The organism is Alcaligenes sp. SJTW-7, from assembly GCF_047716895.1.
Classification (GTDB): Bacteria; Pseudomonadota; Gammaproteobacteria; order Burkholderiales; family Burkholderiaceae_B; genus Alcaligenes; species Alcaligenes ammonioxydans.
Map to the genome: position 1 here is coordinate 631,229 of NZ_CP136682.1, position 55,852 is coordinate 687,080.

Consider the following 55,852-nt stretch of genomic DNA (forward strand, 5'->3'; position numbering starts at 1 on the left):
ATGATGATGATCATTCCCGTGCTGGCTTTCTCGATTAACCAGCACTACACCATGAAAGGTCACTTCCGCACCCTGATTCACTCGCCCACCCTGCGCTTTATCGTGCTGGGCGGCATGATGTACACCGTCAGCTCCATTCAAGGTTCCTTTGAGGCGCTGCGCAGCATCAACACAATCACCCACTTCACGCACTTCACGGTGGCCCACGCCCATATCGGCTTGTACGGCTTCTTTACGATCGTGATGTTCGGCGCCATTTACTACGTGATGCCGCGCGTGATGTCCTGGGAATGGCCTTACCCTAAACTGATCTCCCTGCACTTCTGGCTGGTGGTGATCGGTTTTGCCATCTACGCAATCGGCCTGAGCATTGGCGGCTGGCTGCAAGGTCTGGCGATGCTGGACCCTGCCAAAGCCTTCATGGAATCGGTCTTTGTCACGATGCCTTATCTGAAGTCGCGCTCGATTGGTGGTGGTTTGATGACTTTGGGTCACCTTGTGTTTGCCTTCCACTTTGTGGCAATGGCTTTGCGCTATGGCAGCCGTCGTATTGGTCCAGCCCTGTTTCACCAGCGCTCGGCAACTCGCAATGTAGTGGAGGCATGATTTAGTCATGGAAAGCGAATACAAACTATTGGGCGGCGCCATGGTGACGCTGGCCCTGGCCACATCGGCTCTGGTCGTTGTTCCTTACCTGCAGGTTGAGAAGGTGGAGCCCTCTCCGGGGCTCAAGCCCTACACCGAGGTGGAACTGCGCGGCCGTCAGCAGTACATCGACATGGGCTGTGTGTACTGTCACTCGCAGCAGCCACGCAGCCAGAACCAGGCTCCTGACTTTCAGCGCGGCTGGGGTCGTGCCTCGGTGGCCGGTGACTACTACTACGATACGCCGCACCTGCTCGGTACCATGCGTACCGGTCCCGATTTGCTCAATATCGGCGCCCGTCAGCCTAGCGTGGACTGGCACCTGGGGCACTTGTACCAGCCTCGCGCTTATACCCCTGGCAGCAATATGCCGTCCTATCCTTTCATGTTCGAGCTCAAGGACAAGGCTGATGAGGGCGATAAAGTTGTGAATCTGCCTGGCGATTTTGCCCCTGAAGGCAAGGTGGTGGTAGCCAAGCAAGAAGCCCTGGACCTGGTTCAATACCTGTTGGCGCTGGATCGTACGTATCCCGTATCGCCCGCCAGCGTTATCAAATAAGCAGGCATTGTTGAGCTAGTGCGCCCCGCAAGGCGGGGCGCCTCGGAGAATTAGAATGAGCGACAATCGTAAATATGACGCGCAGTTGCGCGAAAATGCGGATCCGGAAGAAAACGCGGCGCCTATCCCCTGGGTCGTCCTGGTGATTATTGCCGGTCTGTTCCTGTGGGGCATCTACTACATTTTCAGCAGCGATCTGAGTCACGACGCCACAGTGGGCGACAACCGTATCGTTGCCGATTTCGAGCTGCCAGAAGGCGCCGTGGATGGTCAGCAATTGTTTGTGGCCCAATGTGCGGCCTGTCACCAGGCAACCGGTGCTGGTGTGCCGGGCGTATTCCCGCCCCTGGTTGGTTCGGAGTGGGTGCTGCGCAAGCCAGAAGTTTTGGTCCAGATCATGCTGCACGGTATTGTTGGCGAACTTACGGTCAAGGGTAATAAGTACAATGGTGCGATGCCCGAGTTCCGCGAGAAGTTCAATGACGAGGAATTGACGGCAGTGGTCAATTACCTGCGTACTGAATTAGGTGGCAACAGTGCTGATCCTGTGGATGTGGCCTTTGTCAAAGCCGAACGTGAAAAAACTGCTGATAAAACTGATCCCTGGAATGGGGATGCCGACCTGGCTCCCATGGAAGAGTAGGACTGAAATGATGGGCCAGAGATGAGACTGTTTCTAAGTATTCTCCTGGTTGTTGCCCTGGGTATCGGGGCTCTGGCCCACCTGACACAAGGCTTTACTGCCTTGACCGCCGAGACAGCCCGTCGCAATGACGTGGCTGCCTCCCCGCGCTTGATATCCGATGTAGAGGTACTGCTTCCGACCGGGGGTAGTACGCCGCTAAGTTCCTTGTTGCAAAACGATGGTCGCATCACCATCGTCAACTTCATCTACACCCGTTGCGTCACGCTTTGTCTGGCGATGGGCTCGGAGTATCAGCAGCTGCAAAAAGCAATTCTGGACGAAGGCCTGCAGGACCGTGTGCGCCTGTTGAGTATCAGCTTCGATCCTACCGATTCGCCCGATCATTTGCGCCGTTACAGCAAAACCATGAAAGCCGATCCGGCTGTCTGGCAGTTCGTGACCATGATGCCAGGGGAACAGCGCCAGCGTGTACTGGATGATTTTGGCATCATCGTGATTCCCGCTCCCTTCGACGAGTACGAGCATAATGCGGCCTACCACGTCGTCAGCCCCGAGCCGCGCCTGGGGCGAATCGTGGACTATGGCGAACCCATGCTGGCCCTGGCCTATGCGAAACGGGCCTTAGAGGACCTGGACAAGAAGGAGGACCGGTAATGTCGTTGAAACGTGTTGTTGCGCCCTCCACGATACGTCCCTATTTGGGCAGCGCACTGGCGTTGCTGGCCGCCGTGCTGTTTGCTGCTGCTGCATACTGGGACCGCCCCCTGACTGCCTCCATGAGCCTGCATATGCTGGTTCATATCCCGCTACTGGTCCTGTCCGGTGTCGCCTTGCAGTCGGCCTTGCGTTACCAGGGTGTGGGCCGCTCGGCCTTTGTGCAGTCCTTGCTGCGTCCCTACTACGCCCTGAATGAATACGGTTTGCCCGGTTTGATCCTGGTCAGCTTTGCTGCGGCTTACTGGATGGTCCCCAAAGCGCTGGACGATGTTCTGGTGTCGCCTCCCATGGCAACGGCCAAGTATATTGGCCTGGTGCTGATGGGCATGGTGTTCATGGAATCCTGGCGTCGCGCCCATCTGGTGTTTCGCTTGTTCTTTTTTGGTAACTTCAGCTGGATGATGGCGATTGTAGGTTTGTTGTATTACGACAATCCGGTTCGCCTGTGTAATTTCTATCTGCAGTCCGATCAGGAAATTGCCGGCATAGGTCTGGTCATCATGGCATGTGTCTTGCCTTTGCTGTGGCTCTTGTCCGAAAGCAAGGCTGTGATCGCCTTTTTGCGGCAATAATACCCCTCTATTTTGTTTTGCAGGTGTCCCTATGAGCCATACTGTTTCCAACAGCGATACCCGCTTGTACCGGCGCAATAACTTTTTTGATCAGATTCTCGGCGAGACCAATCGGGCTCTGGAAGTCCTTGGGCGTTCGGCCCGAGCATCACGTCCCAATCCGGCAGGCAAGGAAGTGTCCGAGATCAGCGTCGACGAGGCTCGTCATGCCGCTGGACTGATGCGAGTGAACCATGTGGGCGAAATTTGCGCTCAAGCCTTGTATCGCAGTCAGGCCATGTTGTGCAAAGATCCCCAGGCAACGGAGGTGCTGCTGCAAGCCGCGCAGGAAGAGGTAGATCATCTGGCCTGGTGCGATGACCGTCTGCGTGAACTGGAGAGCCGCCCCAGCGTGTTCAACCCCTTGTGGTATGCCGGCTCTTTTGCCTTGGGCTTGCTCGCCAGCCGTGCGGGTGTGCCGTATAACCTGGGTTTCATGGCCGAAACCGAACGTCAGGTGGAAGAGCATCTGGAAAGTCACCTGGAGTCTTTGCCCGTTAATGATCATCGTTCCCGCCGCATCGTAGAGAAAATGCGGGATGACGAGATCGAACATCGGCGTACGGCAGAAAATCACGGGGCAGTGGGTTTGCCACCTCCGGTGAAGACCCTGATGCGCATGATGTCTAAAGTGATGACGACCACGGCGTATCGTTTGTAATGCTTGTGCCGGGAGCGTGGCAAAAGCAGATCTTCAGTCTGATTCTCTGGCGGTAGAGGCGGGCCCATGACGGGCCCGCTTTTCAATGCAGGTGCAGGGCACGCAGAAATTCCAGGCGCAGGGGGAGCCAGGCAAGCAGCCTGGACCGGGTCCGGTGCATCAACGGCCTAGAAGGGACCTCAGCGCCCGAAACGCTCAGTATCGATACTATGCCGGTCGGGCCACCGCGATGAGGGACTCCAGACGCTCGCGCTGCGCTTTTTCTTGTTTGTGAAGCTCGACAAGCTTGTCACGGTCTCGATGGTACAGACCGCTGACGGGCTGTACTTTCTCCAATGCGGCACGCAATCCCCTGATGTAGTCATTGTCTGTGTGAATTTCGCCAGTCAGGCGGGCAATTCCGCGGCCGAGCTCTTCAAGCATGGGATTGCATTGCACAACAGTGGCACTCCATCCTTCATTGAAGTCGGCCTGTATGCCCGCTGCGATTCCGCGAGCGTGTCCCATAGCCTAACCCAGTGATTTGGCGAGGTATTCATTTCCGAAGCGACCTGTCCTGTCAGCGTTTCACTTGTTGTGCGCATGGGGAGTGAGGCACGGGAGAGGTGCCCGATTGAGGGCTTAGGAAAGGGCAAAATGCAGGCATTATGCTGATTTGCCTGATGTCGGACTGCCGCTCTTGAACCCTGTTTCGGCGGCTTAGGGTTAACGACTAGATACCCGATCAAGAATTTGCGCTAGGAAATTGATGTATTAAAGCGACAAGATCAGCGTCTAAGGGTTTTCCACGGTATTTATCTTGCATTGCACCATTTTTGTAGGTAGACTTTAGTTATTGGATGTTGAAAAGAAAGCAGGAAAAACAAGCGTAATAACCCTTAGCTTTCTGGCTCGATATTGTATCTGGTAGCCCAACTTGCCACGATTGTCTCCTCCACCCTCCTCCTTTGGTGGATTTGCCCGAGATCTTTAGATCTCGGGTTTTTTTTTGCCCGTATCCGTGCAACTTTGTTCTTAGGGCTTGTTATGTCCATGCATGATGCTGGCGCCTGACGGTAAAAAAACCTTGTCCAGCATAGTGATGGACAAGGTTTTTTTGACCTGCTTGGGACGAACTTACTTTTGTGGGACGGTCGCCACGTGCAGCAAGTTAGTGCGTCCACTGGTGCCAAAGGGGACACCGGCAATCATCACGATCGTATCGCCGCCCTGGGCGAACTCGTGTTGCGCTGCCATATCAGTCGCATGATCGATCATTTCGCCCAGATCACTGACATCCTCGCAGGGAATGGCATGCACGCCCCAGGCAAGGCTTAGACGGCGTGCGGTTTCCACACGGGGCGTCAGTGCCAGGATAGGGGCGATGGGCCGTTCACGACTGGCGCGCAAGGCGCTAAAGCCGGTGGTGGTGTAGGCCACATTCGTTGCGGGTTCCAGAATGCTGGCCACACGACGCAGGGCGCAGCAGATCGCGTCTGCGGTGCTGGCTTCTGCCGTGCTGTGGTTGGCTTCCAGAATGGTGCGCCAGCTGGGATCGTTTTCGATCTCCTTGATGATGCTGTCCATGATGGATACCGCTTCCAACGGAAACTGGCCGGAGGCCGATTCGGCGGACAGCATGACGGCGTCAGCACCCGAGTAGATGGCGGTAGCCACGTCGGAGGCTTCGGCGCGTGTGGGAACCGGCGAGGTGATCATGGATTCCAGCATCTGTGTGGCGACGACTACCGGACGGCCTGCCGCGCGGGCAGTACGCACGATTTGGCGCTGCAACACAGGCACGCGCTGGGGTGGAACTTCCACGCCCAGGTCGCCACGTGCCACCATCACGCCATCGCACAGCTGGACAATTTCTTCCAGGTGTTCGAGTGCCTGTGGCTTTTCCAATTTGGCCATGATCCAGGCCTTGTCGCCGATCAGCTCGCGGGCTTCACGAATGTCGCCAGGACGTTGTACAAAGGACAGGGCAACCCAGTCTACGCCCAGTTCAAGACCAAATTTCAGATCGATCAGGTCTTTTTCGGTCAAAGGCGAGATAGGCAGTACCACGCCGGGTACGTTCACGCCCTTGCGGTCGGACAGCGGGCCGCCGACCATGACCGTGGTTTCTGCAAAATCCGGACCAAAGCTGTCCACACGCAGACGCAGCTTGCCGTCATCGAGCAGCAGGTCTGTCCCGTCTTCCAGAGCCGCGAAGATCTCGGGGTGAGGCAGGTAGGCACGCTGGCTGGTTCCCTCGGCGGGGTCCAGATCCAGGCGGAATTTCTGGCCGGTTTCCAGTGTCACGCGGCCATCTTTCATTTTGCCAACGCGCAGCTTGGGACCTTGCAGGTCCATCAGAATACCGATACTGCGACCGGTTTCCTTTTCAATCTGACGAATGGTGTGATAGCGCGCGGCATGGTCTTCATGTGTGCCGTGGCTGAAGTTCAGGCGGAACACATCAGCGCCGGCCTCGAACAGTTCACGAATGCGTTCTGGCGTAGAACTGGCAGGACCCAGGGTAGCCAGAATGCGGGAATGACGTTGACGTTTCATGGGTTGTTGTCCTTAGGGGGATCGATAGCTCAAAGAGCAGCGATACCGGCGCGGGCGATCTGAGCGTCTTCGGGTGCTTTCACGCCGGACACGCCGACAGCACCAATCACTTGACCGTCCACCACGATTGGCTCGCCGCCCTCCAGTGGTGTGATGGGCATGGACAGAGCGGCAAAGCGACCATTGTTGACCATGTCTTCAAAGACCTTGCTGGGTTTGCCACCGCCCAGCACGCAGGTTTGCGCTTTTGCCGGGGCAACCTGGGCGCTCATCAGGGGAGCGCCATCCATGCGTTGCATCCACAGCGCATGACCGCCCGCGTCGCAAATGGCGATGCTGACGGCCCAGTTGTTTTTCAGTGCTTCTTGCTCGGCTGCAGCGGCCATTTTTTTGACATCGGTCAGGGTCAGTGCTTTTGTGTCTCTCATGTCCATTTCCTTTAAGAAAAGCGTTAATCGCTAGGGGATAAAACCAGAATTGCGCGAAAATCGTTGACATTGGTCAGGGTCGGACCCGTAACCAAGGCATCGTCCAGGGCTTCAAAAAAGCCGTGACCATCATTATTGTCCAGACTGGCCCTGGGGCGTATACCTTGTTGCCAGGCACGCTCCAATGTGTCGGGACCGCAGAAGGCACCGGCAATCTCTTCCTGGCCATCTACCCCGTCAGTATCGCCTGCCAGACCATAAATGTCGGCTGCGCCGTTCAAGGCGATCGCCGTGGACAGCAGAAACTCCACATTGCGACCGCCACGGCCCTGGCCACGCAAGGTCACGGTGGTTTCTCCGCCAGAGAGCAGGACGCAGGGAGCCTGGGCGGGTTGCCCGTGTTTGGCCACGCTCAGGGCAATGCCGGCCATGACCTTGCCGACCTCGCGGGCCTCGCCCTCAATGCTGTCGCCCAACAGGACCGGGTGGACACCGCTGGCCTGAGCGACCCGAGCGGCAGCCTGCAAAGCCAGTTGCGGCGTGGCTACCAGATGGGTGGTGACATGAGCCAGGCGAGGGTCATCGGGTTTGATGGTTTCGCCTTCGCCGCTTTCCAGCCGGGCACGGGCAGCGGCAGGGATGTCAATGCCATAGCGCTGAATGATGTCCAGCGCTTGTGCGCAGGTGGTGGGATCGGCCACCGTGGGGCCCGACGCGATGTCCATGGGCTGGTCGCCCGGGACATCCGAAATGAGCAGGTTCAGGACACGGGCAGGCGCACAGGCCGCCGCCAGACGCCCCCCTTTGATGGCCGACAGGTGGCGACGCACCGTGTTCATCTCACCAATCGAGGCGCCCGATTTCAGCAAGGCCTTGTTGATGGCTTGCTTGTCGGCCAAGGTAATGCCTTCCCCGGCTAAAGGCAGCAGAGACGAACCGCCGCCGGAAATAAGACAGATCACCAGGTCATCTTCAGTGAGATTGCTGACTGTTCGCAAAATTTCGCGGGCGGCATCTTCGCCAGCCTGGTCAGGCACAGGGTGAGACGCTTCCAAAATGGTGATGTGGTCGCAGGGTACGCTGTAGCCGTAGCGGGTGACGACCACGCCGCTGATGGGGCCTTTGTCCCAGTGACGCTCCAGCGCCTGGGCCATCGCTGCCGATGCCTTGCCGGCGCCAATCACAATGGTGCGTCCTTTAGGAGCATCGGGCAGGTAGGGGGGGATGCAGTGTTCGGGTTGAGCCGCGTTGACGGCAGCCTGAAACATTTTGCTGAGTAAGTCTTGTGGCTCGATCTTCATGGGTCAATCCTAAGGCAGAGCGATGGCAACTGACCATCTTACCGCGCTACAACACGCCTTCATGAGATCACTGGGACTTGCTGCCCCCCTGGGGAGTGCAGGCTGTCCTGGTGAGGTCCGGCGGTAAAAAAAGCGGGCTGCAGCCCGCTTGCTGGAGGCCACGCCTGTGCTGGTCTGGGGCATGCAGCAAACCAGCACGGGCAGGAACCCCCTTGAACCGGTCTTATTGACCGATCTCGTAGTTGGCCATGATCTCCAGGGCCCGGACCATCGCGGAGTGGTCCTGTGCAGCGCCACCGTGCGCGGCGCAGGTGTTGAACAACTCCTGTGCGGTAGCGGTGTTGGGCAGAGCCACGCCTAGCTGACGCGCGGTGGTCAGGGCCAGGTTCAGGTCTTTCTGGTGCAATTCGATGCGAAAGCCCGGGTCAAACGTGCGCTTGACCATGCGCTCGCCGTGAACTTCCAGAATGCGCGAGTTGGCAAAACCGCCCATCAGGGCCTCACGGACCTTGCCAGCATCGGCACCAGCCTTGGAGGCCAGCAACAGGGCTTCGCCCACGGCTTCAATGGTCAGGGCCACGATGATCTGGTTGGCAACTTTGGTGATTTGACCGTCGCCGTAGCCACCCACCAGGGTGATGTTCTTGCCCATCAGTTCGAACAGCGGCTTGACCTTGTCGAAGGCTTCCTGCTTGCCACCGACCATGATGGTCAGGGAGCCGGCCTTGGCGCCGACTTCCCCGCCAGAGACGGGAGCGTCCAGGTACTCGCCGCCCAGCTTGACGATGCGTTCGGCAAAGTCCTTGGTGGCGACCGGGGAAATGGAGCTCATGTCCACCACGATCTTGCCAGCGCTCAGGCCCGCGGCCACGCCGTTTTCACCAAACAGGGCATCTTCCACGTGGGGGGTATCGGGAACCATGGTGATGATGATGTCAGCCTGGCGGGTGACTTCGGCGCCATTCTCGCAAACGGTAGCGCCTGCTTCCTTGACGCTTTTGGGGAAGTCGCCACGGGTGTAGGCGAACAGTTCATGACCGCCTTTGATCAAGTTGACCGCCATGGGTGCGCCCATGATGCCCAAACCAATAAAACCGATTTTAGCCATTGTGTAATCTCCTAATAATTATCTGCAGGTATCCGACGATCAGGCGGTGACTTCTGTCAGCTCCGTCATCCAGCCCAGGCCATCCTTGGTCACGCCAGCGGGCTTGTACTCGCCGCCGATCCAGCCTTGATAGCCGATGCTGTCGATGTACTTGAACAGCCAGGCGTAGTTGATCTCGCCCGTACCCGGTTCGTTACGACCGGGGTTATCTGCAATCTGAATGTGTGCGATCTTGTCCAGGTGCTTTTTCAGTGTGTTGGCCAGCTCGCCTTCCATGCGCTGGGCGTGGTAGACGTCGTACTGAATGAACAGATTGTCCGAACCGACGTCCTGCAACAGGGCCGCAGCCTGTTCGGTGCGATTCAGGTAGAAACCGGGGATGTCGAAGGTGTTGATGGGTTCAACCAGCAGACGCAGACCAGCGTCTTTCAGCTTGGCTGCCGCAAACTGCAGGTTGCTGACCAGCGTTTTGTGGGCCACTTCGCGATCAGCGCCGTCGGCCAGTTTGCCGGCCAGGCAGTTCACCTGTTTGCAGCCCAGCGCGGTGGCGTATTCGATGGCACGGCCAACGCCGTCCTGGAATTCGCCCACACGCTCGGGCAGGATTGCAATGCCGCGCTCGCCGCCGTCCCAGTCGCCCGCAGGCAGGTTGTGCAACACCTGGGTCAGACCGTGTTGTTGCAGTTTGTCAGCCAGCTGCTGTTTGTCGTAGGCGTAGGGGAACAGGTACTCCACTCCCTTGAAACCGGCTTGGGCCGCTGCCTGGAAGCGATCCAGGAAGTCGTGCTCGTTAAACAGCATGGTCAGGTTGGCGGCAAATTTTGGCATAGTGCTACTCCGTTTTTTAAATCAGCAATCAGTCCATCAGCGAGATGGCGGTGGGGGCGTCAATACCCGCTTCGGCCAGGGATTCGAACTCTGTCACATTGTGCAGTTCGGTGCCCATGGCAATGTTGGTGACGCGCTCCAGGATCAGTTCAATCACAACCGGCACGCTGAATTCTTTCATCCATGCACGAGCCTGTTCAATGGCAGGCTGAATGTCTTCGGGTTTGTGGACGCGGATGGCCTTGCAACCCAGACCTTCCACCACGGTGATGTGATCCACGCCATAACCTTCGGTTTCAGGGGCATTGATATTGTCAAAGGCCAGTTGCACACAATAGTCCATCTCAAAGCCGCGTTGTGCCTGACGAATCAGACCCAGGTAGGCGTTGTTGACCAGAATGTGCAGGTAAGGCAGCTTGAATTGTGCGCCCACGGCCAGCTCTTCAATCATGAACTGGAAGTCGTAGTCGCCCGAAATGGCCACCACTTCACGGCCTGGGTCAGCCGCAACCACACCCAAAGCGGCAGGAATGGTCCAGCCCAGTGGGCCTGCCTGACCGCAGTTGATCCAGTGGCGTGGCTTGTACACGTGCAGGAACTGGGCGGCGGCAATCTGCGACAGACCAATGGTGCTGACGTAGGTGGTGGAGGGGCCAAAGGCGCGGTTCATCTCTTCGTAAACGCGCTGCGGCTTCAAGGGCACATTGTCAAAGCTGGTCTTGCGCTGCAAGGTGGCTTTACGTTTCTGGCATTCTGCAACCCATGCGGCGCGGTCACGCAACTTGCCGGCAGCCTTGTACTCTTTGGCCACTTCAATAAACAGTTTCAGCGCAGCACCGGCGTCCGAGGCAATGCCCAGGTCCGGACCGAACACACGCCCGATCTGGGTGGGTTCAATATCCACGTGCACGAACTTGCGGCCTTCGGTGTAGACGTCAACCGAACCGGTATGGCGGTTGGCCCAGCGGTTGCCGATACCAAATACAAAGTCCGATGCCAGCAAGGTCTGGTTGCCGTAGCGGTGCGAGGTTTGCAGTCCGACCATACCGGCCATCAGCGGGTGATCGTCAGCCACGGTGCCCCAGCCCATCAGGGTCGGGATGACCGGCACATTGACCAGTTCAGCAAATTCTTGCAGCAGCTCGGAGGCGTTGGCGTTGATGACACCACCACCGGAGACGATCAGCGGACGCTCGGAAGCGTTCAGCAGTTCGATGGCTTTTTCAGCCTGAGCGCGGGTGGCCGTCGGTTTGTACGCTTCCAGGGGCGAGTAGGTGTCCAGATCGAATTCGATCTCGGCCATCTGCACGTCGATAGGCATATCAATCAGCACAGGACCGGGGCGGCCCGAGCGCATGATGTGAAAGGCTTGCTGGAACACACGCGGGATCAGATCGGGTTCGCGAACGGTCACTGCCCACTTGGTCACGGGTTTGGCAATGGATTCGATGTCCACAGCCTGGAAATCCTCTTTGTACAGGCGGGCGCGAGGGGCCTGGCCGGTAATGCACAGAATCGGGATCGAGTCAGCCGATGCGGAGTACAGACCGGTAATCATGTCTGTGCCAGCGGGGCCGGATGTGCCGATGCACACGCCGATATTGCCGGGATTGGCACGGGTAAAACCTTCGGCCATGTGGGAGGCACCTTCCACGTGGCGGGCGAGAATGTGATCAAAGCCACCTTCTTTGCGCAACGCGGAGTAGAAGGGGTTGATGGCGGCGCCGGGCACGCCAAATACGGTGCTCACGCCTTCTTTACGTAAAATTGCGGCGGCGGCGTCCACTGCTCTCATTCGAGCCATTGATATCTCCTAGATCATCGTTTGACGAAATTCACAACTCGATAATAAGGAGTGATAGACCTGCCTAGAAATGGTGGTACGATTGTTTCTATCGATACTTGGAGTATTGAATGAGCCGTTACACCGAAATTAGAAGTTTTGCGTTGGTCGCTGAAAAAGGCAGTTTTGCGGCTGCTTCCGTGGTCGAGGGCGTGACCCCCGTGGTCATGGGCCGTCGCCTGGATGCACTGGAGCAGCGTCTGGGCGTACGTTTGATGCACCGTTCCACTCGTGGTCTGACCCTGACGGATTTGGGCGAACAATTTCTGGAGCAATGCAAGCAGATCCTGAAAGACTTTGAGGAGGCGGAGGCCAGCATCAGCGCCCAGCGCAAGGTGGTGCGTGGGCACCTGGTGGTATCGGCTCCGGCGGCCTTTGGACGGCGCCATGTAGCCCCGCATGCCTTGTCCTTTAAAAAACGCTATCCCGAACTGAAGCTGTCCTTTAACTTTACGGACAGCGTGGTCGATCTGGTGCGCGAAGGCTATGACATGGCCTTGCGGATTGGCGAGGTCACCGACCCCAATTACGTGGCGGTGCGCTTGTATCCGAACCGTCGGGTAGTGTGTGGTACGCCCGGGTATTTTGAGCGCCACGGCGTGCCGCGTGTGCCCGAGGACCTGGCGCGTCACAATTGTCTGGCGTTCAATTTGCAGGGCGGGCAGCAGCGGGGCTGGACCTTTTTGCGTGATGGCCGGCCTTTTGCGGTACGAGTCGATGGAGACCTCGATTGCAATGACGGTGAGCTGCTTTTTAACTGGGTCAAGCAGGGCTGGGGCATAGGCTGGCGGTCCACTTGGGAGATCCAGCCCGAACTCAAGCGAGGCGAGCTGGTCACCGTGCTTAATGAGTTCGAAGTCCCCAGCTATGACATTCAGGCGGTGTATCAGCAGCAACGCTATTTGCCCGCCAAGGTGCGGCGCTTTATCGATTACCTGCGAGTCATCTACAACACGCCAGGCTACTGGGATGGCGAGGTGCAGTTCTAGACGGAGGCTGTTTTCTGATGAAAAAACCGCTGTGAGAAGCGGTTTTTTCTTGTCTCCTGCTTAGAAATGCCATTCCACCTGTACGGTCGGAGCGCTGGTTTTAATACCGGGCTTCAGGTTGCCGTTCGCCATGTAGCGGTTGCCGAATTTGTTGTGCCAGTATTCATAGCCAATGCCCACCCACAGGGTGTTTTTCTTGTCGAAGGCCACTTTGCCTACGTCCGCCATCAGGGAGGTACGCACCAGGACTTCAGACTTGGTGCTGATCCCGGCGTAGTCATGGCCTTTGGGGCTGGCATAGTTGGCAAAACCCTGGAACTTCAGCGGCAAGGCGCCTACCTCGAAAGGCAGGTTCCAGTTCAGACTAGCCATGAACTGAGGGTCAAACGAGCGGCGGCTATCGGGGCAGGCTGGTGCTCCCAGGCCGCAGTGGTTCCATTCTTTACCGATCATCAGGCTGAGATCGACAAAGCCGCGGGGCACATCAAACTTGAAGGTCGGGCCCAGCACCAGCAGACGCTTACGAGGTGCAAAGGCGGTGTTCTTGGTGTTCAGATCAAAGCCTGCCGTGATGGCTACGTCCTTGACCGGACCAAAGCCCAGGTCCTTGTCGAACACTTTGCCCATGGAAAGCTGGTGGCGGTAGGTCGCGTAGAACTCGGTGGCGCCATTGCTGCCATTTCCGCTGGACGGGTCGTAGCGGTCGGACTGCAAAACATCCAGATTAAAAAAGTTCTGTCCCAGGCTGTAGCCGTTGACGTGCGTCAGGCTCAGGATGTGCTTCTGGATAGTCCGATCGTTCATGGGCTCGGTGTATTGCGTGCTGAAGCGATAGCCCAGGAACGTGTCGCTCCAGTCTGCGGCCAGAGCAGTGCCCGATAGCAGGGGGGCGGCCAGCAATGTGCATGCCCAACGGGCGGCGGGGCGTCGATGTTTCATGGTGTCTCCTCTTTGTTTGAGCGCAAGCAGGCCCTTGGGATCTGATGTCCCTTTCGGCCTGAGGCTTTGGTTTTTGGATAGGGGGTGCTACTGACTGTGCTTAGATTAATTATGGACAGTCGATACTTTTCCGTATGTACTGCGGAAATTTGAGTAAGCGCCCGTTTCAGGTCGGGCGCTTACTCGAAAAGGAGGGCGGCTTAGCCGTTTTGTGCGGCCAGATGGTTGCTGCTGTCTTCGGTCGTTTCGGCTGCGTCGGCCTGCTTGCGGGCCTGGGTGGCGGCAGTGGATTCGACCGTGTGGCCCTGATCTGCGTATTTCTGAACACCGTTGAAAAACAGATTCAGCACGATGGCAGAGACGGCGGCCAACAGGATTCCGCTGTGCAGCAGGGGAGCCAGAGCGGGAGGCATCTTGTCCAGCAGGTGCTCGGCGACCAGGGGAATCATGCCAAAGCCCAGGCTGATGGCCACGATGTAGGGGTTGTAGGGGTTGCGATTCAGGTTGGCAGACATCAGGATCTTGATGCCGGTGGCAGCCACCATGCCAAACATCACGATGCCCGCGCCACCCAGAACGTAGTTGGGGATGGAAGCCACGACAAAGGCCATTTTGGGAAACAGGCCCAGTATGATCAGGAAAGCACCGCCCATGACGCATACCCAGCGGCTGCGTACGCCGGTCACGCTGACCAGCCCCACGTTTTGCGAGAAGGAGCTGTGTGGAAAGGTGTTCATGATGCCACCGACCAGCGTACCCAGCCCATCAGTGCGCAGGCCACGCACCAGCGCTTCACGGTCAGTAGGACGGCCACAGATGGAACCCAGTGCCAGGAACATGCCCAGGGATTCAACCATGATGACCACCATGATCAGTGACAATACTGCCGCCGCGCCCAGCAGTGCCCAACTGAATGTGGGAACCCCGAAGTGAAAGGGCGTCACCACGGCAAACCAGCTGGTCTGATCTAGGCCATCGAAGGTGATGCGACCCATGGCCAGTGAAACGAAAAAGCCCGCAAGCAGCCCAATCAGCACCGCTACGTTTGCCAGAAAACCGCGTGCGAACTTGGTGATCAGCAAGATGACGGTCAGTACCATCAAAGCAATGGCCAGGTTCTCCAACGAGCCGTATTCAGGGTTGGGCATGGACAGGCCAGTGGCTGGGTCAGTAATCGTTGGAGAGCCGCCGCCGATCCAGTTCAGGCCCACACGCATCAGCGTCACGCCAATGACGGTAATGATGATGCCAGTCACAACGGGCGGAAAAAGCCCCATCAGACGGCTGAATACCGGGGCGATCACAATGCTGAAGATACCGGCCAGGATGGTGGCACCGAAAATGCCCGGCAGACCCAGTTGAGGGTCCAGGCCAATGGCAATCATGGGGCTGACTGCCGCAAAAGACACTCCCATCATCACCGGCAGCTTGATGCCGAAGATACCCAAGCCGCGAGCCTGGATGATGGTAATCAGGCCACAGCACAGCAGGTCAGCATTAATCAGGAATGCGATCTGTTCTTTGGTCAGGCCCAGGGCGGCGCCAATAATCAGGGGGACAGCAACTGCACCTGCGTACATCACCATGACGTGCTGTAAACCAAGGGTTGCCAGGCGCGCCGTTGGCAGGCGCTCGTCTACACCGTCGCAAGCAGTGGGTGTGGACACTTCTGGGTTGGCGGACATCCGGGTCTCCTTATTTAATACGTTATGCGCAGCCGATGCCTGGGCCGCGTAAGCATAAAGTTATCGGATGGGCGGTATCACTGGAAGGCGGTACGGCTTGATAAGTAGAATACGTAAAAACATATGGCAGGCTGATCGGTGCAAGGGTGAAAGGATATAAGCCCGGTAGACGGGGGGCTGTGTTCACGCCGTAGTCGAGTCTATTCCTGCTTTTTTCAGGTGTTTTTCGCTGCTAGGGGTATTGCCCACCTAGTCCAGCGTCAAAAACTGTGTTAGAAGCCGCCAAATTACTGATTCGTGCCAGCTTGTCGCGGGATGACGAGGCTGATGAAAAAAAAAGCGGCTTGCCAGCCGCTTTGGGAAATTCGCTTATTTGTCCGACCACAGGACACCGGCTGTGGCCCAGTTCTCGCGCTTGACGTCGGTAAAGACAATATCAACCGCCTCTGGTGAACAGCCAAGCACGCGACAGGCTTCTTTGGTCAGGGCCTGAGCAAGTTCACGCTTGATTTCCACTGGACGGCCGTCGAATAGTTGTACGTTGATAGAAGGCATAAAGACTCCGTAAGGGGGATGGATTAGCGGCAAAAATCCGGCTCGCTCTGGTAGAGCTTGCGCAGCAGAGCCGGCCATTCTAGCAAGCCCTCGGGCTCGTTCCCCGGTAAAAGCTGGCGATGTGTCAAATCCAGCACATCCTTCGGGGGCAGATGCAGTTGCGGGCTGGCTGCCATGGCCGAGAGCTGAATGCGGCAGGCGCGCTCCAGAGCATCCATCAAGACATAGGCTTCGGCAACGGTGCGCCCACAAGTCAGGGCGCCGTGATTACGAAGCAGCAGGGCCGGATGGGCACCTAGCTGCTGCAGCAGGGCTTCTTGCTCCTGAGGCGGGAAGGCCAGTCCAGCATAGTCGTGATAGCCGATGTCTTGCCAGAAGCGCATGGCGTGCTGTGACAGGGGCAGAAGTCCGCAGGGCAGCGCTGATACGGCGATGGAGGCGTCGGTATGCAGATGGATGACACAGTGTGCATCCGCACGGGCGCGGTGAACCGCGCCATGAATGGCAAAACCACTGGGATTGGCACGGCGACCGGTTCCGTCCGCGACCTGCCCTTGCGTGTCAATCAGCAATAAATTGGACGCGCAGATTTCCGCAAAGCGCAAACCAAAAGGATTGATCAGGAACAGCCCATCCTGGCCCGGCAGACGCAGAGACAGGTGGGTGTAGATAAGGTCGTCCCAGCCCTGGCGGGCGGCCAGCCGGTAAGCAGCGGCCAGATTGACACGGGCGCGCCAATGCTCAGGGTCAATATCTGCCGGACGATGCGCGTAAATGGGCGCTAGGTCCGGCGTGATCGGACAGGACTGGCTCACGCTGCGGTGGTCTCCAATTCCGCGATGATGGCTTTTTCTTCCAATTGGATGACATCGCAGTTGTCACCCGGGCCTTTACGGTCGATGACGATGAAATCGGCGACCTGATTCAATGCCATCAGCGGATGGTGCCACACGCCGGTCGCATAGTTCACACCCTGATCGCCGCGGGCCAGAAACAGACGCAATTCGCTGGCTTTGGGGGCGGGACCGGCGGGGGCCACGATGACCAGGTAGGGTTGGCCCGACTGGGGGATGAAGGCTTGGCTGCCTTTGGGATGACGCTCCATCATCTCCACGGTAAAGGGCAGGCTGCGCGGCTGGCCGCGAAAAATCGAAACGATGGCTCGACCGTCCGTGCCGGGGTCAATGCTGGCCAGGTCGTGGTAGCGCTCGGTATTGCCTTCGTTGATGGTGAAATGCTGCACCGTGTCGCTCGCCTCGATAACGTCGCCAAACGGGGCGAAGGCATCAGCGGTCAGGGTTTCCAGCTTCAATGTGATGGTCATGGCAGATCCTCGATGAGGCAAAGCTGCGCGGTGTGGCAAGCAGCCCCGCGCAGGCAAGGTCAGAGCAAACAAAGGGCAGCGTGCCGCAGGCTGTCGCTGCCCTGATAATCTTGTTGGATCAATGCGTGATCCGGCAGGCTTCAGGTTCAGGCCAGCAGCGCGTCCAGACGGAAGCGGGCGATCTTGCCGATTTCGGTCAGGCAGGTCTGGAACTCGGTTTCAGCGCTGTTGTTCAGACGCGCTTGAACCGTGTCCATGATCTGGTAGCGGCTCAGTCCTTTGACAGCGATGACAAAGGGAAAGCCAAAGCGTTCGCGGTACTGTGCATTCAGACTGCGCAGGCGAGCCAGCTCCTCGGCTGAGCACTGGTCCAGGCCGGCGCCACGCTGCTCACCCGTTGACGCCGTGGTCAACGTGCCTTGCTCGGCTTCTTTGCCCGCCAGTTCGGGGTGAGCACAGATCAGGTTTTTCTGTTCCTCGTAAGAGGCTTGTTCGACCACATGCACCATGCAGGCATGCAGTTGATCCACGCTCTCAAAGGGACGTTGGTTCCAGCTACGCTCAGGGACCCAAGGGGAGTGTTCAAAAATACCTTCGAGCTTGTCCACAAATTGGCTCTGGTCCAGGCTGGAGAGTTCAGCCAGCGCCTGGGAGGTGGTGAGGGTTTGAGTAGTCATGTGTCAGTCCGATTGTCTAAGCGTAAAGAATGCGAGCCGAGCCGACTCCAGGGCCAGGCCTGGGAGCCGTTGTATCAAGGGTAGTGGGGAGGCGTTTACATGGTTTGCTTGTTTTAATCAAACCCTTATAAACCACCGCCAGGGGGGGCTATGATTTTCTTATGTGGGACCAGTTTAAGTTTTCTGCTTATAAATAAAATAGAATTAGGCGTATAAATGATATATGCCATCTCGTATTGTGCATGTATGTCATTATCATGCTGGAAAAAAGCGTAAGAAGGAGAGAACAGGATGGCCGCCCGACGTGGGGATAACCCGCTTGATACCTATCTTTTGAGGGTGTTTTGCCTACTCGTTACCGAGCGCAGTGTCTCGCGTACCGCGTTCAAAATGAACCAGTCGCAGCCTGCTATCAGTGCGGCTCTACGACGCTTGCGCGACATTATTGGCGATCCATTGCTGGTTCGTGAGAAAGGCGGCATGGTGCCTACCGAGCGTGCCATCAGTCTGCTGGCTCACGCCAAGGGCGCTTTGGCTGAAATTGATTGCATGGTCAATGCGCCGGACAGTTTCGACCCGCAGGTCAGCCGTAGCGAATTTCATATCGGCGCGCCGGATTACCTGGCGCCTGTTTTTATTGGTGGGGTCGTCGAGCGTCTGCGCCGGGAAGCACCGGGCGCACGCCTGAATTTGCATTCCCTGGATGCCAGTTTCGATTTTGAGCGTTCGCTGGCTGAAGGGGATCTGGATATGGTCATCGGCAACTGGCCCGAGCCGCCCGATCGCATGCACTTGTCGGTGCTGTTGGAAGATCAGATCGTTTGTCTGGTCGCGGCGACCCACCCTTTGGCGCGCAAGGGCCTGACCCTGGACGATTATGTGCGTGCACGCCATGTGGTGCCCATGCCGTATTCCATCAATCAGCGCGGTGTCATCGACACTACCTTGTCGGCTCTGCGCATTCAGCGTGATGAGAGTGTCGTGGTGCAGTCTTTTTCGGCAGCACCGTATTTGCTACAGAATACAGACTTGGTGTTTACCACTTCGCGCCACTTTGCCGAGTTCTATTGCCGCCTGCTGCCCCTGGCAATTCTGGAGGCTCCGCTGGAGTTCCCGCCCATGCGGTTTTATCAGCTCTGGCATGAACGCAACCGGCACTCGCCCAGTCATCGCTGGTTGCGCCGGCTCTTGACCGAGTGCGGCAATCAACTGGCTTCTACCGAACCGTTGCCCCAACCCGATTCCTGAGCGTCAATCCCGCAAAATACTTGCTTTCGGGCTCGCGCTCGGGCAAATTAGCGAGCTACTCCTGCCTATGCGAAAGTGATACGGAACTTGACGGAAATTGTTGCACTTAATGCGACTGGTCACGGACACAATCCGGAAGGCAGGTTGATAATAATGTAGTTCCTAACCTTGCAGGGTGTTACGCGGTGTCTTTACCTCAGATGGGGGAATCCTTTACCTGGTTGTATATCTGTGTCGTGGCTTTTATGGTCGGCGGGCTGATTGTAGCCTCCGAACGTTGGCACGGCCGCTTGACCGGGGACAGCGACCTGAGCAAGCCCCAGGCTTCCCATTCCCGCCCCACACCCCGCGTGGGGGGGCTGGCGGTGGTGGCCGGCAGTTTGGCCGGTTTGCTGGTGCTGGGTCCGAGCAATATGACCTTGACCTGGTTGTGGCCGGTTTTGTTTCTGGCCGCCATGCCGGTGTTTGTGGCGGGTCTGGTCGAGGACATCACCAAGGATGTGGGTTCCCTCAAGCGCTTGCTGGCCGCCTTTTTGTCGGCAGCCATCGCCTGGTGGCTGCTTGGCGGAGTCTCGCGTGTGGGGGTCAGTTGGGCAGATTGGGTACTGGGTTTTTGGCCCATTTCCTTGCTCTTTACCATGATCGCTGTCGGTGGCTGTACACATGCCCTCAATATTATTGACGGGATGAATGGCCTGGCCGGCATGATTGCCACCTTGATGGCCTTGTCCTTGGCGCTGGTAGCCTTGCAGGTGCAAGACATTCCGATTTTTCTGATTGCCGCCTCGTTGGCCTCGGCCACCTTGGGATTTCTGGTCTGGAATTTTCCCTTCGGGCGCGTTTTTCTGGGCGATGGCGGGGCGTACTTCCTGGGCTTCATGCTGGCCGAATTGGCTGTCCAGCTCGTTGTGCGCAATCCCAGCGTATCGCCCTTCTATGCCCTGGCGGTATTGTTTTACCCTGTTTTTGAAACCCTGTTTTCGATTTGGCGCCGGCGTTTCAAACGCGGTGTGCCCGTGGATCAGCCCGATGCCTTGCACTTGCATCAACTGGTGTTTCGCCGTCTGGTGCGCTCCACGTTCAGTCGTGACAGTGGCGGGGCCTTGCCCGCGTTTTGTAACGCCATGACCTCGCCTTACCTGTGGGTGCTGGCTTTGATCGGTTTGGTTCCGGCAACGATCTGGTGGGACAATACCTGGGCCTTGTGCGCCAGCATGTTGGCCTTTTCACTCGTTTATATCTGGCTCTATTCCCGTCTGGTTTCGTGGCGTCGCCCCTCCTGGTTGCTGCTGCCCTCGGTAAGGCGGCGGGCAGACCGGGACTAATACTGTTAGGCGTTCAAGATTATTCCTTGCGCATAGCGCTAACTGGAGAATGAAGTTGCAACTTGAGAATGTGAAACTGGCCGTAGTCGGCTTGGGATATGTCGGTTTGCCTTTGGCAGTGGAGTTTGGCAAAAAGCGTTCCGTTATTGGGTTTGACATTAACGCGCGTCGTGTCGCCGAACTCAAGGAAGGGGTGGATCGCACCTTGGAAGTCGAGAGCGAAGAGCTGGCCCAGGCCACCGGCCTGAGTTATTCCTGCGAGGCCGATGAGTTGGCCCAGGCCAATGTGTTCATCGTGACCGTGCCCACGCCCATTGATGAGTTCAAGCAGCCTGACCTGACCCCCTTGGTTCGAGCTTCTGAAACCATCGGTAAAGTGCTCAAGCGTGGTGATATTGTCATTTACGAATCGACGGTGTATCCGGGCGCGACCGAAGAAGTGTGCGTGCCCGTGCTCGAACAGGTATCGGGCCTGCGCTTTAATGAAGATTTTTATGCCGGTTACAGCCCTGAGCGGATCAACCCGGGTGACAAGGAACATCGCGTCTCCACGATCAAAAAAGTGACCTCCGGCTCGACCCCCGAGGTTGCAGATCTGGTCGATGCCCTGTACCGCGAGATTATTGTTGTCGGTACCTTCAAGGCCAGCTCCATTCGTGTGGCAGAGGCTGCCAAGGTGATCGAGAACACCCAGCGCGACGTGAACATTGCGCTGATCAACGAATTGGCCCTGATTTTCAACCGTCTGGGCATTGATACCCTGGACGTGCTGGAGGCGGCCGGCACCAAGTGGAACTTCCTGCCGTTTCGTCCCGGTCTGGTTGGCGGTCACTGCATTGGTGTGGACCCGTATTACCTCACCCATAAGGCTCAGGCTATTGGCTACCATCCCGAGATCATTCTGGCTGGCCGCCGTCTGAACGACTCCATGGGCGGCTATGTAGCATCCCAACTGGTCAAAGCCATGACCAAGCGCCGCATTCAGGTGCAAGGCTCTCGCGTGCTGCTGCTCGGCTTGGCTTTCAAGGAAAATTGCCCGGATCTGCGCAACACCCGTATCGTCGATATCGTGCATGAGCTCAAGCAATACGATGTTCATGTGGATGTCTATGATCCATGGGTTGATCCGCAAGAGGCAGAGCACGAATACGGCATTACCCCAATCGAGACTCCCCAGGCAGGCGAGTATGACGGGGTGATTGTGGCTGTGGCCCACAACCAGTTCAAGGAACTGGGTATTGAAGGGGTGCGCCAGTGGGGCAAGCCCGAACATGTGCTCTACGACTTGAAGTATGTGTTTGATCGCGACCAGTCCGATCTGCGCCTTTAATTTTGGAAAGCATTATGAGCTCTGCATTTGAACAGGCGAGCCAGCAGCTGCGTAATCAGCCTAAAACCTGGTTGGTGACGGGCTGTGCCGGCTTTATCGGTTCCAATCTTTTGGAAGCGTTGCTGAACCTGGATCAACAGGTCGTAGGGCTGGACAACTTCGCGACTGGCCATCAATACAATCTGGACGAGGTGCGTGATCAGGTTGGTGCCGAGCGCTGGGCCCGTTTCCGCTTTATCGAAGGGGATATCCGCAATCTGGACACCTGCCGACAGGCCGTCAAGGGCGTGGATTATGTGCTGCATCAGGCGGCCCTGGGCTCAGTGCCTCGCTCTTTGAACGATCCATTGACCTCTAATGAGGTCAATGTGAGCGGCGCCTTGAACATGATGGTGGCAGCGCGTGACGAGCAGGTCGGCGCTTTTGTCTATGCGGCCTCCAGTTCCACCTATGGCGACCATCCCGGTTTGCCCAAGGTGGAAGATACCATCGGACGCCCCTTGTCTCCGTACGCGGTCACCAAGTTCGTGAACGAGTTGTACGCAGACGTGTTTGCCCGTGCTTATGGTTTTTCCAGCGTGGGCCTGCGTTATTTCAACGTGTTTGGTAAACGTCAGGACCCCAATGGCGCATACGCGGCCGTGATTCCCAAATGGGTATCGGCCATGATCCAGAACCAGGACGTGCAAATCAATGGTGATGGTCAGACCAGCCGCGATTTCTGTTTCATTGATAACGTGATCCAGATGAATATCCTGGCCGCTGTGCATCAAAAGCCCCGCACGGCCGAGGTCTACAACGTGGCACTGAATGCCCGAACCAGCCTGAACGAGCTGTTCGGGTATTTGCAGCAGACCTTGAGCCGCAACGGGATCAACTACACCAAGCAGCCTGTTTATGCGGACTTTCGTGCCGGGGATGTACTGCATTCGCAAGCGGATATCTCTAAAGCTCGCACTGAACTGGGCTACGAGCCGACTCACACAATTTTGCAGGGCCTGAATGTTGCCATGCCCTGGTATGTGGCGTTTCTGAGTTGATTTGGACCGGCCTGAAAGCACGTCTGTCTAGTCTGCATGACGACCATCGTCGCATCGCCCTGGGGGCGATGCGGGTGGCGTTTTTTCTATTGCTAGGCAAGGCGGCGGGCGCTTTCAAGGAAATGGCCGTGGCGTATCGCTATGGTGTGAGCGATGTCGTCGATGCCTATCAATTCACGATGGTCATGGCCAACTGGCTGCCCGTCACCATTGTCGGTTCCATGTCGGTTGTGTTGATTCCCGTTCTGGTGCGCCTGCATCGCCTGGAACCGGCTGCGCGCAGCCGCTTTTTAGGGGAACTCAAGGCCTGGTGCATCGTGCTTGGCTGTGTGCTGGGCGCACTGATCTGGATCAGCTGGCCCTGGGTGCTGAAATGGACTGGGCAGGGCTTGAGTCCCGCGGTTCATGAAATGAGTCAGGAGCTGCTGTTTGCCTTTGCGCCAGCGGCTGTGCTGACCCTGATGATAGGTTTGAGCGCCGCTCGTCTGCGCGCTCATGAGCGCCACATCAATACCTTGCTCGATAGCGTTCCGGCCTTTGTCATACTCATCTGGGTGCTGGCGGCAGGGGCCAATGCGGGCATTGGTCCGCTGCTGTGGGGCACCTTGCTGGGCCTGACTATTCAGGCGCTATGGTTGATGGTCCTGGCCTCACGGGCCGATCAGATCTGGGCGCGCCCCAGTATCAGCTTGCGTGCCGAGCAATGGCCCGATCTGCTCAAGGCGGCCACCATCATGCTGGTAGGGCAGGTGGCCATGAGTTTTGTCGGTCCGATCGACCAATATACGGCTGCCAATCTGGGTGCCAATGCCAACGCCACGTTGGGCTATGCCACGCGTTTGCTGGCGCTGGTGCTGGGGGTGGGGGCCGCGTCGGTAGGCCGTGCCGCCTTGCCGGTACTGGCAGATGTCCAGAGCCGGGGAGATCAGGCCCGTGCCCGCTCCATGGCCTTGAAGTGGTCAGTCATGATGTTGCTGGCTGGTGCGGGAGCAGCGGCCATTGGTGTCTTGCTGGCTCCCTGGGGCGTGGCGCTGCTGTTTGAGCGCGGCGCCTTCACGGCGCAGGATACGGCCACGGTCGCCCAGGTGTTTCGGTGGGGGCTGGTGCAACTGCCTTTTTATTTTGGGGTGCTGATTTTGGTGCAGTTGCTGGCCAGTCAGAACCGTTATAAATCCATGGCAATCATTGCCGTGATCAATTTTCTGGTGAAAGCGGCCTTGAATCCGGTGCTGGCGGCACGCATGGGTCCTTCGGGAATCATGCTGGCGACCAGTCTGATGTACGCGGCCTCTTTTACGTGTTATTTCATTTTGGCTTTAAAGCCAGCCAGCGCAACGGCGTCTGGTTCGCAGGAATAGGAAAACGTGCACAGTCATTCGGTAGTTCGCCCTCATATCATGTTGCTGATCCACTCTTTGGGTGGGGGCGGGGCGGAACGTGTTGCAGTCGATTTGAGCGCAGCCTGGGTGGCGCGTGGCTATCGAGTGTCCCTGGTGACGCAGGCCGGTTGTGACCAAGACGCATATACCGTGGCGCAAGGAGTGGAGCGTCATGTTCTGGGGACGGCAGGCAACAGCCGGGGCCGTCTGGATGCCTTGTGGAAAAACTGGCGTCGTGTCAGCCGCTTGCGTGCTTTGTTGCGAAAAACCAAGCCCGATGTCGTTCTGGGCATGATGACCACCTCCTCTGTGCTGGCTATCTCGGCCGCCAAAGGCCTGCCCTGCAAAGTGATTGCAACCGAGCATACCCACCCACCGTCTCAATCGTTGTCGCCTTTCTGGCAGAAAGCCCGCTTACGTACTTATCCGCAGGCACACGCCGTTATTGCCTTGACCGCCGGCACCGCAGACTGGCTGCGTGAGCATGTCCCTGGCAGTCAGGTACACGTGATTCCCAATGCAGTGCGCTGGCCCATGGACAGTGCCGAGCCTTTGGTGCCGGTTCCCGCCTTGCCAGATGGGCGCAAGCGCCTGCTGGCGGTGGGCCGCTTGCACCCGGTCAAGGGTTTTGACACCCTGATCGAGTCCTTTGCCATGCTATCGAACTATTTCCCCGACTGGGATCTGGTGATTCTGGGCGAAGGCGAGCAGCGGGGGGCGCTGGAGGCGCGGATCCAGGAGCTGGAACTGCAGGAGCGGATTCAGCTCCCGGGGCGTGTTGGCAATATGGCGGACTGGTACGAACAGTCGGATCTGTATGTGCTCAGTTCCCGGATGGAGGGCTTGTCCAACAGCCTGCTGGAGGCGATGGCCAGTGGCCTGACCGCGGTGGCTTTCGATTGTGATACCGGACCTCGTGAGATTATTCGCGCCAATATTGATGGTGTGTTGGTGCGTCCGGTTGAGGATATCGAGGCTTTGGCGGCGCATTTGTCCGACCTGATGGCCAATGAGGACAAGCGCCAGCGCCTGGCGCGTCGAGCCACCGATGTGCGTGACCGTTTTTCCTCGGCCCGCGTTCTGGCGCTATGGCAGCAAGTGTTGGAACAGTGCCTGCGTCGGACTTAAAATGGCGCTTTGCGTCGTGTCGGTAGACTCTCGCTATCCGGTCGATGAGCCCACGGAGGCCCAGTGAATATTCTGTTTTTCGTCAGCTCCCTGAACGCAGGCGGCGCCGAGCGTGTCGCCTCTACCTTGGCGAATGCCTGGGGCTTGCGAGGTGACCAGGTGACCCTGGTGCCAACCTACAGCGGGGGAGGCACTGCTTTTTACCCAATCGATTCCAGGGTGGAGGTGGTGTGGCTGGCCCATCGCATGCGCGGCAGCTGGCTGCCCAAACCCCTGGCCAAGCTGCGTGCCATGCGCAAGCTGGTGCATGAAAAGCAGCCTGACGTGATCGTTTCTTTTCTGACCAATGTGAATATCAATGTGTTGCTGGGGCTGGGCAAGATGGGCGTTCCCATTGTGGTGGGCGAGCGTACCAATCCGGCCTTCAGCAGCAGTGCCGGCAAGCTTTTGCAAGGCCTGCGTCGTCGTCTGTATCCCCAAGCCCAGGTAGTTACCGTCCAGACCCGTGCCAGTGTCGCAGCGTTTCAGGCCATGGTGCCGGGCATGAAACAGGTCATGGTTGTACCCAACCCCTTGCCCCAGGCGCTGGATGCGGTACAACGCGAGGTGCGGGTGGAGGAAAACCGGCATTGCACCTTGATGGCCATGGGCCGTTTGGTGCCCTCTAAACGCTTTGACGTGCTGATTCGCGTGTTTGCAGGACTGGCTGCCGATTACCCGGAGTGGAAACTGAAGATCTGGGGCGATGGCCCGCAGCGTGCACAGTTGGCACAGCAGATCGCCCTGTGCGGGGCGAGCGACCGGATTGAGCTGGCTGGCAAAACGGCCCAGCCCTGGCAGGAGATGGCGCGCTCCCATGCCTTTGTCATGACTTCGGAAGTGGAAGGTTTCCCGAACGTACTGCTGGAAGCCATGGCGATGGGCTTGCCTGCCGTCACGGTGGACTGTCCCAGTGGCCCGCGCGAGATCAGTTCCGATGGCAAAGATGCCTTGCTGGTGCCGGTTGGGGACGAAGGCGCCTTGACTGCTGCCTTGGCCGAGCTGATGGGGGATGGCGTTTTTCGGGGTGTGCTGGGGCGTCGCGCTGCGGCCGCGGTGCGCCAGCGTTATGAATTAGAGCAGGTTTTGCTTAACTGGGACCAGGTCTTTCAGACCGCCCGTGGCGGTATAAAAGAGGGAGCCAAAGCATGAGTGCAGTGCAACCAGCGTCGTTGAGTCAGGAAGCGGATGAGGACAAGGCAGGAAAAACAAGGCCCGCCTTGCGGGTCGTGCATATTATTGCCGGGCTGGGGCAGGGGGGAGCGGAAACGGTTCTGTTTCGTCTGGTGACGGCCCCCGGGCAGGACACTGAACATATTGTGATCTCGTTGGGTGACGAAGATGTTTTTGGGCCGCAGCTACGTGCGGCCAATATTCCTCTGTATTGCCTGCACATGCAGTCACCCCTGGGTTTTCTGAAAGGGCTGGGGGCATTGACGCGGGTGCTGCGCGAGGTGCAGCCCGATGTTGTGCAAACCTGGATGTACCACTCTGATCTGATTGGCGGCGCGGCAGCGCGTCTGGTGGGCATTCCGGCGGTTTCCTGGGGCATTCGCAACTCGGGGGCCAACTTGTATCAGGGCAGCCCGAAAGCGCGCCTGGTGGCCTGGTTGTGTGCCCGCCTGTCGCGCCTGATTCCCAATCTGATTGTGTCTTGCGCCGAGAACGCGGCCCGACGTCACAAGCAATGGGGGTATCGCGCCGACATCATGAAGGTGATTCCCAATGGCTACGATTTGAGCCGCTGGCATCCCGATCAGCAGGCACGCGAAGCAGTGCGTCAAGAGCTGGGCCTGTCGCTGGATACGCCCGTCATAGGCAGTGTGGCCCGCTGGAATCCCTTGAAGGATCACCCCAATTTGCTGGCGGCCTTGGCTCGCAGCCTGCACCGGCATCCCACTTTGCGTTGCTTGCTGATTGGTGATGGCATGGACAGCAGCAACGAGACCTTGATGCGTTTGCTGGATCAACATCAATTGCGTGACAGTGTCATTTTGATGGGGCGTCGCAGCGATGTGCCTCGTCTGATGAATGCCTTGGACGTGCATGTCTTGTCCAGTTCGGCAGAAGGTTTCCCCAACGTGGTGTGCGAGGCCATGGCTGCCGGTGTGTCCAACGTGGTCACTGATGTGGGCGATGCGGCCCTGATCGTGGGCAATGAGGGGTGGATCGTGCCGCCCAGCAATGCCGAGGCGCTGGCCGGCGCCATCAACAGCGCCGTCGATGAGCTGGGTGCGCCATCCTGGCAGGCGCGGCATGAGCATGCCCGTGAACGGGTGGCCCGTCTGTTTTCCCTGGAAGGCATGGTCAAGAATTACACGCAGGCCTGGAAGACCTTGACGGCCCAGCATCCACCCAAACGCAAGCGCAGCCGTCAGGCCCTCAGTGTGTTGACCGATGAGTCGGGTAACAAAACCCGCATGCTGATGTTTGTGGTGAATAATCCGGCTTTTTTCCTGTCGCACCGTTTGCCCTTGGCGCAAGCTGCGCAGCGTGAAGGGTACGATGTGCATGTCGCTACCATGGACGGCCCTGCTGTTGCCGACATTGAGCGCCACGGCTTGCAGCATCATGCACTGCCCATGACGCGCAGCGGGACCAATCCCTTACAGGAGTTGCAAACCATCTGGGCCTTGTGGCGCCTGTTCCGACGGGAGCGCCCCGAACTGGTTCATGCCGTCACCATCAAACCTGTTTTGTATGGCGGCATTGCGGCGCGGCTGGCTGGCGTGCCCGGTTTCTTGGCCGCCGTGTCCGGTCTGGGGTATGTGTTTACTCAACGCGAGAAGTCCTTTGACCCCGTGCGCTGGATTGCTTTGCTGCTCTATCGTATTGCCTTGGGGCATCCCAACAGCCGTGTGATTTTCCAGAACAGCAATGATCGTGATGTGCTGCTGAACGATCGCGTGGTCAAACGCGACCAATGCATCCTGATTCGTGGCTCCGGAGTGGACCTGAACGAATTTCAGGCTGTGCCCGAGCCGCCGGGCCCGCCCGTCGCCTTGATGGTGTCTCGCCTGCTGGTGGACAAAGGGGTGCGAGAGTTCGTGGAGGCGGCCCGCATCAGCGCCGCTCAAGGCAGCCCGGTTAAGTGGGTGTTGGCCGGGAGCCCCGACCCGGGTAATCCGGCCAGCATCAGCGATCAGGAGTGGCAAGGCTGGCAGCAACAAGGCCTGGTGCAGTGTCTGGGGGAACGGCGCGATATTGCGCAGCTTTACGCCCAATCGCATATTGCTGTGCTGCCGTCTTACCGTGAGGGCTTGCCCAAATCCCTGGTGGAAGCCGCTGCCTGCGGACGGGCGGTGGTCACAACCGATGTGCCCGGTTGCCGCGATGCGATCGAGCCAGGAGTCACTGGCGTGCTGGTGCCGGTGCGAAATGCACAGGCATTGGCAGAAGCCGTGATGGAACTGGGTGAGGATACGGTCAAGCGACAGGCGATGGGCGTTGAAAGTCGGCGCCTGGCGCAAGAGGCATTTGATATAGACCGGATCAGTCAGGCCCATCTGGATCTGTACCAATCTTTGAGCCGATAGGGTGTTGACCGCCTTGGTTCAAGACCAAGGTAGACAAAACGGGCTGAACGGTCGTTGAAGTCTTGGATTCACAACCAAGTCATCGCAGACAGTTCAGCCCGTTTTTTTAGATTGCCAGAGCCTGGAGCAGGGCTACTGGACGCTAGTGAATCAACGCGACTTTAGAAAGGCAATGCCGCATCCGGCTTCAAGGCCAGCAGTGCCGCCCGGAACTCCCCTTGAATCCGATCGAGCGCGTCTTGGGACTGGGCCTCGAAACGCAGCACAATCACGGGCGTGGTATTGGAGGCGCGAGCCAGACCGAAGCCATCGGGATACTCGGCACGCACGCCATCAATGGTGTTGAGCTGATTGGCGCTTGGGAAACGCCCTTCTTTTTGGAGCCGGGCAATCAGGGCATGGGGCTCACCCTCGGCCAGTGGCAGTTTCAGTTCGGGTGTCGACAAGTCCTGGGGCAAGGCTTCCAGTTCGGCCGTGGGGTTGGCTGTGCGCGAGAGAATCGCCAGCAGGCGTGCACCGGTGTACAGGCCGTCGTCAAAGCCATACCAGGCTTCCTTGAAGAAAACGTGGCCGCTCATCTCGCCAGCCAGGGGGGCGCCCGTCTCGGCCAGCTTGGCCTTGATCAGGGAATGACCGGTCTGCCACATCAAGGGTTGGCCGCCAGCCTTGGCAATTTCCAGAGCGACATGGCGGCTGCATTTCACGTCAAAAATGATGGTGGAGCCAGGTTCGCGTTGCAAAATATCGCGTGCATACAGAATCAGTTGACGGTCTGGCCAGATGATCTGGCCCGAGCGCGTCACTACGCCCAGGCGGTCGGCATCACCGTCAAAGGCCAGGCCCACTTCACAATCCGTGTTTTGTACATGCGCGATCAGGTCTTGCAGATTGTGCGGCTCGGCCGGGTCAGGGTGGTGGTTGGGGAAGCTGCCATCCACCTCCTCAAACAGCATGTCGACCTCGCAGCCCAGGGCCTTGAACAGCCGGGCGGCAACGACGCCGCCCACGCCATTGCCACAGTCCAGGGCGATCTTCATCGGGCGCGCCAGGGTGACGCGCTCGGCGATCGTGCGCACGTACTGGTCCAGCATATCTTTCTTCTGGCCTGTACCGGGTTGAGGCGCTGGCTGGGCGCCGGCCTGCATGCGTTGCATCAGGCCCTGGATGTCCTGCCCGTGCAGGGTCTTGCCGGCCATCATCATCTTGAACCCGTTGTAATTGGATGGGTTATGGCTGCCGGTAATGGCAACCCCCGAGCCTGTTTCCAAGACATTGGCGGCAAAGTAAACGACCGGGGTGGGTACCATCCCCAGGTCCACCGTGTTGACACCCCCTGCCTGGATGCCTTTTTGCAGGGCCTGGGACAGAGAAGGGCTGCTATGGCGGCCATCGTAGCCCACGACCAGGGTTTGAACGTCTTGTTCACGGGCACTGGTGGCCAGTGCCAGGCCCAATTGATAGGCGAAGTCTGGGTTCAGTTGTTCGGGAACCGTGCCTCGAATATCGTAGGCCTTGAAAACAGCAGTCGGTAGGGCAGGAAGCTGGGTCACGTCGTGTCCTGAGTGGATAAGTAAAGAATGTAGTTTAGCGTGAATGCCCCCCGCTTTCGTGAGTTACCATTAAGAGCTGTAGCGCGACAGCAAGAGCGCCCGACTGTTTTTCTTGAGTGGCTTGGGTCATGACTTTTCTAAACGAACTTGAACAGCGTATTGGTCAGCAACATGTGCTGACAGGACAATCCATGCAGCAGTACCTGGAGGATTGGCGAGGACGCTATACCGGCACTGCGGTGGCGGTTGCCCGACCAGCAACGACGCAGGAAGTGGCCCAGGTCGTGCGCCTCTGTGCTGAACATCGTGTGCCTATTGTTCCGCAGGGCGGCAATACGGGTCTGTGTGGCGGCGCGACGCCGGATAACACGGCCACCGCACTGGTATTGTCCCTGGAGCGTTTGAACAAAATTCGCAGCGTGGATACCGAGAACGACACCATGGTGGTGGAGGCGGGCTGCATTTTGCAGAATGTGCAGCAGGCCGCCCGCGACCATCAGCGCCTGTTTCCCTTGAGCCTGGCCGCCGAAGGCAGTTGCACCATTGGTGGCAATCTGGCCACCAATGCGGGCGGCACGCAGGTTCTGCGTTACGGCAACGCGCGTGATCTGACGCTGGGCCTGGAAGTGGTGACCGCCCAGGGCGAAATCTTGCACGGTCTGCACGGCCTGCGCAAAGACAATACCGGTTACGACCTGCGTAATCTATTCATTGGCAGTGAAGGGACGCTGGGCATCATCACGGCAGCCACCATCAAGCTTTATCCCCAACCTGTTGCTGCCAGCACCGCCTTGCTGGCGCTGGACACCATTGAGGATGCAGTACACGTTCTGGCCTTGGCACGCCAGGGTCTGGCAGCCTCCCTGACCGGTTTTGAGTTGATTGCGGGCAATTGTCTGCAAGCGGTGCTGCATTGCTATCCCGATCAACGCATGCCGTTTCAGGGGCCGGCGGCCCAGGCAGCCTGGTATGCCCTGCTGGAGCTGTCTGATAGCGAAAGCCTGGAGCATGCGCGCGAGCGCTTTGAAAGCGTGATCGGGCAGGCCCTGGAGCAGGAGCTGGTACAGGATGCGGTCATTGCGGAGACCATTGCGCAGAGCAAGGCGCTGTGGCATTTGCGTGAGAGCATTCCGCTGGCCGAGAAAGCCTATGGGAAAAGCATCAAGCATGATGTTTCCATTCCCGTCTCCCTGATGGCTCAATTTGTGCATGAGACGGACCAGGCCTTGCAGGACGCTTTTCCAGGCTTGGAAAACGTGACTTTCGGACACCTGGGCGATGGCAATTTACATTACAACGTGGCACGTGGAACGGCTTTTACGGAAGAAGAGCTGTTAAAGCGCCAGGACGAAATCTATACCCTGGTCCACGATAGCGTCCATCGTTTTCAGGGCTCCATCAGTGCCGAGCACGGCGTAGGTCAACTCAAGCGTCAGCTTTTGCCCCGCTATAAAGACCCGGTGGCGTTGAGTCTGATGAAACAAATCAAGCTGGCGCTGGACCCCTTGGGGATTATGAACCCCGGCAAGGTCTTGCCTGACTGATTGACGGGGTGGCTGGATGCTTTTTCGCCCTTATATCCTCGGTAGTGCGGTCTTTTTCCTTGTTTTGGGAGTTCTGGCCTCGGTCACCATGGGCTCGGCAACAGACTTGTCCTTAAGCGCCTTTTTCTTCGATCCTCAGCTGCGGGACTTCCCCTGGCGATTGCAGCCGTTTGTGGATTTGTTCGGTCGCAAGCTGGTGTGGTTCGTGCCCTTTGGCGGGGCAGTCATCGCTGCGGTTGTGGCCTGGCGCTTACCCAGGGGCTCTTGCCGGCAGTTGGCCTGGGCAGGGGCCGCTTTCTACATGGGCAGCGGCCCCTTGCTAATAGGCGTATTGAAGCATCTGACCGCCATGCCAAGGCCTTTTAATCTGGCCCTGTTCGGTGGCACGGAATCAATGCCTGATTATTTCTGGGCCCATTCCTGGGCCCAGGCAGGTAACGCCCTGCCCAGCGCCCATGCTGCATCCGGCTTTGTGCTGCTCTCCCTGTTTTTTGTGGGTGTCATGATAGGCTGCCGCAAACTGACTGCCGGAGGATTTGTTCTGGGACTGGGCGCGGGCCTGTTGTTTGGCTTTTTACGCATCATGCAGGGTTATCATTTTCTCAGTCAGGTACTGGCCTCCGGCGCAGTACTGGGCCTGTATGGTTGCGTTCTGTTTTATCTTTTATGGACCTGGGCCAGACACAAACCGTTGGAATCTTGATGGTTTGATCCATGCTAGCCTGCCCGCCGAGGCATTTGTCTGTCTGGAGTGGCCCGAAGAGTTGGCTTGTTACGGCCTGATGTTAGCCCGACCAGCCGGCTCGAGTGGCGTATAAAAAACACCCCGGTTTCTGATACGGAAACCGGGGTGTTTGGCTCAAAGGCGCTCAAAAAGGGCCTTACAGCCTCCTTGCCTACACAATAGCGGGCAGGACGCGTCCGGCACATTCGCCAAAAGAGAGGGTCGGGTAGCCATCCTGGCGGCAGAAACCCTTAAGAATGACCTCGTCCTGATCTTCCAAGAAATTGCGCTGCTCTCCCCAAGGCAGATCAATCGGGTTCTTGCCCCCCTGGTTCATTTCCAGCAAAGAGCCTTCCTGACCTTTGCCCGGACCGGACAAGGTGCCAGTGCCCAGCAGATCACCGGTTTGCAGATTGCAACCGTTGACGCTGTGGTGGGCAACGAGTTGGGCCACGGTCCAATAGGCTTGCTTGAAGTTGCTGCGCGAGAGCAGGGCCGGATCTTTGTGTTGCTGGCGTGACTGCTCGGTGCTCAGGTACACCTCCAGCTCCACATCCAGCACGCCGCTTTCCAGATTGGCCTGGTCCTGCAAATAGGGCAGGGGCTGAGGATCGGATTCAGGACGACTGAATGGGCGACGGAAAGGAGCCAGAGCTTCCAGTGTTACTACCCAGGGGGAGATGGTCGAGGCAAAGTTCTTGGCCAGGAAGGGACCCAAAGGCTGGTATTCCCAGGCTTGCAGGTCGCGTGCCGACCAGTCATTGAACAGGCACAGACCAAAAACGTGCTCGTCTGCCTGACCGATAGGAATACGGTGACCCGCTTTGTTGCCTTTGCCAATCAGAATGCCCATTTCCAGTTCAAAGTCCAGGCGCTGGCAAGGACCAAAGTTGGGCTGCTCCTGCCCCTCGGGTGGGCGGGTCTGGCCGATGGGGCGCGGGAACTGCTGGCCAGACACACCGATGCTGGACGCCCGGCCGTGGTAGCCAATAGGCACCCACTTGTAGTTGGGCAGCAAGGGTGCATCGGGGCGGAACTGTTTGCCCACTGCTGTTGCGTGGTGCACGGAAATGTAGAAGTCGGTGTAGTCGCCAATCTGGGCGGGCAGGGCGTATTCCAGCTTGCTGCGTTCGATCAGCATGGGGCGCAGGCGCGATTCGGCCGAGGAGCCCTGGCGCAAGTCCTGCGACAAGGCGGCACGCAGTGCGCTCCAATATTCCTGACCCAAGGCCATCAGATCATTGAGAGCCGGTTTGACGCAGGCTGCCAGGGCGTCGGCGGCTTTGCCGTGCCAGGGGGTATCGCAGGCCAGCAGGCCCAGATCCAGGGCGTAGGGGCCGATCGCCACCATGACACGGAAGTCTTCCTGACTGTCACGGCGGCGCGCTACGGCAAAGGGCAGGTTCTGGATAGGAAAGCCGTTGTCGGCCTCGTTGGCGCCGGGCACCCAGCTTTGCAGCGTGGGATCGTGAGTGTCATTCAGATAAGCGTGGGTCATGCCTTTTGTTCCGTAGAGAAATGTTTTTCCAGACCGTCCCAGACGGCATCGTAGTTAGCCTGCAGGCTGTTGCTTTGCAAGGCCCGAGGCGAGGGACGAATCACTTTGCGGGTTTCAAACATAAAGGCCATGGTACCGCGCAGATAGTCCGCCTTGCTCAGATCTGCGCGGCTGGCCTTGTCAAAGGTGCTGGCATCGGGGCCGTGCGGGCTCATGCAATTGTGCAGGCTGGCACCGCCCGGCGCAAAGCCATCGGCCTTGGCATCGTACACACCCTGGATCAGACCCATGAACTCGCTGGCGAAATTACGGTGGAACCAGGGTGGGCGGAAGGTATTTTCCATGGCAAGAATGCGGGGCGGGAAAATGGCGAAGTCCAGGTTTGCCGTACCCGGCGTGTCCGAAGGGGAGGTCAGCACAGTGAAAATACACGGGTCGGGATGATCGTAGCTGATCGAGCCGATGACATTGAAATCCCGCAAATCGTATTTGTAAGGCGCATGCGTGCCATGCCAGGCCACCACATCCAGTGGCGAATGGCTTAATGCGGCGACCCAAAAGCCGCCGGTAAATTTGGCGATCAGTTCATGTGGCTCGCTGACATCCTCGTACCAGGCGACCGGTGTCTTGAAATCGCGTGCATTGGCCAGACCGTTGGAGCCGATCGGACCCAGTTCGGGCAAGCGCAGCGGCGCGCCGAAATTCTCCAGCAGATAGCCCCGGGCGGTATCGTCCAGCAGCTCTACCTTGAAGCGCACGCCACGAGGCATGACGGCAATTTCGCAGGGTTCGATTTCCAGGATGCCCAGTTCGCTGAGCAGACGCAGACGCCCTTGCTCGGGTACGAACAGCATCTCGGCATCGGCGTTGTAAAACACCCGGCGTCCCATGGACTGGTTGATGGCATACAAATGGATGGCAATGCCGCTTTGCGAGTCGCTGCTGCCATTGCCTGCCCAGGTGTGAACGCCGGCCAGAAAATCAGTGGGTGTATCGGGCAGGTTCAGCGGATTCCAGCGCAAGCGGTTGGGGTTGGCCGGCCCGTGTCCGAAGTCCTCATTCCAGTAGGGGGCTCCCTCAAAAGCGGCAAAGGCTCCCTGTTTGGCGCTGGGGCGAATGCGATACAGCCAGGAGCGGCGGTTATCGGCGCGCGGCGCCGTAAAGGCGGTACCGGACAGTTGCTCAGCGTACAAGCCATAGGGGCAGCGTTGGGGCGAGTTGCGCCCAAGGGGAAGCGCACCGGGCAGGGCCTCGGTGGCAAAGGCATTACCAAAACCAATCTGATACTTCAAAGCGCTCATTGGGATCTCCAGATTCAGGCGGCCTGCTCCAGGCAGGTCTGGCGGGCGGCATCCAGGGCTTGCTTGATCACGTCCAGCGAGCCGATATGATTGCACAGCAACAGTACCAGGGCGGCATTCATGGCATGGCTTTGGGCCGTGCTCAGGCCCTGGTGGGCATCGATCAACATCTGGTAGAAGTCGTCAGCCCGTTCCAAGGGGGTATGGGTATTCAGTGTAGACATGAAGCACTCTCCAGGAAATGGCCACAGGCTTTTTGCAGGGCAATACGTACAGCCTGCCCATCCAGATGACGCCAGCGGGCGCACAGGTGTTGATCGGGACGGATCAGATAGCAGGAGCCGGGCTGAGCGTCATAACGCTGACGCAGCATATCCTGGCTGTCGATGATGTCACCTTGGGCCTGGACAGCTGGCGTGCCTGCCGGCCAGACGCGCCGGCGGGTCATGAGACCTTGGGCGACCAATTCTTCTAGCGCTTCAGGCTGGCTGGTCTGGCCTTCGCCAAATTCCAGCAAGGTAAAGCCACTACCCAATTGACCCAGCCACCAGTCTGCCTGACCGTTTTGCTCGATAGGCGCATCGGGGACGCAGGCGCCCAATGGCGTGGCGCAGGCGGCAAATTCGTGTGTGTCAGCCGTATTCAACGGGCTGTCCGGATAAGCGCTGGGCAAGGACAGGCGACCGCTATTGACCAGCACACGGGCAAAGGCGTGGCGACGCGCCAGAATCAAGGCTGCATCACGGAACAGGCGGCTGACTTCGCTTTTAGGGGTAATGAAATCTGTTGAACGGCTGGAGTGACGAATGTTCTCGTCCGCGGCCAGCTCACGTTCATGACGGTAGCTGTCCAGCAGGCTGTCGGGGGCCTGGGCATTCAGAACCAGATTCAGCTTCCAGGCCAGGTTGTCGGCGTCCTGGATACCGCTATTGGCGCCGCGTGCGCCAAAGGGCGAGACACGGTGGGCCGAGTCTCCGGCAAACAGGATGCGGCCATGACGAAAGCGCTCCATGCGCTCGCAGGCAAAGGTGTAAATGCTGACCCACTCCAGTTCAAAGGGGGCGTCGGCACCGAGCAGGGCGCGAATGCGGGGCAGCACGTTCTCGGGCTTGACGGCTTCCACGGGGTCCGCATCCCAGCCTAGCTGGAAGTCGATGCGCCAGACATTGTCCGGTTGGCTGTGCAGCAAAACAGACTGGTTGGGATGAAAAGGCGGGTCAAACCAGAACCATCGTTCAGCGGGAAAGTCCGCCTGCATGCGCACGTCCGCAATCAAAAAACGGTCCTTGAACACGCGTCCGCTGCTGCTTTCCCCCAAGGCGCGGCGAATGGCCGAGCGTGAACCATCGCAGGCCAGCAGCCATTCTGCTTCCAGGGTGTAATGGCCTTGCCGGGTTTCTATATCCAGATGCACGCCGTTTGCCTGATTCACCACGTTCAGCACTTTATGGCCGGAGCGCAGCTCAATCAGGGGCTGGGCGCAGACCGCTTCGTAGAGATAGCCTTCGCAGTAGTACTGCTGCAAGTTGATGAAGGCGGGACGCTGGTGGCCTTCTTCCGGCAGCAAATTGAAACTCCAGACCTCCTGGTTGCGGAAAAAAACTTTGCCCACATTCCAGGACACGCCTTTGTCCATCATGCGAGCGCCCACGCCCAGGCGGTCCCAGATGTCCAGGGTGCGCTTGGCAAAGCAGATGGCCCGTGATCCTTTGGACAGCGTCGTGTCGTCGTCCAGAATCACGACCTGGTGGCCTTTGGCCGCCAGGTCCAGAGCCATGGTCAGCCCCACCGGGCCGGCCCCCACCACCACGACAGGGTGGCGGTGATGGGCGGCCGGCGGGGGGGCTTGTGTCAGCTCCAGGGTCTGGTAATTAATGTCTCCCATCTTCTCTCTCCCTGGCCTGGCGTCTTATTGACCTTCGAGCTGCTTCCACATTTCCAGATCGCGCTCGGCGGTCCAGATACGTGGGTCTTCGTGACCGTTGACCTCGTCGTAGGCACGGGACACATCAAAGGGCATGCAGTGATCGAAAATGACCCAGTCCGCATAGCGCGGCTTCATGAAATCGTAGGTTTCGCGGTAGATGGTTTTCAGATCTTTGCCCGCCGCAGCGCCTTGCTGCACGCTGGAATACAAGTCGGTCAGAAAGGCACGGGTGCCTGCCAGGGCCTGACGCACCTCCGTAGCGTTCTTCAGCGCAGGGCCACGGCCAGGAACCATTTTCTCTGCCTTGAATTCGTCCAGACGATCTAATGTGCGTGGCCATTCGCGAAAGTAGCAATCGCCTGCGTAGGGAGTGGACTGATACTCGACCAGATCACCGGCAAACAGGATTTTTTCCTTGGGCAGCCAGGCGATGGTGTCGCCTTTGGTATGGCCGCGGCCTACTTGCATCAGATGGACCTCCAGATTGCCCAGGTCCACCGTCATGTGTCCTTCAAACGTCATGGTGGGCCAGGTCAGGCCGGGAGGGATGGATTCGGCGTTGCGAAACAAGCGAGGAAAACGGCCAATTTCGCTGGCCTTGTCCTGCTCGCCACGTTCCACGATCAGGTCGTAAGTGTCACGGCTGGCCAGGATCTCCTGAGCCTGGTAAGCCGATGCGCCCAGTACGCGCACGGCGTGGTAGTGCGACAGCAGCACATACTTAATGGGTTTGTCGCTGACTTCGCGGATGCGGCGAATGACATCCTGTGCCATTACCGGCGTGGCTTGAGTGTCGATCACCATAATGGCCTCATCACCAATGATGATGCCTGTGTTGGGATCACCTTCAGCCGTGTAGGCGTAGGCATGGTCGGACAGTTTTTCAAAGGCAACGACTTTGTCTTCCAGGTCGTTGTGCGAGGCGAAGGACTTGCTCATGAAAATGACTCCACAGTCGATAGGGATGATGTCAGATTAGTTTATGGCGAATCAGTTAGATATAGGTGAATACCTGAATAGGGTATAGGCCTGCTGTTAAAACGCGCGTGCGCCTGCCTGCCGGAACCGGCATGACAGGCAGACAGAAGGGAAGAGAGCGGGCTTAGCGGCGTTGGCAGCGCGAGCAGTAGTAGGTGGCGCGCTGACCCTGAACGATACGTTTGATGGGCTGTTGGCAACGCGGGCAGGCTTTGTCCACCCGTTCGTACACATTGGCGTGAATGGCAAAGTAGGCACCTGGCTCGCCACTGGCGTTCACGTAGTCGCGCAAGGTGCTGCCCCCTGAGTCCAGGGCGGCCTGCAGGGTGCTCAGGATAGCCGCGTGCAGTTTCTCGCAGCGATGCAGAGAAACTTCACCGGCAGGCAGTTCGGGATGAATGCCCGCCAGAAAAAGAGATTCGGAGGCATAGATATTGCCCACGCCCACGACAATCTTGCCGCCGAGCAGAGCCTGTTTGATGGCCATGCGTCGTCCCTGCAAATGCCGGAACAGATAGGCCGGCGTAAACAAGGGGTCAAAAGGCTCAATGCCTAAAGTACGTAGCAAAGGATGGTTTTCCAGCGGGCCGTCCTGGTGGGCATGCCATAATATCGCACCAAATCGTCGTGGGTCATGCAGCAGGAAGCGGGCCTCGTCAAAAATCCATTCCGCATGATCATGTTTGCGGCGTTCTTCCTCCAGCGCCACGCGCCGCAGGGAGCCCGACATGCCCAGATGGATGATCTGCACGCCTTTTTCAAAATGCAACAACAAGTACTTGCCTCGACGCGTGCAGTCAAGAACGGTCTGGTCTACCAGGCATTGGGGCAAGGAGGCGGGCACGGGCCAGCGCAGACGTGGTTCGTGAACCAGGAATTGTCGGACGTTTTTTCCTTGGATAACCGTCGCAATTCCGCGACGAGTTGTTTCAACTTCTGGCAGTTCAGGCATGGGGGGGTGATACCATCAACAAATCTGATTCCTTTATTGTGCCATCGGGCGTTTTATCGCGCGTATCAGGGCACGGGTTTTTCTGGATGAATGCTCTGACCTTAGCACTAAAGCTGGGCCTGATGTCGTTGCTTGCAGCGGTTTCGGCGCAAGCACAAACCTCACTTCCCATACTCAAGGCGGAGCCGCCTGTCGACACCATCCGCTTGCGCAGCGGACAACTGCCGTTGGTAGGCTTGACCTCGGACATCCTCTATCGCATTTTGGTGGCCGAGGTTGCGGCTTCCCGAGGCGAGTACGATGTTGCCAGCCAGACTTTTCTATCCTTGGCTCGTGACACCAGTGATCCTCGGCTGGCTCAGAGCGCGTTTCAATATGCAATGGCCGACCGTGATCTGGGCCGCGCATTGCGGGCTGCCAAAGAGTGGGCCCTGTTAGCCCCCAACGATGCGGAAGCCAAGGCCACTGCCCTGGCGCTGGAAGCGTCCAGCGGTCAGACCGAAGGCCTGGCAGATGCCTTGTGGCTGCGCATTTCACGGGCTGAAGATAAAGAGCAGGCCGTGGTACAGGCCATGAGCATGGTCAGCAAAATGGTGGATCGCCGACTGGCGCTGGAGGTGCTGGACAAGGCCTTGCAGCAGCCGGTGCGTTCTTTGCCTATCGCCCGTCTTGCTCTGGCCGATACCGCCTGGAGTGCCGGTGACGCAGCACGCGCGGAGCGCGAGGCACGGGAAGCCCTGAAACTGGACCCGCATTCTGAAGCAGCCGCGCAGCGAGTGCTGGAATATGGCATCAAGATTGATCCTTCGGCTGCCTTGCAAAGCGCACGTGCCTTCGTACGCGACAATCCGGACAGCCGCAAGCTGCAGTTATTGTTGGCCAATCGTTTGGTCGAGCGTCAACAGTTTGACGAGGCCCAGGCCATTGTCAGCGCCTTGCAGCGCGCTAACCCGGAAGACTTTGACCTGCTCTATACCCAGGCCGAAATTCACATCCGCGCCAAGGAGTATGCGCAGGCCCGCCATTTGCTGGAACAATATATTACGGTTCAGCAGCAGCGCCGCCAGTCCTTGAATGACGCCGTCAATACGGCTTTGGCCAGCATCTCCGAAGCTCGCTTGTCCCTGGTGCAGATTGCCGAGGCGCAGGGTGATCTGAACGAGGCTATTCGTCAGCTGGATTTGATCGAGGAGCCTGCGCTGCGTTTTCAGGCGCAGATTCACAAGGCGGTTCTGCAGGCCCGTCAGGGCAACTTGCCCCTGGCACGCCGTACTTTGGAAAGCTCCCGCCCGCGAGATATGAGTGAGCAGGTGGTGGTGGCCCTGACCTATTCCTCCATTTATCAGGACAGCGGTCGTACGGATCAGGCTCTGGAAGTGTTGGAGCGCGCTGACCGTGAGCTGCCCGACAGCCCTGAAATCAAATACAACCTGGCCATGCTGTACGAGCAGCGGGCCAAGCATGATCAGTTCGAGGCTCTGATGCGCCGCGTTATCGAGTTGCGCCCTGACCACGCGAATGCGTATAACGCCTTGGGCTATACCTATGCGGATCAAAATCGCCGTATGGACGAGGCCCAGGATTTGCTTGAGCGCGCCATGGAACTGGAGCCGGACAACCCCTATATTCTGGATAGCGTTGGCTGGTATCTGTTTCGCATCGGTGATTTGCAGGCCGCGCTGGAGTATCTGCAACGTTCCTACGAGCGTTTGCCCGAGGCGGATGTGGCTGCCCATCTGGGAGAAGTGCTCTGGGTCAAAGGCCGTCGCGAAGATGCCATGCTGGTCTTTCGGGCGGGCTTGAGTAAAGATCCAGACAATCGCACTTTGACTGAAACCATCAAGCGACTGGGAGTGCCGCTGCCGTGAAGATGTTGAAACAGCGCTTATGGTATCGGGCTGCGGCCCTGACGCTGCTTGCCGTGCTCAGTGCCTGTGCCACCCCCCCCCAGCCCAAGGACGGCAGTGGCGCCGAGGCTGATCAGGCCTCCAGCGCGTTGTCACGTTCAGGTCGCTTTGCCGTAAGCGTGACGCACTCCAGCTCGCAGGTCGAAGCCGTGCAGGGTGGTTTTTCCTGGCGTGATGATGGGCGCAAGCTGATGCTGGATTTGAGCAATCCATTGGGTAATACCTTGGCGCGTGTCTGGGTACTGCCGGGGCAGGCCATTTTGGAGCGTACCGACGGAAGCCAGGAGCTCGCCACTCATCCGGATGCGTTGGTGGAACAGGTTCTGGGCAGCCCCGTGCCCGTGGCCGGCTTGCGGGACTGGCTGCATGGCCGCACGGGCAGTGCCCCCGTTCAAAGTGAACGCAGGGACGATCAGCAAAAACTGAGCAGTTTCGAGCAGTCCGGCTGGCGTGTGACGCTGTCGCGTTACGACGAACAAGGCCCGCGCTTGCTCCAGTTGAACCGTCATGAAGCCAATCGCTCCATCAGCGTGCGTTTGGTTGTGGACCAGTAAAGCGCGAGCAGGTTTGTGTCATGGCGCTCTACAACGTCCCGGCTCCGGCCAAGATCAATCTGTTTTTACACGTCACGGGTCGTCGTGAAGACGGCTACCATTTTCTGCAAACCGCCTTCCGCTTTGTGGATCTGAATGACTACCTGAGCTTCGTTCCTCGTAGCGACGGACAGATCTGCCGGGTACACAGTACCTTGAGCGATGTGGAGCCTGAACAGGATCTGGTGATCAAAGCCGCTCGTGCCCTGCAACAAGCGACGGGCACCCGGCAAGGCGTGGATATCTCTTGTATCAAGAACATTCCGTCGGGAGCGGGGATGGGCGGTGGCTCCAGCGATGCGGCCACGACCCTGATTGCCTTGAACCGTTTGTGGAACCTGGGCCTGAGCCGTCAGGCCTTGATGGATATTGGCTTGCCTCTGGGCGCCGATGTGCCGGTTTTTGTATTCGGACAGGCTGCATTTGCGGAAGGGGTAGGGGAACAACTGCAGGCCATTCAGATGCCGCCCCGGGACTACATCATCATTCGGCCACCGCAATTTATATCCACAGGAAAAATATTTAGCGCCGAATGCTTGACACGCGATGAGAAACCGATCACAATAACGTTCTTTACTGATTGGCAAGAAAAATTCTGGCAAGCCAAGGATAGTGATCCTTATTTTGGCAGAAACAATCTAGAGTCGGTTGCATTTAATCTTTATCCTAATTTGTTGCTGTTAAAGCAGGGTTTGCAAAGTTTAAAATTAAATGCTAGAATGACGGGCTCAGGTTCTTGTTTGTTTGTTGAGTGCAGAGACAAACAAAGCGCCATGAAAGGTCAGTTTGAAATTGACCGAAATAGCAGTAAAATAGATTTTTCTGGTAGCGAAGAATCAAATAGTGGTAAATTGCTGGTCGATCAAACATGGGTTTGTTCTGGTTTGCAAGATCATCCGCTACGCTACTGGATTAAGTAAGTATTTGGGGAATCGCCAAGCTGGTTAAGGCACCGGATTTTGATTCCGGCATGCGAAGGTTCGAATCCTTCTTCCCCAGCCACCTTTCAGGCCTGGCCTGCGATAATGTAAAGCTGTTGAGTCGTTTCCTTGTAGGGGTTTCGATCAACAGCTTTGCTTTTCCTGCATCAAAATCTATCTCCCATCATGGCACAAGACCGATTCATGATCTTCACCGGCACGGCTAATCCTCGCCTTGCTGTCGATGTCGTCAACCACCTTGATATGTCGCTGGGGAAAATGACGGTGGGTCGCTTCTCTGACGGGGAAGCCATGGTTGAAATCAACGAGAACGTGCGCGGTCGCGATGTTTTTGTTCTGCAGCCCACCTGCGCTCCCACCAACGACAATCTGATGGAAATCATGGTGATGGTCGATGCCTTGCGCCGCGCGTCGGCCGGTCGCATCACCGCTGCCATCCCTTACTTTGGTTACGCCCGCCAGGATCGACGCCCCCGTTCGGCGCGTGTGTCGATCTCGGCCAAAGTCGTGGCCAATATGTTGCAAGTGGTCGGTGTTGATCGCGTCATGATGATGGATCTGCACGCAGACCAAATCCAGGGTTTCTTCGACATCCCGGTCGACAATATCTACGCTTCCCCCATTTTGCTGGGCGATATCTGGCGCTGTAACTACCAGGACATGGTGGTTGTCTCGCCTGACATCGGCGGCGTGGTGCGCGCACGTGCACTGGCCAAGCAACTGGAAGTGGATCTGGCCATTATCGACAAACGTCGCCCGCGTGCCAACGTATCCGAAGTCATGAACATCATTGGTGATGTCAACGGACGCACCTGCATCCTGATGGATGACATGGTGGATACGGCCGGTACGCTGTGCAAAGCGGCCGAAGCCCTGAAAGAGCGCGGTGCCAAGGCGGTTTACGCTTACTGTACGCACCCTGTGCTCTCGGGCGAAGCCATCGAACGCATTACGCAGTCCCAATTGAACGAGCTGGTTGTGACGGACACCATTCCGTTGTCCGCCAAGGCCCGCGAGTGCAGCAAGATTCGTCAGCTGTCCTGTGCAGCACTGCTGGGCGAGACCATCTTGCGTATCTCGAACGCCGAGTCGGTCAGCTCCTTGTTCAGCGATTAAGTTTTTTAACGTGTGCTGGTCGCGGCACACGTCAACTAGGTAGTCCGCTACCACTTTTCAGCAGTACGCCTCAAGCGTTCTGCCATTGGAGTTTTAAATGAAATTCACCGCTACGTCGCGTGATGTACAGGGTACGAGTGCGAGCCGCCGCCTGCGTCACGCTGGTCGAGTTCCTGCAATTGTTTACGGTGGCGAAGAACAGCCCGTCGTAATCTCGCTGGACCATAACGAGATCTACCACAACCTGCGCAAGGAAGCGTTCCACGCATCCATCCTGACGATGGAACTGGACGGTAAAGCTGAAAAAGTGCTGTTGCGCTCGGTTCAGTGGCACCCCTACAAGCAGCAGGTTCTGCACGTTGACTTCCAACGCGTTCTGGCTTCGCAAGCCATCACCACCAAAGTTCCTCTGAACTTTGAAGGTGGTGAAGTGTCCCCAGCTGTCAAGCTGAGCGGCCAGGTCATCAGCCACATCCTGACCGAGCTGGAAATCACCTGCTTGCCCGGTAACCTGCCTGCGTCCATCACGGTGGATCTGAGCGGTATGACGGCTAACGCCAACCTGCACCTGGACAGCATCAAGCTGCCACTGGGCGTGACTTACGCTGGCAACGACACCAACCCTCTGCTGGCTGCTGCCTTGCCAGTGGGTGGTGCTGCTGCTTCGGAAGAAACCGAAGAAGGCGCCGAGTAATCAAGATTGCCTGTCGGCTTTGGCCGGCTTGCAGCTTGGCGAATCAACCCCTGTCAGCGTATGCTGGCGGGGGTTTGTTATTTCTGCCTGCGCCATTGCTGGTGTATGCCTCCTGCGAAAACATTCATGTCTGAGCCTATCCGTTTGATTGTTGGCCTGGGTAATCCCGGCCCCGAGTATGAAGCCACCCGTCATAATGCGGGCTTTTGGTTGGCAGACCAGTTGGCCGATGATCTGCATGCGAGCTTCAATCTGGAAAAGTCATTTTTTTCCTGGGTCGCCAAAGCGCGCTTTGAAGGTGAGAACGTCATCATCGCCAAACCCATCACCTTCATGAACAAGTCTGGGCAAGCCGCCGGGGCCTTGATGCGTTTTTACAAGCTCAAGCCCGAGCAGGTGTTGGTCCTGCATGACGAGCTCGATTTGCTGCCCGGACAGGTGAAGATGAAAAAAGGAGGCGGGCACGCGGGGCATAATGGCCTGCGCGATATTCAGTCCGCCTTTGGCACGCCGGATTTCTGGCGCTTGCGCCTGGGGATTGGTCACCCTCGCACCCTGGGCCTGGCCCAGCAAGTGGTGAATTTCGTACTGCATGCGCCCCGTCAAGAAGAGTTGCGCGAGATTGAAGATGGCATGAACCGGTGCCGGCTTATGATGCCTGCCTTGCTGCGTGGCGACTTTGAGCAGGCCACCCGCCAGCTTTATGCTCCGCAGAAGGCCTGATGCATGAAGTCAGTGCCTAGTAGCCCGCTGCGTTTTAGGGATGAGCTCAAAGACTTCTTTTACTTTTTGCGCCATCCCCGCAGCGCCCGACGCTTGCCTGGCAGGGTACCGGGTGATGGCTGGTATCTGGACTGGTTTGCTCCCTTGCCCTGGAAGCGTCTGCTGCAATGGGCGGGCATGCTGTGGCTGATTAATGCATTGGTACTGGGCCCAATCGCGGTCTCGGTGGCGGGTCTAGGTGGTGCACAGCATCGTCTGGACCCGACCCGCATTCCTTGGGCGCAAGCCATCATCTGGGCGCCCATTGTGGAAGAGCTGGTTTTCCGCTTTGTGCTCAGACGTCCGTCCCAATGGCTGACAGTGGTCCCCTTGGCCGTGTTTCTGATGTTTCAGGGACCAAGTGGGTGGTTGATACAAGCACTGCTGGTTTTGTGTCTGGCCGTCTGGATCAGTCGTTATACCGGCATGCCCCGTGAAGCCTTGCCCGCAGATAGCGGATGGTGGCGCAGGTTGGTGGGAGCAGTGCAGGGGAGGGCATGGCGTTTTTCATCCATGCGACGCTATTGGCGTTGCTTTCCCTGGGTGTTTTATGGTGCAACGCTGGCCTTTGGCGCATTGCATTTGTATAACTTCCAGCTCAACAGCATGAGCTGGTATTTGCTGCCCTTGCTGGTCCTGCCTCAATGTATGACCGGTCTGGTGTTGGCCTGGCTGCGTGTGCGTCGAGGCATGGGCGCCTCGATTGTGCTGCATGCCATCTTTAACGGTGGCCCGGTCTTGCTGATTATCGGACTGCTCAAGCTGTTTGACGGTATTCCGGTTTAAGAATACCTGCCGTTCAAGGCGCTCTCCTGTGTCCCCGGCACGACTGTTCTGATCCGTCTGCAGGCGCTGTAGCGCCCAAGGGCGCTACAATAGCGCATCGTTTATATAACTCTTTGATTTTCAGGATACTCATGGCACTGCAATGCGGCATCGTTGGCTTGCCCAACGTTGGTAAATCCACTCTGTTCAACGCTCTGACCAAAGCCGGCATTGCGGCTGAAAACTACCCCTTCTGCACTATCGAACCGAACGTCGGTGTGGTCGAAGTTCCTGACCAGCGTTTGCAAGATCTGGCCAAGATCGTGAATCCCGAGCGCATTTTGCCTGCCGTGGTGGAATTCGTAGACATTGCCGGTCTGGTGGCGGGCGCCTCCAAGGGTGAAGGTCTGGGTAACCAGTTCCTGGCCAATATCCGTGAAACCGACGCAACCGTGCATGTGGTGCGCTGTTTTGCCGATGAGAACGTGATTCACGTTGCCGGCAAGGTGGACCCCTTGGCAGACATTGAAATCATCAATACTGAATTGGCGCTGGCTGATCTGGGCGTGGTCGAGAAAGCCCTTCACCGCAATCAGAAACTGGCTCGTTCGGGCGATAAAGACGCTGCCAAGCTGGTGGCCTTGCTGGAGCGTATCGAAAAAGCGCTGGGCGAAGGCAAGTCCGTGCGCTCGCTGAAGCTGGACGAAGACGAACTGCACCAGATCAAATCCTACGGCTTCATCACCGCCAAGCCCACCATGTACGTGGCCAACGTGAAAGAAGACGGCTTTACCAACAACCCACACCTGGAAGCCGTGCAGAACTACGCTGCCGCTGATGGCGCTCCTGTGGTTGCCGTATGCGCTGCCGTGGAAGCCGAAATCGCTGAGCTGGACGACGCCGACAAGATCGAATTCCTGTCCGATCTGGGCATGGAAGAACCTGGTCTGAACCGAGTGATTCGCGCCGCCTACAGCTTGCTGGGCCTGCAAACCTACTTCACCGCAGGTGTCAAAGAAGTGCGTGCCTGGACCATCCGCGTGGGCGACACCGCCCCTCAAGCCGCTGGCGTGATTCACACCGATTTCGAGCGCGGCTTCATCCGTGCCCAGACCATCGCCTTTGACGACTTCGTGGCTTGCAAGGGCGAACAAGGTGCCAAAGAAGCTGGCAAAATGCGTGCGGAAGGCAAGGAATATGTCGTGAAAGACGGTGATGTGCTGAATTTCCTGTTCAACGTCTAAGCGAGTTGTGCCGGTGGTAGAAATGGCAGGCCCCTCTCGGGGGCCTGCTTTTTTATGCTTCCGTTGTGCCCGGACACGACTCTTGCCTCAGGTGTCGGGCTGCCACTGTTGTGCGAGGTGTGGTTTTAGTGAGCGTGCCGCGCGAGTCGTCTGGAGCCGTTTCTGAATAGAGTGACGGTGCCCTGAGCAATTGGGCTCTGGCTCAGGCGCGAGGCAGAACGCGGCAAGGAGCGGCAAGACAGACCAGCCTAGAAAAGATACGCCGTATTCAAGTACATGGCTGTTTGTGGACGGGTGCCTGGAGCCAGCTGAACGCTGATGCCTGCACCCAGTGTCCAGTGATGGCTGAGCTGACCCGTTACCCCCCATTCCAGCAGTCCTGCATCACGCGCCTCTTCCTGATCCGTGGGCAGGTAAAGGTGGCGTTTACTGTAGGGGCCGTCCTGCAAACGTGCGCCTAGCAGTTCCGCCGGTTTTCTGAATTCGTGCAGCCACTCTGCGGAGGTGTACAAGGACCACTGAGGGCTGATGGCGACATTGATTTGGTAGCCCACACTGCTTTGCACAGAACGTTGGGACTGGGCATCAAAACTCATGGTGGTGGACAGATTCGGATCATCTTCGGATAAAGGCTTGATCCGGGATTGTTGCATGCTCAGGCTCAAGAGCGGCCCGTGAGTCACACTACCTGTCTGCCAGTCGTAGCCCGTGCTGATCTTGCCGCCATACTGCTCGCCCCCCGCTTTGGCCTGATGCTCTCGCGCCGCCGTGCCCAAATACAGATGGCGGCGGGTCTTGTTATCCAGATCGCTGTAGAACAACTGAGCATTCACCCAAAATTTCTCGGATTGCCAGCGTCCGTACAGACCTGCCGATTGGCGCTTTTGACTATATGTTCCTTCCTCGTCCGTGTCGCCATCCAGGTTCTCGTAAGACAGATAGGCACCCAGTGTCCACGCATCCAGCGGTTGGTCCACGCCCAGTTTCCAGGCGGTCTGAATACCCTCCGGGCGCGCATTCGCGCTGTTGCGACTGCCGGTTATGGCTTCTCCCTGAAACCAGACGGCCAGTTCTGAATCCTGGGAGGCGCTAAGCGTTTGCAGACGACGGTCAATATGCTGCATTTGCATTTGGCCGGCCGTGTTGGCCGAGGAGGCCAGCATGGCAACCTGGCTAGGGGCGCTGACGACAGACTGTGCATATTCGGCAAGGAGCTTGTGATGCTCTTCGCCTGTGGCTACCGGAGTCACGCCATAAGCCTGCGGGTCGGCAGCGATCTCCTGCAAAAGTGCTGACACATTCAGGGAAATAGTCTCGGTCGCCGGATCGCTTATTGGCCCAGCCAGCGCGTGGTTGTAGACGTTTCCTGGCAAGAGGGCGGCAGTTGCGCGGGCGTGAGCGGCGGTCTCTTTGTCGGAACCGGCTTGGGCTTGGGTGGCGGCGTGCAGAGCCATCAGAGCCAGAGCAAGACAAGTTTTCTTCATTGGCCTGCTCATTCTGTAAAGAGCCTTTCATCGGCCTGGGCGGTACCGCTTTGAATTGTGTGTGTTGCGGTGTTCACCCTGCCATGGCAGCTCGGATGGAACAGAAGGATGACGCATTATCGGATTACCGTCCATCTTAGCGAGGGAGCGTTTATTTCTGTGGGACGCTGGCGCGGCGCGTGCTGGTGGGCTAAAGGACCGTTACAAGCAGGTTCAAAGACGAAAAAAAACGCCTGGCAACGGCCAGGCGTGAATCAGTCCCGGATACGTTTACACGCGTCTTACCGGGGCGGCAGCAACGTCTGGGTTGTCTGCCAGCGACACGAATTTCATGCTGCCACCGTCATAGGCATCAATCGTGCCGGACTCAATGTCGTAAACCCAGCCGTGCAGGGTCAGGCGACCTTCTGACATGGCCAGCCGCACGGAAGGGTGGGTCTGGATATTGGCCAACTGAGCCACCACATTCTCGCGCACCATGGAGGCGATGCGCTCTTGTTCGTTGGCGTGAGTACGCGCCTCGTTGACCAGGCGAGCCGAGTCTGCGTAGCGTAACCAGTGCTCGACGGCAGGCATATGATCCAGACATTGGCAGGACGCGATGGCAGTCATGGCGCCGCAGTCCGAATGTCCGCAGATCACCACATCCGACACGCGCAGAGCGGATACCGCGTATTCCACCGAGGCGGTGACCCCTCCCGGTTCCGGTCCGTAAGAGGGAACGATATTGCCCGCGTTGCGAATCACGAACAGATCGCCCGGCTCACGCTGTGTGACCAGCTCGGGGACCAGGCGGCTATCGGAGCAAGAAATAAACAAGGCGCGGGGGTTTTGTTGTGTAGCCAGATTTTTGAAAAGCTTGGCGCGCTTGGGATAGGCTTCCCGCTGGAATTTCAGGAAACCGTCGATAATGTCTTTCATCCTTGTCCTTGTAGTTCGGCGTGGATAGAAGGTTAACGCGTCCGGGTCATAAGGTAAAATACCGAATTCTGATGCTTTTTATTGGGTTTACTTATAGAAAGGCCTCCTATGCTTTTGCGCCATCTTAATTACTTTCTCGCGGTTGCCCAGTATCAGAGCTTCACCCGCGCTGCGCGCGCCCTGCATGTCTCGCAACCGGCTTTGTCTCAGCAGGTGCGTCAGCTTGAAGAGCATCTGGGGGCGCAACTCTTTGACCGTACGGGGCGTCTGGTTCGTTTGACGGATGCTGGCGAAGTCTATCTGCGTTATGCCCGGCAGGCTTTGCAGGATCTGGAAGAGGGGCGTCGTGCCTTGCACGATGTCAGTGATCTGAGCCGTGGCTCCTTGCGAGTGGCGGTCGCGCCCACATTTACCTCGTATCTGATTGGCCCCTTGGTAGAGGCCTTTCACCGTCGTTATCCTAATGTGCGGTTGGTGGTACAGGAAATGCTGCAGGAGCGTGTGGAAACGCAGTTGGTTGAGGACGAGCTCGATATCGGTATTGCTTTTGAGAAGCCCACTTCGGCGGCGGTTGAGTTTCAGGCCCTGCTGGTTGAGACACTGGCCTTGGTGATGAGCCGCACTCACCCCCTGGCCGAGCGGCGCAGCATTGATCGAGAAACCTTGATGCGGGAATCCCTCGTTTTACTGACTCCTGAGTTTGCTACACGCGGGCAGATTGAACGCTATTGCCGTGAGTACGATCTGGACTTGAATGTATCAATGGAGTCCAACTCGCTCAATGCGGTGATTGAAGTAGTAAGGCGTACGGGTTTGGCGACCTTGCTGCCGGCTGCCATTGCTGGCAATAGCGAGTATCTGGTGGCCGTCAGCCTGGACCCGGCGCCGCCGCAACGACGCGCGATCCTGATGCAGCGCAAGGGCGCTTATCAGTCGGCAGCAATGCGTGCCTTTATTGAGTTGGCGCTGAAATACGGTGCGGCCTCGACATTCTGATCGGGCATTGTGCGCTGGCCGCCAGGCGACCAGGCAGACCCTTTACAGAATCACACGCACGCTCTGCTCCAAGGGGCGAAGCTCGCTTTCGCGCGCGGGTTGACCCTGGCTTAAATGCGCCACCAGATCGACGGTGGTAGACAGGCGTGTCAGCATCAGACAGGTCACTTCCTTGCCGGCGACTCGGCTGCTGTGCCAGCAGCCGGGCCGCATGCACACGCCTTGCCCTGGAATGATCCGGAACGCTTTGAGGGTCTTCAGGTCCGGGCCGCCCTCGGGTGTACTTTGGGCCACGATATGAATCACCTCCCCGGTCAGCGGAATCAGAGCCTGCTGGGTCAGCAGGTGATTTTCCAGTGTCGTAATCGAGGGGTCCTGAATGCGGTAATTCACCCACAGCACTTCGGTCTGACCACTTGGACCTGTGTCAAAGGCGTGTTCGTGCCAGAAGTCAGTGGCGGCATTGCTAAATGCGGCTGTGGCTGGGGCAGTGGTCAAACCTTTACCTAACATCCAGCCGTAGGGGGCGAAAACCTCTGGGCTGAGAGACTGAGGGGTGAGGGTGATAGGGCTTGTCATGGGCATCACTCAAAGAAGTGCTAAGGCACCATAGTAACAAGACCGAGGCCTAGTGTCGGATTTGGCCTAGATCAAAAAGCCTGCATTTCGAGGGGTTATTGCGGAACTAAGTCTGGCATCCCCTGTCTTGAAGGAGGCTCGCGATGACTTGGCGGGCCAGGAAAGCCGCCTTTTTGCTTGGGCGGCTTCGCGCTGTTGGCTTTCATGATAAGGGGGTGCTGTGCTTGAAGCGGTTTCGCTGTCCTGCCGACGAGGGCAGCGTCGTGTGTTCTCTGACCTGAGTGTCAAGCTTGAAGCCGGCCAATGTTGTCTGGTCAGTGGCCCCAATGGCAGCGGCAAAACCAGCTTGCTGCGTATTCTGGCCAACATCGCCCAGGCTGATGCGGGGCAACTGCTTTGGCATGAGCGCCCTGTACAGCGTAATGACAGTGATTATCGCCGCAACTTGATGTATGGCGGGCATGCCCCCGGGCTGAATGCCAATTTGTCCGTGCAGGAAAACCTGGACAGCCTCTTGCTGCAGGATCGGGTTGCATGGGAGCGCCAGGACTACGATCAGGCTTTGCGGGCAGGCGGTTTGCTAGCGTACCGCCGCGTGCCGCTGCGGCAGTTGTCTGCCGGGCAGCGGCGGCGCGTATTTCTGGTGCGTTTGTCCCTGAGCAATCGCCCTTTGTGGATTCTGGATGAACAGCTCACCGCACTGGATAGCGCCGGCCAGCATTTCCTGGGCGAGCTGATTGCGCAGCATCTGCAAAGGCAGGGGGCCGTCATTCTGACCAGTCATCAGGCCTTGCCCTGGAAGCTGGACGTGCAGCACCTGGATCTGGGGTCGGCATGTTGAGTCTTTTCCTGGCCCTTCTGAAACGTGAATGGCGTCTGGCGGTGCGTCGCCCCGGTGACGTCCTGATCCCCCTGGTGTTCTTTCTGGTGGTGTGCAGCCTTTTTCCATTGGGAGTCGGTGCCGACGCCGCCTTGCTCTCCAAGATGGCTCCGGGCGTGCTGTGGGTTTCAGCCTTGCTGGCTACCTTGTTGTCGCTCAGTCGGCTGTTTGAGCAGGACGAGCAGGATGGCGCCCTGGAGCAGGTTCTGTTTTCTCATTTGCCTCTGGGCTGGTGGGTGTTGGGCAAGGTTCTGGCGCATACCTTGCTGACGGGCGTGCCCTTGCTGCTGCTGGCCCCCATTTTAGGCCTGCAATTTAGCTTGCCCCCAGCCAGTCTGGGGGTGTTGATGCTGTCGCTGGCGCTGGGCCTGCCTGTCCTGACTTTGCTGGGAGCGATTGGCGCGGCCTTGGTGCTGGGCCTGCGTTCAGCAGGGGTGTTGTTGGCTTTGTTGATTTTGCCTTTTTATGTTCCCGTGCTGGTCTTTGGCGCGGGGGCCGTGCAAGCGGTTCAGGCCGGGTTGGGAGCGCAAGCGCACCTGTCCGTTCTGGTCGCTTTTTTACTGTTGGCTTTGTTCTTTGCGCCCCTTGCTACGGCAGCGGCGTTGCGCCTTGCTCTTGAGTAAATGTCATGAATTTTTTGTATCGCTACGCCGCCCCTCAAAACTTTTATGCCCTGGCCGGACGCATGGTGCCTTGGGCTGCGTTTCTGGCGCTGCTGCTGTTTGTGGCGGGGGCGTATGTGGGCTTTTTCCTGGCTCCCACCGATTTTCAGCAAGGCGAGGGCTATCGCATTATTTTTCTGCATGTGCCCGTGTCATGGATGTCCATGCTGATTTATCTGGCCATGGGCTTCTGGTCCCTAATCTGCCTGGTTTTCAATAGTCGTACGGCCGCCATGATGGCTGCCGCGCTGGCTCCGACCGGTGCGATCTGTACGGTGCTGTCGCTGGTTACGGGCGCCTTGTGGGGCAAGCCCATGTGGGGCGCCTGGTGGGTCTGGGATGCCCGTCTGACGTCCGAATTGTTGCTGCTGTTTCTGTACATGGGGTTTATGGGCTTGCGCGGAGCGATTGACGATCCGCGCCGCGCGGACAAGGCCGCCTCCATCCTGGCCTTGGTCGGGGTGGTGAATGTGCCCGTTATCTATTTCTCGGTGCAGTGGTGGAACACCTTGCACCAGGGAGCATCGGTATCGCTGACCAGTTCGCCGTCTATGGCGACCGTCATGTTGACGGGCATGCTGCTGATGAGTCTGGCCATGTGGTGTTACTGCATTGCCATTGCACTGTACCGGGTGCGCAACTTGATTCTTGAACGTGAGGCGCATACCGCCTGGGTTCGCAACTTGCCGGAGGGCTGAGGATGCATTGGTCGAGTGTGAGCGATTTTTTCGCTATGGGCGGCTATGCCGTGTATGTCTGGGGTTCGGTGCTGGCCTGTGCCGTGCTGATCCTGGGCGAGGTGCTGGTTGCACGGGCAGGGCGGGCACGCGCCTGGCAGCGCGTGCGTGACGAGCGTGCTCTGGGAGAGCAAGGTCATGACTAAGCGACAGAATCGTCTGGTACTGATTTTGGGGGCTCTGGTGGTACTGGGCGCTGCGACGGCCCTGATCCTGAATGCCTTTCAAAGTAGTCTGGTGTTCTTCTTTACCCCTACCGAAGTCAGCCAGGGACAAAGCCCCGAGAACCGCACCTTCCGAGTCGGTGGCATTGTGCAGATGGACAGTATCCGTCGCGGTGGAGATCAAGGCATGGCCGTGAACTTTGTGGTCACCGATGGTGCGGCCCAGGTGCCCGTCAGCTACACCGGGATTTTGCCCGACCTGTTTCAAGAAGGGAAAGGCGTCGTGGCCCAAGGTCGCTTGAACGAACAGGGACATTTTGTGGCGGAAGAAGTGCTGGCCAAGCACGATGAGAACTACATGCCGCCGGAGGCCATGCACGCCATGGAGCAGGCCGAGCGTGCGAAACAAGGAGCTCAGCCATGATCCCGGAACTTGGGCACTTTGCCCTGATTCTTGCGTTTGTGCTGGCACTGGCCCAAGGCATTGTGTCCTTGTATGGGGCCTGGCGCGGCAATCTGGCCTGGATGGCCTTTGCCCGTCCAGCGGCCCGCTGGCAGTTTGGTCTGGTGGCCTTCAGCTTGCTGTGTCTGGCCTGGTCCTTTGCCAGTTTTGATTTCTCCGTGGCTTATGTGGCGCAGAATTCCAGCACCAAGCTGCCTTTGTTCTATCGCATTGCTGCGGTGTGGGGCGGGCATGAAGGCTCGCTGCTGCTGTGGATGTTCATGCAAACGGGCTGGGCCTTTGCCGTCAGCATTTATTCGCGCTCCTTGCCTGAGGCCATGCTGGCTCGTGTACTGGGTGTGCTGGGTCTGATCACGGCCGGTTTCTTGCTGTTTGTGCTGATCAGCTCCAACCCCTTCGAGCGCATGTTCCCGGTTCCGGCAGAAGGTCTGGATCTGAACACGCTCTTGCAGGATATTGGCCTGATTGTTCACCCGCCCTTGCTGTACATGGGGTATGTGGGTTTTTCGGTGGCCTTTGCCTTTGCAATTGCCGCTTTGTTGGCCGGGCGTCTGGATGCCAGCTGGGCGCGCTGGTCGCGTCCCTGGACGACAGCTGCCTGGCTGTTTCTGACCCTGGGTATCGCTGTAGGCAGCTGGTGGGCCTATTACGAGCTGGGTTGGGGCGGCTGGTGGTTCTGGGACCCGGTGGAGAACTCCTCCTTTGTGCCGTGGTTGGCGGGTACCGCCTTGATTCACTCTTTGGCGGTCACGGAAAAACGCGGCAGCTTCAAGAACTGGACGGTTCTGCTGGCAATCAGCACCTTCTCGCTGTCGATTCTGGGCGCCTTTCTGGTGCGCTCCGGTGTGTTGACATCCGTACATGCGTTTGCAACTGACCCGGCTCGCGGTGTGTTCATTTTGAGCCTGTTCGCCGTCATCGTTGGCAGCTCCCTGATCCTGTTTGCCTGGCGGGCGCCGCGTGTTGGCGCAGGTGGGCAGTTTGCCGTGGTATCGCGTGAATCCTTGCTGCTGGTCAACAACGTCCTGCTGGTCGTCGTGACGGGCACGGTTCTATTGGGGACTTTGTACCCCCTGATTATGGATACGCTGGGTCTGGGCAAAATTTCCGTGGGGCCACCTTATTTCAACAAGGTGTTTGTGCCTTTGATGATCCCGGCGCTGGTCCTGATTGTGTTTGGTGTGCTGGCTAACTGGAAGCGGGCCAACTTGATGGACATCGTGCGCCAGTTGGCCTTGGTGATTGTGTTCAGCGTGGTGCTGGGCGCAGCCATTCCTTTGCTGTACGGCCAGTGGCAGGGTACCGCCGCTTTGGGCGCCGGCCTGGCCATGTGGATTGTGCTGGGCAGCTTGTTTGATGTGGTCAAGCGTGTGCGCGCCACGCGTTCAGGC

At 58.1% G+C, this 55,852-nt stretch carries 55 protein-coding genes, 1 tRNA gene and 1 pseudogene (2 of these 57 cut by a window edge); 34 read left to right on the top strand and 23 right to left on the bottom strand.

Going from position 1 to position 55,852, the window contains the following annotated elements:
* The 6 genes in view from RSQ48_RS02720 to coq7 are tightly spaced (at most 55 nt apart) and all read left to right on the top strand, a layout consistent with a single transcriptional unit that may run on beyond the window.
* Positions 1–606 carry the final stretch of a cbb3-type cytochrome c oxidase subunit I gene (locus RSQ48_RS02720; RefSeq protein ID WP_039943885.1) on the top strand. The gene continues 1,050 nt to the left of window position 1, outside the view, so 606 of the gene's 1,656 nt are visible here — the last part of the coding sequence; its start codon lies beyond the left edge, outside the window; the stop codon is at positions 604–606.
* Positions 607–613: 7 nt separating this feature from the next.
* Complete coding sequence (locus RSQ48_RS02725) at positions 614–1,204, top strand: cbb3-type cytochrome c oxidase subunit II (RefSeq protein ID WP_003803902.1); 591 nt, start codon at positions 614–616, stop codon at positions 1,202–1,204.
* Between the two features lie 55 nt (positions 1,205–1,259).
* Positions 1,260–1,847, top strand: coding sequence for a c-type cytochrome (locus RSQ48_RS02730; protein ID WP_003803899.1), 588 nt, complete (start codon positions 1,260–1,262; stop codon positions 1,845–1,847).
* 21 nt (positions 1,848–1,868) lie between these two features.
* Positions 1,869–2,504, top strand: a complete 636-nt coding sequence (locus RSQ48_RS02735) for an SCO family protein (protein ID WP_003803897.1) — start codon at positions 1,869–1,871, stop codon at positions 2,502–2,504.
* Entirely contained in the window at positions 2,504–3,139 is a 636-nt protein-coding gene (locus RSQ48_RS02740; RefSeq protein ID WP_131071276.1) for a hypothetical protein, read from the top strand. The genes RSQ48_RS02735 and RSQ48_RS02740 overlap by 1 nt, the downstream gene beginning before the upstream one ends.
* Before the next feature lie 31 nt (positions 3,140–3,170).
* The gene (gene coq7 / locus RSQ48_RS02745; protein ID WP_003803894.1) at positions 3,171–3,839 is read left to right on the top strand and encodes a 2-polyprenyl-3-methyl-6-methoxy-1,4-benzoquinone monooxygenase; all 669 of its coding nucleotides are present in this window, start codon (positions 3,171–3,173) and stop codon (positions 3,837–3,839) included.
* A gap of 207 nt (positions 3,840–4,046) precedes the next feature.
* Here the strand turns inward: coq7 and RSQ48_RS02750 are convergent, their stop codons facing one another.
* The 7 genes from RSQ48_RS02750 to gcl all read right to left on the bottom strand — a co-directional run bounded on the left by RSQ48_RS02750 (position 4,047) and on the right by gcl (position 11,846).
* Entirely contained in the window at positions 4,047–4,346 is a 300-nt protein-coding gene (locus RSQ48_RS02750; protein WP_240208955.1) for a hypothetical protein, read from the bottom strand.
* A gap of 609 nt (positions 4,347–4,955) precedes the next feature.
* Entirely contained in the window at positions 4,956–6,377 is a 1,422-nt protein-coding gene (gene pyk, locus RSQ48_RS02755) for a pyruvate kinase (RefSeq protein WP_003803891.1), read from the bottom strand.
* 29 nt (positions 6,378–6,406) lie between these two features.
* Complete coding sequence (locus RSQ48_RS02760) at positions 6,407–6,805, bottom strand: GlcG/HbpS family heme-binding protein (protein ID WP_003803889.1); 399 nt, start codon at positions 6,803–6,805, stop codon at positions 6,407–6,409.
* 23 nt (positions 6,806–6,828) lie between these two features.
* Positions 6,829–8,106, bottom strand: coding sequence for a glycerate kinase (locus RSQ48_RS02765; protein ID WP_131071278.1), 1,278 nt, complete (start codon positions 8,104–8,106; stop codon positions 6,829–6,831).
* 223 nt (positions 8,107–8,329) lie between these two features.
* Positions 8,330–9,214 (bottom strand): 2-hydroxy-3-oxopropionate reductase, encoded by an 885-nt coding sequence (locus RSQ48_RS02770; protein WP_003803882.1) that lies wholly within the window; start codon positions 9,212–9,214, stop codon positions 8,330–8,332.
* 39 nt (positions 9,215–9,253) lie between these two features.
* Positions 9,254–10,042: a hydroxypyruvate isomerase gene (gene hyi, locus RSQ48_RS02775; RefSeq protein WP_131071279.1), complete on the bottom strand. Its 789-nt coding sequence runs from the start codon at positions 10,040–10,042 to the stop codon at positions 9,254–9,256.
* 28 nt (positions 10,043–10,070) lie between these two features.
* Positions 10,071–11,846 carry a glyoxylate carboligase gene (gene gcl, locus RSQ48_RS02780; protein WP_003803878.1) on the bottom strand — a complete coding sequence of 592 codons (1,776 nt, stop codon included), beginning with the start codon at positions 11,844–11,846 and terminating at the stop codon, positions 10,071–10,073.
* A gap of 110 nt (positions 11,847–11,956) precedes the next feature.
* On the opposite strand from gcl, the gene RSQ48_RS02785 reads away from it, so the two are divergent.
* On the top strand, positions 11,957–12,874 hold the full coding sequence (locus RSQ48_RS02785; protein ID WP_003803877.1) for a LysR family transcriptional regulator: 918 nt from the start codon (positions 11,957–11,959) through the stop codon (positions 12,872–12,874).
* A 60-nt stretch (positions 12,875–12,934) separates the two neighbouring features.
* Here RSQ48_RS02785 and RSQ48_RS02790 read toward each other — a convergent pair whose 3' ends face one another.
* The 6 genes from RSQ48_RS02790 to uraD form a co-directional block, all read right to left on the bottom strand.
* Complete coding sequence (locus tag RSQ48_RS02790; protein WP_003803868.1) at positions 12,935–13,813, bottom strand: hypothetical protein; 879 nt, start codon at positions 13,811–13,813, stop codon at positions 12,935–12,937.
* A 200-nt stretch (positions 13,814–14,013) separates the two neighbouring features.
* Positions 14,014–15,498: a nucleobase:cation symporter-2 family protein gene (locus tag RSQ48_RS02795; protein WP_003803867.1), complete on the bottom strand. Its 1,485-nt coding sequence runs from the start codon at positions 15,496–15,498 to the stop codon at positions 14,014–14,016.
* A gap of 369 nt (positions 15,499–15,867) precedes the next feature.
* Positions 15,868–16,053, bottom strand: a complete 186-nt coding sequence (locus RSQ48_RS02800) for a 4-oxalocrotonate tautomerase (protein ID WP_003803864.1) — start codon at positions 16,051–16,053, stop codon at positions 15,868–15,870.
* Between the two features lie 23 nt (positions 16,054–16,076).
* Positions 16,077–16,868: a class II aldolase/adducin family protein gene (locus RSQ48_RS02805; protein ID WP_415302146.1), complete on the bottom strand. Its 792-nt coding sequence runs from the start codon at positions 16,866–16,868 to the stop codon at positions 16,077–16,079.
* A complete protein-coding gene (locus tag RSQ48_RS02810; RefSeq protein ID WP_131071281.1) occupies positions 16,865–17,377 on the bottom strand; it encodes an ureidoglycolate lyase in 513 nt (170 codons plus the stop codon). The genes RSQ48_RS02805 and RSQ48_RS02810 overlap by 4 nt, the downstream gene beginning before the upstream one ends.
* 146 nt (positions 17,378–17,523) lie before the next feature.
* The gene (uraD, locus tag RSQ48_RS02815) at positions 17,524–18,054 is read right to left on the bottom strand and encodes a 2-oxo-4-hydroxy-4-carboxy-5-ureidoimidazoline decarboxylase (RefSeq protein WP_003803856.1); all 531 of its coding nucleotides are present in this window, start codon (positions 18,052–18,054) and stop codon (positions 17,524–17,526) included.
* Positions 18,055–18,345: 291 nt separating this feature from the next.
* On the opposite strand from uraD, the gene RSQ48_RS02820 reads away from it, so the two are divergent.
* The 9 genes and pseudogenes from RSQ48_RS02820 to RSQ48_RS02860 all read left to right on the top strand — a co-directional run bounded on the left by RSQ48_RS02820 (position 18,346) and on the right by RSQ48_RS02860 (position 29,079).
* Positions 18,346–19,302, top strand: a complete 957-nt coding sequence (locus tag RSQ48_RS02820) for a LysR family transcriptional regulator (protein ID WP_003803852.1) — start codon at positions 18,346–18,348, stop codon at positions 19,300–19,302.
* 200 nt (positions 19,303–19,502) lie between these two features.
* Complete coding sequence (locus RSQ48_RS02825; protein WP_003803851.1) at positions 19,503–20,627, top strand: MraY family glycosyltransferase; 1,125 nt, start codon at positions 19,503–19,505, stop codon at positions 20,625–20,627.
* A 55-nt stretch (positions 20,628–20,682) separates the two neighbouring features.
* Positions 20,683–21,957 (top strand): Vi polysaccharide biosynthesis UDP-N-acetylglucosamine C-6 dehydrogenase TviB, encoded by a 1,275-nt coding sequence (gene tviB / locus RSQ48_RS02830; protein WP_003803850.1) that lies wholly within the window; start codon positions 20,683–20,685, stop codon positions 21,955–21,957.
* 14 nt (positions 21,958–21,971) lie between these two features.
* Positions 21,972–22,997 carry an SDR family oxidoreductase gene (locus RSQ48_RS02835; protein ID WP_336579838.1) on the top strand — a complete coding sequence of 342 codons (1,026 nt, stop codon included), beginning with the start codon at positions 21,972–21,974 and terminating at the stop codon, positions 22,995–22,997.
* Complete coding sequence (gene murJ, locus RSQ48_RS02840) at positions 22,994–24,355, top strand: murein biosynthesis integral membrane protein MurJ (protein ID WP_003803848.1); 1,362 nt, start codon at positions 22,994–22,996, stop codon at positions 24,353–24,355. The genes RSQ48_RS02835 and murJ overlap by 4 nt, the downstream gene beginning before the upstream one ends.
* A 39-nt stretch (positions 24,356–24,394) precedes the next feature.
* Positions 24,395–25,504, top strand: coding sequence for a glycosyltransferase family 4 protein (locus tag RSQ48_RS02845; protein WP_039943882.1), 1,110 nt, complete (start codon positions 24,395–24,397; stop codon positions 25,502–25,504).
* A 63-nt stretch (positions 25,505–25,567) separates the two neighbouring features.
* The gene (locus RSQ48_RS02850) at positions 25,568–26,695 is read left to right on the top strand and encodes a glycosyltransferase family 4 protein (RefSeq protein ID WP_415302147.1); all 1,128 of its coding nucleotides are present in this window, start codon (positions 25,568–25,570) and stop codon (positions 26,693–26,695) included.
* Positions 26,692–27,756, top strand: a pseudogene (locus RSQ48_RS02855) (glycosyltransferase); the annotation flags it as partial. The gene RSQ48_RS02850 and the pseudogene RSQ48_RS02855, both read left to right, overlap by 4 nt.
* 207 nt (positions 27,757–27,963) lie before the next feature.
* Complete coding sequence (locus RSQ48_RS02860) at positions 27,964–29,079, top strand: glycosyltransferase family 4 protein (RefSeq protein WP_059318800.1); 1,116 nt, start codon at positions 27,964–27,966, stop codon at positions 29,077–29,079.
* Positions 29,080–29,240: 161 nt separating this feature from the next.
* Here the strand turns inward: RSQ48_RS02860 and RSQ48_RS02865 are convergent, their stop codons facing one another.
* A complete protein-coding gene (locus RSQ48_RS02865; protein ID WP_415302148.1) occupies positions 29,241–30,629 on the bottom strand; it encodes a phosphomannomutase/phosphoglucomutase in 1,389 nt (462 codons plus the stop codon).
* Between the two features lie 128 nt (positions 30,630–30,757).
* Between RSQ48_RS02865 and RSQ48_RS02870 the strand changes: the two genes are divergently transcribed.
* Both RSQ48_RS02870 and RSQ48_RS02875 read left to right on the top strand, forming a co-directional pair.
* Positions 30,758–32,173, top strand: a complete 1,416-nt coding sequence (locus tag RSQ48_RS02870) for an FAD-binding oxidoreductase (protein WP_336579836.1) — start codon at positions 30,758–30,760, stop codon at positions 32,171–32,173.
* 16 nt (positions 32,174–32,189) lie between these two features.
* Positions 32,190–32,876: a phosphatase PAP2 family protein gene (locus tag RSQ48_RS02875; RefSeq protein ID WP_415302149.1), complete on the top strand. Its 687-nt coding sequence runs from the start codon at positions 32,190–32,192 to the stop codon at positions 32,874–32,876.
* 193 nt (positions 32,877–33,069) lie between these two features.
* On the opposite strand, the gene fahA is transcribed toward RSQ48_RS02875, so the two are convergent.
* The 6 genes from fahA to mutM all read right to left on the bottom strand — a co-directional run bounded on the left by fahA (position 33,070) and on the right by mutM (position 39,553).
* Positions 33,070–34,395, bottom strand: a complete 1,326-nt coding sequence (fahA, locus tag RSQ48_RS02880) for a fumarylacetoacetase (RefSeq protein WP_219235598.1) — start codon at positions 34,393–34,395, stop codon at positions 33,070–33,072.
* Positions 34,392–35,696, bottom strand: a complete 1,305-nt coding sequence (gene hmgA / locus RSQ48_RS02885; protein ID WP_219235600.1) for a homogentisate 1,2-dioxygenase — start codon at positions 35,694–35,696, stop codon at positions 34,392–34,394. The genes fahA and hmgA overlap by 4 nt, the downstream gene beginning before the upstream one ends.
* Before the next feature lie 14 nt (positions 35,697–35,710).
* Positions 35,711–35,920 (bottom strand): DUF2783 domain-containing protein, encoded by a 210-nt coding sequence (locus RSQ48_RS02890; RefSeq protein ID WP_003803823.1) that lies wholly within the window; start codon positions 35,918–35,920, stop codon positions 35,711–35,713.
* Positions 35,908–37,581 carry an FAD-dependent oxidoreductase gene (locus RSQ48_RS02895; RefSeq protein WP_415302150.1) on the bottom strand — a complete coding sequence of 558 codons (1,674 nt, stop codon included), beginning with the start codon at positions 37,579–37,581 and terminating at the stop codon, positions 35,908–35,910. Before RSQ48_RS02895 ends, RSQ48_RS02890 begins: the two co-directional genes overlap by 13 nt.
* A 24-nt stretch (positions 37,582–37,605) precedes the next feature.
* Positions 37,606–38,562, bottom strand: coding sequence for an MBL fold metallo-hydrolase (locus tag RSQ48_RS02900; protein WP_003803820.1), 957 nt, complete (start codon positions 38,560–38,562; stop codon positions 37,606–37,608).
* Between the two features lie 163 nt (positions 38,563–38,725).
* Complete coding sequence (gene mutM, locus RSQ48_RS02905) at positions 38,726–39,553, bottom strand: bifunctional DNA-formamidopyrimidine glycosylase/DNA-(apurinic or apyrimidinic site) lyase (RefSeq protein ID WP_131071284.1); 828 nt, start codon at positions 39,551–39,553, stop codon at positions 38,726–38,728.
* 122 nt (positions 39,554–39,675) lie between these two features.
* Between mutM and RSQ48_RS02910 the strand changes: the two genes are divergently transcribed.
* The 9 genes from RSQ48_RS02910 (at position 39,676) to ychF (ending at position 47,575) form a co-directional block, all read left to right on the top strand.
* Positions 39,676–41,421, top strand: coding sequence for a tetratricopeptide repeat protein (locus RSQ48_RS02910; RefSeq protein ID WP_415302151.1), 1,746 nt, complete (start codon positions 39,676–39,678; stop codon positions 41,419–41,421).
* Between the two features lie 2 nt (positions 41,422–41,423).
* A complete protein-coding gene (locus tag RSQ48_RS02915; RefSeq protein WP_059318641.1) occupies positions 41,424–42,014 on the top strand; it encodes an outer membrane lipoprotein LolB in 591 nt (196 codons plus the stop codon).
* 20 nt (positions 42,015–42,034) lie between these two features.
* Positions 42,035–42,973, top strand: coding sequence for a 4-(cytidine 5'-diphospho)-2-C-methyl-D-erythritol kinase (gene ispE, locus RSQ48_RS02920; RefSeq protein ID WP_415302152.1), 939 nt, complete (start codon positions 42,035–42,037; stop codon positions 42,971–42,973).
* Between the two features lie 5 nt (positions 42,974–42,978).
* Positions 42,979–43,055, top strand: a tRNA-Gln gene (locus tag RSQ48_RS02925).
* 104 nt (positions 43,056–43,159) lie between these two features.
* Positions 43,160–44,110 (top strand): ribose-phosphate pyrophosphokinase, encoded by a 951-nt coding sequence (locus tag RSQ48_RS02930; RefSeq protein ID WP_003803813.1) that lies wholly within the window; start codon positions 43,160–43,162, stop codon positions 44,108–44,110.
* A 97-nt stretch (positions 44,111–44,207) separates the two neighbouring features.
* On the top strand, positions 44,208–44,804 hold the full coding sequence (locus RSQ48_RS02935; RefSeq protein WP_003803811.1) for a 50S ribosomal protein L25/general stress protein Ctc: 597 nt from the start codon (positions 44,208–44,210) through the stop codon (positions 44,802–44,804).
* A 126-nt stretch (positions 44,805–44,930) separates the two neighbouring features.
* Positions 44,931–45,527, top strand: coding sequence for an aminoacyl-tRNA hydrolase (gene pth / locus RSQ48_RS02940; RefSeq protein ID WP_003803810.1), 597 nt, complete (start codon positions 44,931–44,933; stop codon positions 45,525–45,527).
* A 3-nt stretch (positions 45,528–45,530) separates the two neighbouring features.
* On the top strand, positions 45,531–46,352 hold the full coding sequence (locus tag RSQ48_RS02945; protein WP_003803808.1) for a type II CAAX prenyl endopeptidase Rce1 family protein: 822 nt from the start codon (positions 45,531–45,533) through the stop codon (positions 46,350–46,352).
* A gap of 131 nt (positions 46,353–46,483) precedes the next feature.
* Positions 46,484–47,575, top strand: a complete 1,092-nt coding sequence (gene ychF, locus RSQ48_RS02950) for a redox-regulated ATPase YchF (RefSeq protein WP_003803805.1) — start codon at positions 46,484–46,486, stop codon at positions 47,573–47,575.
* Between the two features lie 248 nt (positions 47,576–47,823).
* Here the strand turns inward: ychF and RSQ48_RS02955 are convergent, their stop codons facing one another.
* Both RSQ48_RS02955 and RSQ48_RS02960 read right to left on the bottom strand, forming a co-directional pair.
* The gene (locus RSQ48_RS02955) at positions 47,824–49,059 is read right to left on the bottom strand and encodes an autotransporter outer membrane beta-barrel domain-containing protein (protein ID WP_165477536.1); all 1,236 of its coding nucleotides are present in this window, start codon (positions 49,057–49,059) and stop codon (positions 47,824–47,826) included.
* A gap of 270 nt (positions 49,060–49,329) precedes the next feature.
* Positions 49,330–49,980, bottom strand: a complete 651-nt coding sequence (locus RSQ48_RS02960; RefSeq protein ID WP_003803801.1) for a carbonic anhydrase — start codon at positions 49,978–49,980, stop codon at positions 49,330–49,332.
* 108 nt (positions 49,981–50,088) lie between these two features.
* Here RSQ48_RS02960 and cynR point away from each other — a divergent pair, with 108 nt between their 5' ends.
* Entirely contained in the window at positions 50,089–50,976 is an 888-nt protein-coding gene (gene cynR, locus RSQ48_RS02965; protein ID WP_003803800.1) for a transcriptional regulator CynR, read from the top strand.
* A gap of 42 nt (positions 50,977–51,018) precedes the next feature.
* Here cynR and RSQ48_RS02970 read toward each other — a convergent pair whose 3' ends face one another.
* Positions 51,019–51,561, bottom strand: coding sequence for an ureidoglycolate lyase (locus RSQ48_RS02970; protein ID WP_230406250.1), 543 nt, complete (start codon positions 51,559–51,561; stop codon positions 51,019–51,021).
* A 214-nt stretch (positions 51,562–51,775) separates the two neighbouring features.
* On the opposite strand from RSQ48_RS02970, the gene ccmA reads away from it, so the two are divergent.
* The 6 genes in view from ccmA to RSQ48_RS03000 are tightly spaced (at most 17 nt apart) and all read left to right on the top strand, a layout consistent with a single transcriptional unit that may run on beyond the window.
* Positions 51,776–52,396 carry a cytochrome c biogenesis heme-transporting ATPase CcmA gene (gene ccmA, locus RSQ48_RS02975; RefSeq protein ID WP_039943770.1) on the top strand — a complete coding sequence of 207 codons (621 nt, stop codon included), beginning with the start codon at positions 51,776–51,778 and terminating at the stop codon, positions 52,394–52,396.
* Entirely contained in the window at positions 52,390–53,058 is a 669-nt protein-coding gene (gene ccmB, locus RSQ48_RS02980; protein WP_003803794.1) for a heme exporter protein CcmB, read from the top strand. The genes ccmA and ccmB overlap by 7 nt, the downstream gene beginning before the upstream one ends.
* 5 nt (positions 53,059–53,063) lie before the next feature.
* The gene (gene ccmC / locus RSQ48_RS02985; protein WP_003803793.1) at positions 53,064–53,795 is read left to right on the top strand and encodes a heme ABC transporter permease CcmC; all 732 of its coding nucleotides are present in this window, start codon (positions 53,064–53,066) and stop codon (positions 53,793–53,795) included.
* Between the two features lie 17 nt (positions 53,796–53,812).
* The gene (ccmD, locus tag RSQ48_RS02990) at positions 53,813–53,980 is read left to right on the top strand and encodes a heme exporter protein CcmD (RefSeq protein ID WP_230406251.1); all 168 of its coding nucleotides are present in this window, start codon (positions 53,813–53,815) and stop codon (positions 53,978–53,980) included.
* Positions 53,973–54,422 carry a cytochrome c maturation protein CcmE gene (ccmE, locus tag RSQ48_RS02995; RefSeq protein WP_003803788.1) on the top strand — a complete coding sequence of 150 codons (450 nt, stop codon included), beginning with the start codon at positions 53,973–53,975 and terminating at the stop codon, positions 54,420–54,422. Before ccmD ends, ccmE begins: the two co-directional genes overlap by 8 nt.
* Positions 54,419–55,852, top strand: the 5' portion of a protein-coding gene (locus tag RSQ48_RS03000; RefSeq protein ID WP_003803787.1) for a heme lyase CcmF/NrfE family subunit. Its footprint extends 534 nt past the window's final position; the window shows 1,434 of its 1,968 coding nt (coding positions 1–1,434); its start codon is at positions 54,419–54,421; its stop codon lies beyond the right edge, outside the window. Before ccmE ends, RSQ48_RS03000 begins: the two co-directional genes overlap by 4 nt.

Bases quoted from the DNA above. Each gene is read 5' to 3' on its own strand.
- coq7 (WP_003803894.1), top strand. From the start codon at position 3,171: ATGAGCCATACTGTTTCCAACAGCGATACCCGCTTGTACCGGCGCAAT.
- RSQ48_RS02930 (WP_003803813.1), top strand. From the start codon at position 43,160: ATGGCACAAGACCGATTCATGATCTTCACCGGCACGGCTAATCCTCGC.
- mutM (WP_131071284.1), bottom strand. From the start codon at position 39,553: ATGCCTGAACTGCCAGAAGTTGAAACAACTCGTCGCGGAATTGCGACG.
- RSQ48_RS02765 (WP_131071278.1), bottom strand. From the start codon at position 8,106: ATGAAGATCGAGCCACAAGACTTACTCAGCAAAATGTTTCAGGCTGCC.
- RSQ48_RS02800 (WP_003803864.1), bottom strand. From the start codon at position 16,053: ATGCCTTCTATCAACGTACAACTATTCGACGGCCGTCCAGTGGAAATC.
- ccmE (WP_003803788.1), top strand. From the start codon at position 53,973: ATGACTAAGCGACAGAATCGTCTGGTACTGATTTTGGGGGCTCTGGTG.
- RSQ48_RS02875 (WP_415302149.1), top strand. From the start codon at position 32,190: ATGCTTTTTCGCCCTTATATCCTCGGTAGTGCGGTCTTTTTCCTTGTT.
- RSQ48_RS02820 (WP_003803852.1), top strand. From the start codon at position 18,346: ATGGCCGCCCGACGTGGGGATAACCCGCTTGATACCTATCTTTTGAGG.
- RSQ48_RS02970 (WP_230406250.1), bottom strand. From the start codon at position 51,561: ATGCCCATGACAAGCCCTATCACCCTCACCCCTCAGTCTCTCAGCCCA.
- RSQ48_RS02735 (WP_003803897.1), top strand. From the start codon at position 1,869: ATGAGACTGTTTCTAAGTATTCTCCTGGTTGTTGCCCTGGGTATCGGG.
- pyk (WP_003803891.1), bottom strand. From the start codon at position 6,377: ATGAAACGTCAACGTCATTCCCGCATTCTGGCTACCCTGGGTCCTGCC.
- RSQ48_RS02790 (WP_003803868.1), bottom strand. From the start codon at position 13,813: ATGAAACATCGACGCCCCGCCGCCCGTTGGGCATGCACATTGCTGGCC.
- RSQ48_RS02740 (WP_131071276.1), top strand. From the start codon at position 2,504: ATGTCGTTGAAACGTGTTGTTGCGCCCTCCACGATACGTCCCTATTTG.
- RSQ48_RS02770 (WP_003803882.1), bottom strand. From the start codon at position 9,214: ATGGCTAAAATCGGTTTTATTGGTTTGGGCATCATGGGCGCACCCATG.
- RSQ48_RS02785 (WP_003803877.1), top strand. From the start codon at position 11,957: ATGAGCCGTTACACCGAAATTAGAAGTTTTGCGTTGGTCGCTGAAAAA.
- hmgA (WP_219235600.1), bottom strand. From the start codon at position 35,696: ATGAGCGCTTTGAAGTATCAGATTGGTTTTGGTAATGCCTTTGCCACC.
- ccmC (WP_003803793.1), top strand. From the start codon at position 53,064: ATGAATTTTTTGTATCGCTACGCCGCCCCTCAAAACTTTTATGCCCTG.
- uraD (WP_003803856.1), bottom strand. From the start codon at position 18,054: ATGACTACTCAAACCCTCACCACCTCCCAGGCGCTGGCTGAACTCTCC.
- RSQ48_RS02955 (WP_165477536.1), bottom strand. From the start codon at position 49,059: ATGAAGAAAACTTGTCTTGCTCTGGCTCTGATGGCTCTGCACGCCGCC.
- hyi (WP_131071279.1), bottom strand. From the start codon at position 10,042: ATGCCAAAATTTGCCGCCAACCTGACCATGCTGTTTAACGAGCACGAC.
- ychF (WP_003803805.1), top strand. From the start codon at position 46,484: ATGGCACTGCAATGCGGCATCGTTGGCTTGCCCAACGTTGGTAAATCC.
- RSQ48_RS02915 (WP_059318641.1), top strand. From the start codon at position 41,424: ATGTTGAAACAGCGCTTATGGTATCGGGCTGCGGCCCTGACGCTGCTT.
- cynR (WP_003803800.1), top strand. From the start codon at position 50,089: ATGCTTTTGCGCCATCTTAATTACTTTCTCGCGGTTGCCCAGTATCAG.
- RSQ48_RS02945 (WP_003803808.1), top strand. From the start codon at position 45,531: ATGAAGTCAGTGCCTAGTAGCCCGCTGCGTTTTAGGGATGAGCTCAAA.
- RSQ48_RS02760 (WP_003803889.1), bottom strand. From the start codon at position 6,805: ATGAGAGACACAAAAGCACTGACCCTGACCGATGTCAAAAAAATGGCC.
- RSQ48_RS02870 (WP_336579836.1), top strand. From the start codon at position 30,758: ATGACTTTTCTAAACGAACTTGAACAGCGTATTGGTCAGCAACATGTG.
- RSQ48_RS02795 (WP_003803867.1), bottom strand. From the start codon at position 15,498: ATGTCCGCCAACCCAGAAGTGTCCACACCCACTGCTTGCGACGGTGTA.
- RSQ48_RS02900 (WP_003803820.1), bottom strand. From the start codon at position 38,562: ATGAGCAAGTCCTTCGCCTCGCACAACGACCTGGAAGACAAAGTCGTT.
- RSQ48_RS02845 (WP_039943882.1), top strand. From the start codon at position 24,395: ATGTTGCTGATCCACTCTTTGGGTGGGGGCGGGGCGGAACGTGTTGCA.
- ispE (WP_415302152.1), top strand. From the start codon at position 42,035: ATGGCGCTCTACAACGTCCCGGCTCCGGCCAAGATCAATCTGTTTTTA.
- RSQ48_RS02910 (WP_415302151.1), top strand. From the start codon at position 39,676: ATGTCGTTGCTTGCAGCGGTTTCGGCGCAAGCACAAACCTCACTTCCC.
- RSQ48_RS02960 (WP_003803801.1), bottom strand. From the start codon at position 49,980: ATGAAAGACATTATCGACGGTTTCCTGAAATTCCAGCGGGAAGCCTAT.
- RSQ48_RS02825 (WP_003803851.1), top strand. From the start codon at position 19,503: ATGGGGGAATCCTTTACCTGGTTGTATATCTGTGTCGTGGCTTTTATG.
- RSQ48_RS02860 (WP_059318800.1), top strand. From the start codon at position 27,964: ATGCTGATGTTTGTGGTGAATAATCCGGCTTTTTTCCTGTCGCACCGT.
- RSQ48_RS02935 (WP_003803811.1), top strand. From the start codon at position 44,208: ATGAAATTCACCGCTACGTCGCGTGATGTACAGGGTACGAGTGCGAGC.
- RSQ48_RS02890 (WP_003803823.1), bottom strand. From the start codon at position 35,920: ATGTCTACACTGAATACCCATACCCCCTTGGAACGGGCTGACGACTTC.
- RSQ48_RS02810 (WP_131071281.1), bottom strand. From the start codon at position 17,377: ATGACCATCACATTGAAGCTGGAAACCCTGACCGCTGATGCCTTCGCC.
- pth (WP_003803810.1), top strand. From the start codon at position 44,931: ATGTCTGAGCCTATCCGTTTGATTGTTGGCCTGGGTAATCCCGGCCCC.
- RSQ48_RS02835 (WP_336579838.1), top strand. From the start codon at position 21,972: ATGAGCTCTGCATTTGAACAGGCGAGCCAGCAGCTGCGTAATCAGCCT.
- fahA (WP_219235598.1), bottom strand. From the start codon at position 34,395: ATGACCCACGCTTATCTGAATGACACTCACGATCCCACGCTGCAAAGC.
- RSQ48_RS02730 (WP_003803899.1), top strand. From the start codon at position 1,260: ATGAGCGACAATCGTAAATATGACGCGCAGTTGCGCGAAAATGCGGAT.
- RSQ48_RS02895 (WP_415302150.1), bottom strand. From the start codon at position 37,581: ATGGGAGACATTAATTACCAGACCCTGGAGCTGACACAAGCCCCCCCG.
- ccmB (WP_003803794.1), top strand. From the start codon at position 52,390: ATGTTGAGTCTTTTCCTGGCCCTTCTGAAACGTGAATGGCGTCTGGCG.
- RSQ48_RS02725 (WP_003803902.1), top strand. From the start codon at position 614: ATGGAAAGCGAATACAAACTATTGGGCGGCGCCATGGTGACGCTGGCC.
- RSQ48_RS02750 (WP_240208955.1), bottom strand. From the start codon at position 4,346: ATGGGACACGCTCGCGGAATCGCAGCGGGCATACAGGCCGACTTCAAT.
- gcl (WP_003803878.1), bottom strand. From the start codon at position 11,846: ATGGCTCGAATGAGAGCAGTGGACGCCGCCGCCGCAATTTTACGTAAA.